Here is a 56340-nt window from a genome sequence, read left to right as displayed (position 1 = left end):
GCTGCTCACGGCTAAGGTGCTGGAGGCCTTCGACCGGGACGCGGTCGCCCTGACGGCGCTCTCGGCCGAGCTGTTCTCCTCCGTACAGGCCCGCGAGGGGATGACGGCCTTCCTCGAACGACGGGATCCCGCATGGGTGGTGTGAACACGGCGGAAGCCTCGGACGACGCGACGGACGCGACGGACCCGGCAGATCCGCAGCCCACGGAACGTACGGGGGACGCGGGGGACGCGCACCGTAGCCATGCCGCGGCTCAGGGCTCGCGCGGCTCCCGCCCTCCGCATGTCCCGAAGCAGGACCGCAGCCGGGCCACCCGGCAACGGCTGCTGGCGGCCGCCGTGGCCTGCCTCGCCGAACACGGCTGGGCGGGCTCCACGGTCGCCGTCGTCGCGGAACGCGCCGGCGTCTCCCGGGGCGCCGCCCAGCACCACTTCCCGACCCGCGAGGACCTGTTCACGGCGGCGGTGGAGTACGTCGCCGAGGAGCGCTCCACGGCCCTGCGCGCCCTCTTCCCGGAGGGTGCCGCCGACCGGCGCGCCGTCGTCACGGCCCTCGTCGACCTCTTCACCGGCCCGCTCTTCCGCGCCGCCCTCCACCTGTGGGTCGCCGCCTCCAACGAGGACCAGCTCCGCCTCAGGGTCACCGAACTGGAGGCCCGCGTCGGCCGCGAGACCCACCGGATCGCCGTGGACCTGCTGGCCGCGGACGAGTCCCGCACGGGCGTACGGGAGACCGTCCAGGGTTTCCTCGACATGTCCCGCGGCCTGGGCCTCGCCAACCTGCTCACGGACGACGCGGCCCGCCGGGAGCGGGTGGTCACCCAGTGGGGCGAGATCCTGAACGGGGTGCTGGACTGAGCCGGGCCGCCGTCACGGGCTGAGCCGCTCCACCTTCCAGCCGCCGTCCGGCTCCGCCGTGTACCGCATCCGGTCGTGGAGGCGGTTCTCGCGGCCCTGCCAGAACTCGACCGTCCGCGGGGCGACGCGGAAGCCGCCCCAGTTCGGAGGGACCGGGACCTGCTCCCCCTCGGGGTAGCGGGCGCTCAGCTCCGCGTAGGCGGAGTCGAGTGGGGTGCGGGAGGGGACGACCGAGGACTGGGCGCTGGCCCAGGCGCCGAGCTGGGAGCCGTGCGGGCGGGTACGGAAGTACGCGGCCGTCTCGTCGCGGCCGGTGCGGCGGGCCGTCCCGGTGACGATGACCTGGCGGGCCATCGGGTGCCAGGGGAAGAGCAGCGACACGTACGGGTTGGCGGCCAGTTCCCGGGCCTTGCGGGACTCGTAGTTGGTGTAGAAGACGAAGCCCTGCTCGTCGTACTGCTTGAGCAGCACCGTGCGGGAACTGGGCCGCCCGTCGGCGTCGGCCGTGCCGACGACCATCGCGTTCGGCTCGTACACGACACCCCGTACGGCGGCCTGCGCGGCCTGTCTGAACCAGCGGGCGAACTGGTCCATGGGACGCGGGGCGAGATCGGACTCCACGAGCCCCTCGGCGCGGTAGTGGGCGCGCATCGCGGCGGGGTCGGTGCCGAGTTCCGCGCCGGCTCCTTCTCCGGCCTGTTCTTCGGCGGCGGCCTCGGCCGCGCGCTGGACGAGGGGCTCGGCGGATTCATCCGGGTAACGGTCGTTCACGCGGTCATCTTGCCGTACTTCGACCCCCACTCGGCGGGAGTGGGGTTCATCACTGCGTGGCACTGAGTGCCGCGTGCTCTCCCCAAAGGTGGCACTCGGGGATATCGTGCTGCTGCCGCTCCGGTGGGGTGACCGCCGGCCGCACGGGGCATCACCGGGATACGTACCGGACCACGAGTCCACGAGCCGACCGTGGAACCGGACGTCGACCACCCGTCACCGGCGCATGGTTTCCCACGGCACGGTCCATCGCAGCACCCGCCCGCAGACCCCCTGTCGCACACATCATGAGGAGCCGCCTGATGTCCGACTTCGTACCCGGACTCGAAGGAGTCGTCGCGTTCGAGACGGAGATCGCCGAACCGGACAAGGAGGGCGGCGCACTCCGGTACCGGGGCGTCGACATCGAGGATCTGGTCGGTCACGTCTCCTTCGGAAACGTCTGGGGACTCCTCGTCGACGGCGCGTTCAACCCCGGCCTGCCGCCCGCCGAGCCGTTCCCGATCCCCGTCCACTCGGGTGACATCCGCGTCGACGTCCAGTCCGCGCTCGCCATGCTCGCGCCCGTCTGGGGCCTCAAGCCCCTCCTCGACATCGACGAGTCGCAGGCCCGCGAGGACCTCGCCCGCGCCGCCGTCATGGCCCTCTCGTACGTCGCCCAGTCCGCCCGCGGGCAGGGCCGCCCCATGGTCCCGCAGAGCGAGATCGACAAGGCGCACTCGATCGCCGAACGCTTCATGATCCGCTGGCGCGGCGAGCCGGACCCCAAGCACGTGGCCGCCGTGGACGCCTACTGGACGTCCGCCGCCGAACACGGCATGAACGCCTCCACCTTCACCGCCCGCGTCATCGCGTCGACCGGCGCGGACGTGGCGGCGGCGCTCTCCGGAGCCGTGGGCGCGATGTCGGGCCCGCTGCACGGCGGTGCCCCCTCCCGCGTCCTCGGCATGATCGAGGAGATCGAGCGCACCGGGGACGCCGAGGCGTACGTCAGGCAGGCGCTGGACCAGGGCGAACGCCTGATGGGCTTCGGACACCGCGTCTACCGTGCCGAGGACCCGCGCGCGCGGGTCCTGCGCCGCACCGCCCGCGACCTGGGCGCCCCCCGTTTCGAGGTGGCCGAGGCGCTGGAGAAGGCCGCCCTGGCGGAGCTGCACGCCCGCCGCCCGGACCGGGTCCTGGCGACGAACGTCGAGTTCTGGGCCGCCATCGTCCTCGACTTCGCCGAGGTCCCGGCGCACATGTTCACCTCGATGTTCACCTGCGCCCGCACGGCCGGCTGGTCGGCGCACATCCTGGAGCAGAAACGCACGGGACGGCTCGTACGGCCGTCCGCGCACTATGTGGGCCCCGGCCCGCGCGGCCCCCAGGAGATCAAGGGCTACGAGCGCATCGCGCACTGAGCCCGCTTCCGGGGCCCGCCTCGGGGCCCGCCGGTCATCACGCGGGCGTGAGCAGGTCCGCGTGATGACGGGCGGCGACCAGCGGATGGGCCCGCAGCTTGCCCTTCAGCTCGTTGAACCCGTACTCGGCGAAGAGCGGGTTCGTCGGGTCGTCGGTGATCCCGGGCGCGGCGGACGCGTGCGGGAAGACCAGCGGCTCGATACGGGCGTCGAGGCGCGGGTTGTAGAAGAAGGGCACGGAGAACCGCTCGGTGGCCCCGGGCGGACTGACGACCCGGTGGTTCGTGGCGACCAGGTAGCCGTTGGTGGCGACCTCCAGCAGTTCGCCCAGGTTGACCACGAACGCTCCCGGCATCGGCGGCACGTCGTGGAAGAGCCCGTCCGCCCGCTGCACCTGGAGCCCGCCCACGGTGTCCTGGAGCAGCAGCGTCAGGAACCCGTAGTCCTTGTGCGCGCCCACGCCCTGACCGGCGCCGTCCCCCGCGCTCCCCGGATACCGGACGAGCTTCAGATGCGGATGGGCCCGCTCCCCGAAGACCGGCTCGTAGAAGTCGGCGGGCGCCCCGATGGCGGTGAGCAGCTCGCGCAGCAGCCGTGCGGCGACCGAGCCGAGGCGGTCGATCCAGGTCAGGGCGGCGGTGCGCAGCTCCGGCAGCGCGGCGGGCCACTGGTTCGGGCCCTGCAGCCACCAGTAGGCGGGCTCACCCGCGCCGGGTGTCCGCGCGGGCCGCTCGGCGCCTATGTCCAGCTGGTCCCGCCAGTCCTGGCTGCCGCCCGTCCGCTCGTCGCCGGTGCGCGTGTACCCGCGGAAGTGCGGCGAGCCGACGTTGTCGAGGGCGAGCCGGTCGGCCTCGGGCAGTGCGAAGAAGCGGTGCATGGCGTCGAGCAGGGCGCCGGTCTCGGCCGCGCTCACCCCGTGTCCGACGAGCTGGAAGAAGCCCACGTCGTGGGCGGCGCTGTGCAGCTGCGCGTGCAGCAGGGCACGGGCCTGCGGGCCGCGGTCGGCCGCCGAGAGGTCGATGATCGGGAGCTGCTGGTACGGCGAGGAGGACGGGTACGTCGTCATGGGGTGCGTCCGCGGGGTGTACGGGGTGCCCGTGAGGGCCGCCGGGGGTGGGGCGGGGGCCACGGGTGCCGGGGGAGAGAAGGTGAGGGCGAGGTCAGGCGCTGGGCCGACAGCCCATGCTCGTGACACGCACGTAGTCCACGTGCCGGCGTCGAACGAGCATCGGAAGCATGGCGTAAGAGTACTGCGGAGCCCCACAAACGTATGTGTCCCACCTCACATGTCCCGCACAACGCAGGCGACCCGCGAGTTCGGGTCCCTCCGCCTCGCGGCGGAGGAGCCGGCCGGACGTACCGGCGAACTCGCGGGTCGGGTGACTGCTGGAGATTGGGCCGGCTGCGCGCTGCTTCACGCGCGGGTCCGGCACCGCACTGAATGGGGTGACGGGCCGCTAGCCCGCAGCCACCTCACGCGTCCGGTTTGCATACATCTGCCGAACCACCTCCTCTCTCGTGTGCACCACACCTTAGGAACGGATCGCGAACCGCTCAACTGTTTTTTCGACCGGCCCGCGGCTCCTGGGACAGGTGGGACGGAATTCCTGGCGCGCAACGTTTTCGTCCAATCTTCGGGGAATCAGGTGTGGGCTGGGTCACGTTCGAGTTGAATGACTGCCAGTGAGTGAACTGTCTCGCCGTACGTGCGGACGCAGCCTGCAGGGGGTCCAGGTGAGTGCTTCCCGGCGTAGTGGGACCACCGATGAGCTGGGGCCGGACGAGCCCGAGCCGGATGGTTCGGATCTGCTTGCCGCGCTGCTGGACGGGATGGACGCGGCCCTGTGCGCGTTCGACGCCGACGGGGTCGTCACCCATTGGAACCGGGAGGCGGAGCGGATTCTCGGCTGGACCGCGGCCGAGGCCGTGGGGCGGCGCGGATTCGCCGGGTGGGCGGTACGGACCGCGGACGCCGAGTCGGTCGAGGGGCGGCTGCTGTCCGCCATGGAGGCCCCGGGCCGGCAGGTGAACGAGTTCGCGCTGCTGACCAAGGACGGCGGCCGGGTGCTCGTCCGGACCCAGTCCGCCGCCGTGCGCGGGCCCGACGGCAAGCCCGCGGGGGTGTACTGCGCCTTCAGCGAGGTGCACGCGCAGATCGACCTCGAGCGGTCCATCGCCCTGAGCGAGGCGCTGTTCGAGGACGCCAGCTGGGGCGTGGTGCTGGTCGACGCGGACCTGCGGCCCGCCGTGGTCAACGCCCACGCGGCCCGAGCCCTCGGGACGGGTCGCACGGCGGTGCTCGGGCGGCCCCTGGGAGAGCTGCTGTCGCAGGGTGTCGAGGAGCTGGAGAGCGCGCTCACCCATGTGCTCGCCGAGGGCGCGCCGCCCGCGCCCGCCGAGATGTGGGTGAGCGTGCGCTCGACGGACGGCGAGAAGAGGCGCTGCTGGCGCAGCGGCTTCGTGCGGCTCGCCTCGCCACTCACGGAGGAACCGGTCCCGCTCGGTGTCGGATGGCTCTTCCAGGACGTGACGGAGGCCAGGCAGACCGAGCAGGAGGCGGCGCTGCTGCGGTTCCGGGCCAATCAGCTGCACCGGGCGGCGCGAGCCGCGGCCGAGTGCGAGGACCCGGGCGAGGCGGCCACCGTCCACCTGGACTTCTCGCTCGCCGGATTCGCCGACCACGCGCTGATCGACCGTGTGGCGGGCGGCCCGGTGGCCGACGGCGAAGGGCCCGTGCGGCTCGTACGGGTCACCGCCACGCCGGCCGGGGCGCCGGGTCCGAGTCTGCTCACCGGACAGGCCGGGCTGCCCGTGCGCTACGCCGAGGGGCACCCCGCGCTGCAGTGCGTGGAGCGGGCCGGCTCGGTGCGGGCCGGCTCCGGCGAGAGCACGCCCGAACGGACGCGGGAGTGGGCCGCGGCCCGCCATTGGCCGGCGGACTCGGTGCACGCCCTGTGCGCGGTGCTGCGCAGCCGGGGGCGGACGCTGGGCGTCGTGACGTTTCTGCGCGGGGCGGGGCGCAGCCAGTTCGAGCGCACGGACGCCACGTACGCGGAGGACGTGGCGGTGCGGATCGCCATGGCGCTGGATCTGCAGGCTCTGGTGGAGCGGCCGTAGGCGCGGCGCGACGGCCTCAGGGGTGTGTTCCCGGACCTCCGGGGACCGCTGGGACCTCCGGGACCGCTGGGGCGTGACGGTCACGGCGGTGAGTCCCGGGCCGGTGCGCCGGCCCGGCGCCGGTGTCCGGGCCGGACGGCTCAGCGCCGGTAGAAGATCCGGTCCCCGTACTCCGTCATCACACGGCGGTTCCACTCGTGGCCGCCGTCCACGTTGCCCGAGCGCAGCAGCGGCGGCTCGACGCCGCGGCCGGCCAGCGCGCCCGCGGCCGTGGCCATGACGGCCTGGAGCAGGGCCGACGTGACGACCGTGGAGGCGGGGGCGAAGGGCGCCTCGATGGCGTCCAGGGTCAGTTCCGCGTCCCCGACCGCGATCTTCGAGTCGAGGACGACGTCGCAGTGGTCCTTCAGATACGTCCCCGAGACGTGCCGGGACGTCGTCTCCGAGGCGTAGGCGACCGAGGTGACCCCGATGACCTTCACGCCCAGCGCGCGGGCGTTCATGGCCATCTCGACGGGGAGCGCGTTGCGGCCCGACAGGGAGATGATCACGAGCAGGTCGCCGGCGCGGAGCGGGCTGCAGTCGAGGACCGCGCTCGCGAGGCCGTCGACCCGTTCCAGGGCGGAGCCCAGCGTCGCCGGCATGACGTCGACGCCGACCACGCCCGGCACCGTGAGCAGGTTCATCAGGGCGAGACCGCCCGCGCGGTAGACGACGTCCTGCGCGGCGAGCGAGGAGTGCCCGGCGCCGAAGGCGAACAGCCGGCCGCCTTCCGTGACGGTGTCGGCGATGAGGGCGCCGGCCGCCTCGACGTCCTCGGCGCACTCGTCCCGCACCCGCTGCAGCAGGCCGATCGCGGCGTCGAAGAACTGCCCGGCCAGCTTGCTGTCGCTCATCGGCGAAGCCCCTTAGAAGTCGCGTCGGCACAAGGCCGGCGAGCGGTTGAACCGGCGGCCCGGTACAGCCTTGCTCCCGTCGTGTCGCGGATCACGTTGCGGTCTGGACCACTGCCGTGTCAATACGGCCCGCGGGGGCGACACTGGGCACGGGGCCGCCGACGCGCGGCCCGACGGCCAAGCCGCCCGGCCGCGGGCACCAGGCGCCCGCGCCGCACACCCGGGGACGGCGCCGGGCCCCGGACGCCCGCCCGGACGCCGGTCGTGTCCGATCCGGCCGGGCCGCCGCCCGCATCGCCGCGGAGGAAGCGGAGGCAGTCGTCATTGTGCGGTTTCCCCGGCGAGGCACGGTTGTCAGTGGTATGCGTCAGAATTGAGTTCAGGGCCAGCGCACAAGCCGGTGAGCCACCGAGCCTCCGGCAGAGCTAATCGAGGGGCACGTATGTCCGGACTGATCGACACCACGGAGATGTATCTCCGCACCATCCTCGAGCTGGAGGAGGAAGGCGTGGTCCCCATGCGCGCCCGGATCGCCGAGCGGCTCGACCAGAGCGGCCCGACGGTCAGCCAGACGGTGGCGCGCATGGAGCGCGACGGTCTGGTGGCGGTCGCCAGCGACCGGCACCTGGAGCTCACCGACGAGGGCCGCCGCCTGGCCACCCGGGTGATGCGCAAGCACCGTCTGGCCGAGTGCCTGCTCGTCGACGTGATCGGCCTGGAGTGGGAGCAGGTGCACGCCGAGGCCTGCCGCTGGGAGCACGTGATGAGCGAGGCCGTCGAGCGGCGCGTCCTCGAACTGCTGCGCCACCCGACCGAGTCTCCGTACGGGAACCCGATCCCCGGTCTTGAGGAGCTCGGCGAGAAGGACGGCGCCGACCCGTTCCTGGACGAGGGCATGGTGTCGCTGGCCGAGCTCGACCCGGGCCTGGACGGCAAGACCGTCGTCGTACGCCGGATCGGCGAGCCCATCCAGACGGACGCGCAGCTGATGTACACCCTGCGCCGGGCCGGTGTGCAGCCCGGCTCCGTGGTGAGCGTGACGGAGTCGGCGGGCGGCGTGCTCGTCGGCAGCGGTGGTGAGGCGGCGGAGCTGGAGTCGGACGTCGCGTCCCACGTGTTCGTCGCGAAGCGCTGACGCGCCACGGGCGGCGGTGGGCGTCGGGCGGCCCGCCGGTGGCCGTGGGCGGCGTGCGCGCCGCGGACGGCGGGAGTTCCGTACGGAGCGCCGGCGTCCGGTGTTCGTGGGCGGGCGTCGACACCTCGGTGCGCGTCCCCCGGCCCTGAGCCCGCGAGGGGCAGCCCCCGGGCGCGGGCCGCGGGGCCCGGCTTCGGCCGGACCCCGGGGTCCGCTCCCGGGAGCCCGCCGGACAGGGCCGAAACCCGAGGCCCGCACCACCGCCGGGCGCCGTGAAGGCCGTGCGGCGGGCCCCGGCCCGGTCGGCGTGGTCGTGTCAACTCCCGGGGCGGCAGAGGTAGTTGTGACGCCTGCACTGTGTCGTCGAAACCAAGATTCAGTGTGCCGAATCGCAGCGGCGAGACCATTTGCGTGCGAGGCTGTCGCGTGAGGCATATGACCTGAGGGCTCTTGACCGTGTCCGAGAGGGATGTCGCACGGTCGGGGAGGGGGCGGGGAGGATGTGCCGCAGACAGGGAGAGGGCCCCGGCACCAGATGGCGCCGGGGCCTGTCCTCCCCTGTGCTGACCCGGAGCCCCGAGCTCCCAGGGTCATCCCCTTCGGACCGTTGTCCCCGAGCGGTCCGCCTCCCGCTGAAGATCTCCCCTCGGCAGCGGCGGTCAATCCCCGCTCGTGGTCACTCGAACGAGGGGTGTTGTCGCCGAGCGGGCTATTTTCGAATGTCTATTCGATAATGTGGCGGCGTACGACGGGCGTACCGGGTACCCGTGGAGCGGCACAGGAAGCGGCACGGGCGGCACGCCGGCGATCTGGGCACATCAGCGGTGACAGCGGCACGACAGCGGCAGGAAGCGGCACGGAGCGGTACGAGGGACCGGCGGGCTCGAGTGGGAGCGGGCGGTCCGAGCGAGCTAGGGGGGTGCCAGACCTATGGTGCGGCGCATCGACGTGACAGGCGCGGGCGGTCTACGCCTGGCTGCGTGGGAGTTCGCCGATTCTCCCGAGAACGCTCCCCCGACGGGCCCGCCGGGCCCGTCGGCCCCTGGAGTGCTGTTGCTGCACGGCCTCATGGGCCGCGCCTCGCACTGGGCCCCCACCGCCCGCTGGCTCTCCGGGCGGCACCGTGCCGTCGCGCTCGACCAGCGCGGCCACGGCCGGAGCGACAAGGCGCCGCAGGAGGAGTACACCCGCGAGGCGTACGTCGAGGACGCCGAGGCCGCCCTCGAGCAGCTGGGTCTCGCCCCGGCCGTCCTCGTCGGTCACGCCATGGGCGCGCTCACCGCCTGGCAGCTCGCCGCCAAGCGCCCCGACCTCGTCCGCGGGCTGGTCATCTGCGACATGCGGGCCTCGGCGTTAGGCGCCGCGTCGCAGCGGGAGTGGGAGCACTGGTTCAAGGCCTGGCCGATGCCGTTCGCCACGCTCGCCGACGTACGGAAGTGGTTCGGCGAGGACGACCCCTGGGTGGAGCGCCCCAGCCCCTCCCGCGGCGAGTTCTACGCCGAGGTGATGCACGAGACGGCCGACGGCTGGCGGCCCGTCTTCGAACCCGAGCAGATGCTGAAGTCCCGCGAGACCTGGGTGTACGACGCCCACTGGGAGGAGCTCGCCCAGGTCCGGTGCCCCGCCCTGGTCGTCAGGGGCCTGGACGGCGAGCTGGGCCGGGCGGAGTCCCAGGAGATGGTCCGTGTCCTGCCGCACGGCCGGTACGCGGAGGTGGCCGACGCCGGCCACCTCGTGCACTACGACCGGCCGCAGGCCTGGCGGACCGCGATCGAGCCGTTCCTCGACGGCGTCCTCACCGGCTGACCGGGAACCCGGGAACCCGGCCCGCGCGCGCCCCTGGGGCGTGTCCGCGAGGGCGCGCGTGCCTCGCGACGCCCGGCACGCTCCCCCACTGCCTCAAGGGCGTGGGAGGTCCCCCCACTCGCCGCACCGGGCACGGCCCTGAGTGCCCTGAGTACGTCCGGTACGAGGGCCTGCGCCCGGCGCACCGAGAGCACGCACCGGGCGCCGTGGGGCCTGCCCTCCGGGCGGACGACGGGACCTCACGGACGCGCCCCGGCTCACCCCTTGCTCACCGCCGCCAGGATCTCCGGCAGCCGCCGGGCCGTCCGTGGCGCGGCCATCCGCAGCCCCAGCAGCGCGATCAGCGCCCCGTACCCGGCCCCCAGCGGCAGCAGCAGCCAGCTCCACCGGTCTCCGTCCGCCGTCACGTTCACCCAGATCGTGAGGGCGATGACGGGAGCGCTGAGCAGCGCCGCCGAGACCATCCCGCCGAAGATGGAGATCCAGGCGAGCCCCGCCTGCCCGGGGGCCACGTTCTTGTAGCCCTCCTGCGGGATCGAGTACGGGAAGCGGGCCGACGACCAGGCGCCGGTGGCCAGCATCGCGCCGAGCAGCGCGAAGGACAGTCCCAGCACCTCGGGCAGCCGGGTCCAGTCGCCGAGCAGCGCGGTCGTCAGGACGCTCACGAGCGTCGCGTACGGCAGGGTGATCACCAGCAGCGCCAGTGCCCGCCCGCGCAGTTCGACATACGCGTCGCGCGGGGACGAGATCGTCATCGCGACCATCCAGAACGCGGACGTGTCCTGCCCGAACTGGTTGTACATCTGGATCCCGAGCATCCCGGCCGCGAAGCACGCGAAGTAGACCGAGCCGGTGCCCTGCAGCGCGTTGAACACGGGCACGATCAGCCCGATGGCCAGCGAGGTCACCCACGCGGCCTTCGTCTTCGGGTCCCGCCACACGTACCGCAGGCTGCGCTCCATGACCGTCCCGGTGCGTCCCGACGGCAGCAGCCGGCCGAGCCCCGAAGGGCCCCTCTCCCGGGCCGGCTCCGCGGTCCGCAGCGTCGAGCCGTCCGGTGAGGTCATCAGGCGGGTCAGATGCCGCGACCACAGCGCCAGCAGCCCCGCCAGCGCGGCCACGCAAAGCGCCAGTTGAACGGCCCCGGCCCCGTACGAACCCTCGCTCACCGCGTCCACGGCGCCGATCGCCGACGCCGGCGGCACCCAGCGCAGCACCTCCGCCACCGGGTCGAGTTCCGCGAGGCCGCCCGCCGAACCGAGCCGCTGCGCACCGAAGTTGACCAGTTGCGCGCCGACCGCGATCACCAGTCCGCTGAGCACCGCGAGATCGCGGCCCTTACGGCTGGACAGCAGCCGGATGTTGGCGGCGGCCACGGCGCGCGCGAGGGCCACGCAGACGAGCAGGGCCACGGCCACGGCGACGACGGCGGTGACGTACGCCGCCGTGCCGTGCGCCACCGAGACGACGGACCCGACGAGCAGACAGAGCGTGAACAGCGGTCCGATGCCGACCAGCGAGGCCGCGAGCAGCGCCTTGACGAGCGGGCGCGGCCGCAGCGGCAGCATGACCAGCCGGGTCGGGTCGAGCGTCTCGTCGCCGCTCGGGAAGAACAGCGGCATCACCGCCCAGCCGAGCGCCAGGACCACCACGAGCGGCACGGTGACGGAGACGGCGTGCGGGTTGCCGCGCAGGGCGATCAGGCCCAGCAGCTGGAGGGCGGCGAAGAGGAGGACGAGGGCGACCGAGGTGACGTACGCGGCCCGCCGCCCGCCCGACTGCCGCAGCCCGTTGCGCAGGAGCGACAGCTTCAGCCGTACGACGACGGGGGTGATCGACACGGCGGAGGCGGGCGCGGAGGAGCTCGCCGGGGTGCCCGACGCGGTGCTCGCGGGGATGCTCGCCGGGGTGCTCATCGTGCGCCGCCGCCCAGCCAGTCCAGATCGGCCCCGGGCGTGCGGCCGTGCGCGCCGACGAGTTCGAGGAACGCCTGCTGGAGGGAGGGCGCGTCGCCGCGGACCTCCGCGAGCGGGCCGTGGGCGCGGATGCGCCCCGCGACCATGACGGCGACCCAGTCGCACAGCGACTCGACGAGTTCCATCACGTGGGAGGAGAAGACGACCGTGGCGCCCGATCCCGTGTACCGCTCCAGGACGCCACGGATGGTCTGCGCGGAGACGGGGTCGACGCCCTCGAACGGCTCGTCGAGGAAGAGGATTTCGGGGTTGTGGAGGAGAGCGGCGGCGAGGCCGATCTTCTTGCGCATACCCGTCGAGTAGTCGACGACGAGCTTGTGCTGGGCGCCCGCGAGGTCGAGGACGTCGAGGAGCTGAGTGGCGCGTTTGTCCACCTCCGGGCCGGGCAGGCCGCGCAACCGGCCGGTGTAGGCGAGGAGTTCGCGCCCGGAGAGCCGTTCGAACAGGCGCAGGCCCTCGGGCAGGACGCCGATCCGGGCCTTCACCGCCGCCGGGTCGCGCCACACGTCACGGCCCACGACCTCGACGGTGCCCTGGTCCGGCCTGAGCAGTCCGGTCACCATCGAGAGGGTGGTGGTCTTCCCGGCCCCGTTCGGGCCGACGAGCCCGATGAACCGGCCCGCGGGCAGTTCCAGGTCGATCCCGCCGACGGCGACCTGCTCCCCGAACCGCTTCCAGAGCCCTTGTACGTGTACGGCTGCTCCTTGGGTCATGGAGGCACCCTACGGGGGAGCGCCCTCGTTCCAAGGGGGAGGGAACCGCGCGACCGGCCACGACGGAGAGCCGGGCCGGATCAGGGCCACGGTCCTTCCGCGTCACAGCCCTACCGTCCTACAGCCCTACCGTCCTACAGCCCTACCGGTCCCGTCCGCACGCGTAGGCGAGCGGTGAGATCAGCTCCTCCACGTCCGGCAGCCATCGGTTGGCGGGCGTGGGACGGCAGGCCCACTGCACGGCCCCCCGGGACCCGAACCGGGTCGGCGGGGCGGCGACGTACGAGCCCTCGCCGAGCGCGACGAGGTCGAGCGAGGCCGACGGCCAGCCGAGCGCGCGTACGAGGTCGGGGACCTTCGCGGCGGCACCGGGGAGTACGAAGAAGTGCATGCGCCGGTCCGGGGTGCAGGTGACCGGACCGAGCGTCAGCTCCATCCGCTCCATGCGGGCGAGCGCGAGGAAGCCGGCCGACTCGGGCACGTCGATCGCGTCGAACGTACGCCCGGTGGGCAGCAGGATCGACGCCGTGGGCTGCTTCGACCACATGCGGCGGGCGACGGTCGCGCTGCCGGTCGCCTGCGTGGCCCAGTCGTCGCGCGCCGGATGCGCGCCGGGGGCGGAGCACCCGCCGTCGCCGCAGGAGCAGCGCTGGGTCCTGTCGACGACTTCCAGCCAGGCTCCCGGGAACACGTCCCAGTGGCGTTCCTCGGCATATCGCACGGCGGTGTCCAGCAGCGGTTCGCCGCGCTGCTTCGGGATCTGGGCGGCCTCGGGCCCCGCGATGGTCTCTTCCACGATGAACACAACTCTGGTGGCCACGGGGGGTTACGGGCGTCCTGTGCGCGGGGGAGGGGCATCGTTCCCGCATGTGGGGCGCATGGATGCACGGGTGGGGGCGCGCGTGGGGAACGGCAGCGGGGGGTGGGTAACCAGGGGAGGGGTCGGGCAACCGCCCTTACCCCGGCAATCCTCACATGTCCCGCATCTTCGGTATGTCTGCGGGGCATTGATCTTCATGGCCGGCCTCGTTCCATGACGCCGGCCGGTGAGGACACGTCACATCGGTGCGTGGGCAAGCACCGCAGCCACAGGGGGTACGCCATGGCCGCAAGGCCGCTCGTCGCGCGGCAGCCGAACGAACGACTGCAGGCGCTCATCCAAGAAGCGGGCTGTTCCAACGCCGGCCTGGCCCGCCGGGTCAACATGTGCGGCGCGGAGCACGGTCTCGATCTGCGCTACGACAAGACGTCCGTGGCGCGCTGGTTGCGAGGCCAGCAGCCGCGGGGACGGGCGCCCGCGATCATCGCGGAGGCGCTGGGCCGCAAGCTCGGCCGTACGGTCACGATCGACGAGATCGGCATGGCGAACGGCAAGAACCTCGCGTCGGGCGTCGGCCTGCAGTTCTCGCCGACCGTCCTCGGCGCCATCGAGCAGGTGTGTGAGCTGTGGCGGAGCGACGTCGGGCGCAGGGACTTCCTGTCCGGCTCGTCCGTCGCCGCCTCCGCGCTCGTCGAGCCCAGCCGCGACTGGCTGATCTCCGCGCCGGACTCCCAGGTGGCGCGCGCGGCGGGCCCGCGGGTCGGGCTCTCGGACGTGGCGGCGGTCCGCGCGATGACCCAGGCCCTGGTGGACCTCGACCACCAGTACGGCAGCGGCCATGTGCGCCCGGTCGTCGTGCACTACCTCAACAGCGTGGTCTCCGGCCTGCTCGCGGGCTCCTACCGGGAGGCGGTCGGGCGCGAACTCTTCGCAGCCGTGTCCCGGTTGACGGAGCTCGCGGGCTACATGGCCATCGACACCGGTCAGCCGGGACTCGCCCAGCGCTACTACATCCAGGCGCTGAGACTCGCCCAGGCGGCCGGGGACCGGGGCTACGGCGGCTACGTACTCGCGGCGTCCATGAGCCACTTGGCGGCGCAGCTCGGCAACCCGCGCGAGATCGCGCAGTTGGCGCGCGCCGCCCAGGAGGGCGCGCGGGGGCGGGTGACACCGCGCGCGGAGTCGATGTTCCACGCCGCCGAGGCGCGCGGGCACGCCCTGCTGGGCGACGCGCGCGCCGCGCAGGTGGCGTCGGGGCGCGCGGTCACCGCCCTGGAGTCCGCCGACGCGGCCTCGGGCGACGACCCGGCGTGGATCGCGCACTTCGACGAGGCTTATCTCGCCGACGAGTTGGCGCACTGCCACCGTGACCTGGGGCAGTCGGAGGCGGCCGCGCGGTGCGCGGAGGAGTCGCTGGCCGGGCATCCGGAGTCGCGGGCCCGCCGCCGCGCCATCGGCTATGTGCTGCTCGCCACCGCGCAGGTCCAGCAGCGCGAGGTGGAGCAGGCGTGTCATACGGGGCTGCGGGCGGTCGAGTTGCTGGGCACCCTGCGTTCCAACCGCGGCGCCGAGTACGTGGAGGACCTGCAGCAACGCCTCGATCCGTACCGGGACGAGCCGGTGGTGAGGGAGTTCGGGGCAAGGCTGGAGCTGCAGGCCGCGGCGTGAACGTTTTGTGAGCGCGGGCGTGAACGGCGGGAAAACGACGGTGTCCCGTGGGAGAGGAGGAGAATACAGCGCACGGCGGGACGTATTCGTTACCCCGGTCACCGGGGGCGGGGTGATGACCTGTGCTGCGTGGCACGGGCTCGTGGGGACCCGGTAGCGTGAGCCGACGATTCCGAAAGGTCCCCCATCAGTAGGAGTCCCGGTGACGCAGAGTGGACAGGGCGAGCAGCCCTCGGCGCGCCCCGCGCGTGAAGGCATCGTGCTGCCCTCCGACGGTGGCGAGCCGTTGCTGCCGGGCATGACGGGCGACCAGGCCGTTCCGGCGGGAGGCCGGTCCTGGGACCGGCCGTGGGGTCCCGACCCCGCGGCCGCCCCGGCCCCACAGCCCGGTGAGGGCTGGGGGCCGCCGGCGGACGGCACCCAGGCCTGGGGCGAGCCCGGTGCGCACCGGGCCGCCGAGCCGGGTCCGGACTGGGGCGCCCACGAGGTGTCGTCCCAGGGTTCCGTGGGTTCCGCCGGCTGGCCGGCGGGGTCGGACCAGACCCCGGACGCGCGCTGGGGCACGTCGGCCCAGCAGGGCGCACAGGCGTCGGGCGCCGGGCCGCTCCCGGCCGAGGGCGCGCAGCCCCAGCCCTACGGCGGGCAGCAGTCGCCGTCGTACGGCGGCCACGGGCCGTCCGCGTACGGCAACGGCTCGTACGGCAACGGCTCGTACGACAACGGACAGGCCCAGGCGTACGGCGCTCAGGGCGGCCAGGCCCACGACGGGTACGCGGGAGCCGGACCCGTGGGCTCGCAGCAGCCCGCGGGCGGCCGGTCGCTTCCGCACGCCGTCGCCCCCGGTGCCCTGCCGCCCGTCGCCGACGAGGGTGCCACGCAGTACATCCCGCCCGTCCCGGCCGCCGACGAGGGCGCGACCCAGTTCCTCCCGCCGATCGGCCCCGGCGCCCTGCCGCCCGAGGTGAGCGGGGGCGGGACGCAGTTCCCGGGGCACGCGCCCCAGGGGATGCCCGGCGCGGGATCGCCGTCCCCGGCCGCGAACCCGGACGCCGAGGCCACCCAGTTCATGGCTCCGGTGCCCGCCGATCAGCCCGGCGCGTCGTACGGGATACGCCCGGGCGGCCCGGAGGACCGGCAACCGCCCGCGGAGTTCGACAATCTCTTCCGCGCCGAGTCGAGCGCACCGGAAGCGCCCGCGTCCACGCAGCAGCTTCCGCGCTTCGAAGCGCAGGCCCCACACACCCCACAGGCCCCACACACCCCACAGGCTCCGTACGGCGCGCAGGCCCCGTACGGCGCGCAGGCCCCGTACGGCGCGCAGGCCCCGGGGGCGCCCGGCGGACCGGGCGGACGGGCCGCCACCCGGCGTGGCGCGCCCGCCGAGGGCGGTGGCGGGCGCGGCGGCTCACGCGTCCCGCTGATCGCTGCCGTCGGCATCGGCATCGTCGTGCTCGGTGTCGGCGCCGGTGCCCTGCTCAGCGGCGGTGGGAGCGGCGACAGCGCGGGCGGCGGCAGCAAGAACGTGTCGGCGACGGCCGCCGCCACCGACGGTTCGGCGTCCGCGGGTGCCGACCCGGCCAAGGCACAGGCCGTCGCGCTGGACAAGCTCCTCGCGGACAGCAACAACAGCCGTGACTCGGTCGTCAAGGCCGTCGAGAACGTGAAGGCGTGCAACAACCTGGGCCAGGCGGCCGGCGATCTGCGGGGCGCGGCCAAGCAGCGCGCCGGGCTCGTCACCCGGCTCTCCGCCCTCTCCGTCGACAAGCTCCCGAACCACGCCGAGCTGACCACCGCGCTGAACAACGCGTGGAAGGCCTCCGCGGCGGCCGACAACCACTACGCGACCTGGGCCGACCAGGTCGGCGGCAAGAAGGGCTGCAAGGGCGGTCACGCCCGCACCACCGGCCAGACCCAGGCGGCCAACGCGGCCAGCGGCACCGCGAGTGCGCAGAAGTCGAAGGCCGCCGGGCTGTGGAACTCCATCGCGTCGAAGTACGGACTGACGCGGCGCACACCGATCCAGCTGTGAAAACCCCTGGGGCCCGCCCCGCCGGATCATCCGGCGGGGCGGGCCCCAGGCGTTTCAGTGCTGGTCCGCGTTCTCCAGTGTCTTCGCCTCGTTGACGAATCCGCCTTGCGCGGAGACCAGTTGACCGCCCCGCACCACCTGGAACGTGACATGGGCGTTGACCAGGCGCGGGAAGTCGACGGCCGCGATCAGGTCCTCGAAGCGCCAGCTGAGTGTCGGGGTGAGCCGGTCCGTGGTCACCTTGAGGCCGTTGTCGAGGGTCTGCCGGATCGCGTTCGAGGTCACGTCGCCGCCGAGCGACTCGACGATCTTCTTGAACACGTTGTACGCGATCCAGGTGGTCTGCACCCCGGCGTCCGCGGGGTCGATCCGGTTGTCGCCGAACGCCTGCTCCTTGATGACCTTGCGCATCGGGTCCCAGCGCGGGTCGCTGGCCACCGGGTACCAGCCGGTGACGTACGCGCCCTCGTAGGGGCCCGACTTCCCGCCGCTGGCGTCGATCCGCGACTGGTCGACGCTGCCGAGCACCGTGCCCGTCCCCACCTTCCGGTAGTCCGCGCGGCCGCGCCGGAAGGAGTCCATGAAGGTGTCCGTGCGGTCCCCGAGCGCCGTCACCACGCACCCCGTGGTCTGCGGGTTCACGGTGGCGCGCTCGAGAGCACGCTTGGCCTGCCGGGAGTACTCGGTCGCGTCCTCGGCGGCGCGCTGGTCCTCGGCGGGCGCGTGCTGCTGTGACTTGAGGCCCGCGTCGAGCAGCACCGGGAGCTGGTCGCCCGCGACGGTGTCGGGGCGGATCAGCGACACCGGGCCGCACTTCTTGCCGAGCTGCTGCCCGAGACCGGCGAGCAGCGCGGGCGCGCCCCCGTTGATCGGGTAGGAATCCGGGCTCGTGAACTCGTCGTCGGTGACGCCGTAGCCGCCGATGTACGGGATGCCGGCGGCCTCCAGCGGAGCCAGGAACGAGCGGCCGTGCTGGCTGTACGAGCCGACGACGGCGACCACGTTCTCCTTGGCCGCGCGCCGGGCGCACTGCGCGGCTCCCACCGTGTCGTTGTGGTCGTTGCAGGTCAGGACGGTGAGCTTGTGGCCCTTGATGCCACCGTGCGCGTTCACCCAGCGGGCGTAGGCCTCGGCCATGGCGGGCATGCCGGGCTTGTTGGTCGCGGCGGTGTCCTGAGGGGCCCAGGTCATCACCTTGATGGTGTCGTCCCCGGAACCTCCCATGACACCGGGCACGACCCCGCAGCCGACGGCGAGCGACGCGCACGCGACCAGCGCGGCCGCGGACAGCGGTCTGGCCCTGGCGGGTCGGGGGCGGGTGGGTGAGGTGGTGCGGGTACGTCGCCTGCCGGTCATGGACACGCACGATTCCCCCACATCACAAACCCGTGTGTGACCCCCGGTCAACACGAGGTGACATAGGGGTGAATTGGAGGGGCGGATGATCTGCTTTTCATGAAGAACGTACGATCGGTGACCGTGCAAGGTTCGGAGAACTCTTCCCGTCGCGGCCGTCGCTCCCCCACCATGGGCGGCATGCCACTGAACGACATGCCGTGGTGGCGCTGGCGCAGCAATGTGCGCTCCGCGCTGCACATGCTCTCCGACCCCGCCTTCCAGCGTGATGTCTGGCTCGCCGGGGTCGACGGATACGGGGACGTCACCGACGCCGTGTACCGGCTGGTCGAGGACACCTGGCTGGACAACTGGTCCGCCGAGAAGTACGTCGGCACGATCTTCCGGGACTCCCAGGAGGCGGCCCTCGTCGACACCGCGGTGCTCCGCGTCCTGCGGATCGTGCACCAGGTCGGACCCGACGCGCCCGTCTCCGCGTACGTCGACCACGCGGCCTGGCCGGAGGCGGTCCGGGCCGCGCGGGACGCGCATGTGCGACTGGCCGCGAGCGACGGCGAGGACCCCGACGTCCCGCCGCGGACGCTGGAGGTACTGCGGATCATGACGCGCTCGGCGTAGCGCTCCGGCGCGGGCGTCCGCGTGGCGGGACGGTCGTCCGTCGCGGGGGCCCCGTATGGGACCCTGTGCCGCATGAACGAGCAGTCCGTGCGTGCCGTCGAGCCCGCCGCCGAGCCCGCCGAGCAGTACGTCCTGACCCTCTTCTGCCCGGACAAGAAGGGGATCGTGCACGCCGTGTCGAGCTACCTCTTCATGACCGGCTGCAACATCGAGGACAGTCAGCAGTTCGGCGACCACGACACGGGCCTGTTCTTCATGCGCGTCCACTTCTCGGCGGAGTCGCCGGTGACCGTGGACAAACTGCGGGCGACCTTCGCGGCCATCGGTGACTCCTTCCACATGGACTGGCAGATCAACCGGGCCGAGGACAAGATGCGCATCGTCCTCATGGTCAGCAAGTTCGGCCACTGCCTCAACGACCTGCTGTTCCGGGCGCGGACCGGGGCGTTGCCCGTCGAGATCGCGGCCGTGGTGTCCAACCACACGGATTTCGCCGAGCTTGTGGACTCCTACAACATCCCCTTCCACCACATTCCGGTGACCAGGGACACCAAGGCGCAGGCCGAGGCGGAGCTGTTGGAGCTGGTCAGGGCCGAGGGCGTCGAACTGGTCGTCCTGGCCCGCTACATGCAGGTGCTCTCCGACGACCTGTGCAAGCAGCTCAGCGGCCGGATCATCAACATCCACCACTCCTTCCTGCCGAGCTTCAAGGGCGCCAAGCCGTATCACCAGGCGCACGCCCGGGGCGTCAAGCTCATCGGCGCCACCGCGCACTACGTCACCGCGGACCTCGACGAGGGGCCGATCATCGAGCAGGAGGTCGAGCGGGTCGCCCACCACGTGACACCCGACCAGCTCGTCGCGCTCGGCCGGGACGTGGAGTGCCGGGCGCTGGCGCGCGCGGTGAAGTGGCACGCGGAACGCCGAATCCTCCTGAACGGCCGCCGCACGGTCATCTTCGCCTAGGCCGGCTGCCCCTGCCTGGGGGCCGCATCGGCCTTGAGGGCCTTGCCCTCAATCGCCGGACGGGCTGGGTACCTCAGCCCGTCCGGCGTTTGAGGACGAGCCCTTCGGGCGATGCGGGGGTCCAGGGGGCGCAGCCCCTTGGCGGGGGTCTGGAGGCGGAGCCCCCAGGGACGGAACGCCGGGGGCGAGGAAACGCCCCCGGCGCCTACATCCGGCTCAACGCCGCCGCGGCGAACAGCACATCCCTGATCGCCTCCCGGTCACCGACCTGCCCCGCCGCCGCTTCCTCCGGCGACACGTGCCCGGCCGCCAGCCGGCAGAACTCCACCCCGTCCAGAGCGACATGAGCGACCTCGTGCTCGGCGGACGCCACAGCGGCTTACGAGTCGAGCGGGATCAGCCACTCCCCACCCCCCGCCCCCTCGATCTCCAGCCGGAGACTGCGCCCGGGCGCCCCCGCCGCGACCAGATGACGCGAGGCCGGAGCCGCCCGCCCCGCCCGCCGCCGCTCGGCCAGCGACATGGGCAGCATCCGCGCCGCGAGATCGATCATCCGGTGCAGATGCCGCGGCGGCCGGCGGCTCGTACGGATAGTCCACCGCGTCCGCGATGTCCCCGGCGTGCACCCAGCACTCGAAGGCCCGGTCCAGCATCGAGTCACGGAGCGGCAGCGCGAAGCCGCCGTAGGACACGGCGAGCCGTCCGGAACCCCCGCCGGCGAACGCCACCGTACGGACGAGATGGTGGCTCTGCTCCCGCCAGGGCCCGCGCACGGCCCGGGTGGGCGGGAAGTGCGAGGCACGCCAGTAGGCCTCGGTGCGCCCGGTGGGCGTCGCGGCCTCCGGCACGGCAGGGTCCGGCCCCTCCGCGGCGGCCGCCGCCTCGGCCCCCGCCCGTACGCGCGCGGCGGCCCCGCCGAGCGGATCGTCCAGGCCCAGCGCGACCCCGACCAGCCCGTCCACGCTGAGCAGATGCGCGATCACCCCGGCGACCGTCGTCCGACGGCTCACCGGCCCGTCGTCCTCGAACCAGCGCAGCCGAACCGGGGCGTGCCACTCCGCGTCCGCTATGTCCTGCAGCAGCGCGTCGAGCCGCGCGGTCTCCGCGTCGTAGGGTGCCGCCCACTCGGGCACCGGGATGCGCGGCGGACGCCGGTCGAGGCAGCTCTCCAGGACCCGGGTGCGCAGCGCGGGGTCGAGGTCGAGGCTCTCCGGCGGATGCAGCAGCCCGACCGCCCCGCGCAGCCGCAGCGCCTCGTCGGCGCACGCACCGCACTCCCCGAGATGCTCCTCGACCGCGGCGGTCTCCTCGCCCGAACACGCGGCCAGCGCCCACGCGCCGAGAAGCGACTTCAGCACCCGGTGCTCCAGGACGAGCGGCGCGGGCGCCGGCAGCGGCAGCCCGGTGTCCTCGACGGACGAACGCGGCGTCGGTATGCGCGACGGCTGCCCGACACCGGCGGAACCGCCCGAACCGCCGCCGCCCCCGGCGCCGAAGCCGCCGTCACCGGAGCCGCGGGCGTCGCCGACATCGCTGTCACCGCCTTCGGACCCAGCGGGACCACGGTCCTTCCCCTCGTACGACGTCTCGTGTTCCTTCCCCGGGCGCTCCTTCTCCTCGCGCTCCCAGTGCTCCTCGCGCTCCATGCGTTCCCGGGGCCCCTTGCCGGCCTCGTGCTCGTCGAAGCCGTCGGACCGGCCCGCTCCTTCCGTCACCGCGCACCCCCGAACCCGGGCGGCCCGCCGGGGGACCCGGCGTCGTGGGCGGTGGACAGCAGTTGCAGGCCGAGGCGGAGCCGGCGCCGGGCCTCGTCCTCGGTGACGCCGAGATCGGCGGCGGCCTGGCGGTAGTCGCGGCGCTGGAAGTACGCCAGCTCCAGCGCGGCCCGCAGCGGGGTGGGCATGGACGTGACGATGTAGTCCGCGCGGGCGGCGACGGACGCACTGCGCACCTTGCGCTCCAGCTCCTCGGTGGTGCCCCCGCCCTCCAGGGCGAGCGCGGCGGTCTCGGTCGCGCGCAGCCGCTGAACGGCGAGCCGATGGGTCAGCGTGGCGACCCAGGACCGCAGCGGGCCCTGTTTCGGGTCGTACGACTCGGGGTTCTCCCAGACGTGGACGAACACCTCGCGGGTGATCCCGTCGGCGGCCCGCTCGTCGCCGAGCACGCGGTGCGCGAGGCCGTGCACCAGGGAGGCGAACCGGTCGTAGAGCTCACCGAGCGCCGCCGCCTCCCCGCGTGCGAGCCGCTGCTGCATCTTGCGGTCCCAGCGGGGCGGTGCGTCCTTCGCCGCCATACGGCCCCCTCGCGCCTGCTCGTGCCCGGTGTGTCTGTGCGTGTCCAGCCTGTGCGCATCGCTGTCTCGAATGTAGTCGGCACGTAGGACAGCGCACGCCCCTTTACGCCAACGTGCGCCCCTGGGCGGGCCGGGAATGGTAAAAGCCCCTCACTTACCCCGCACATCCGATCGAATAAGACCGTACGTGACCAACATGCGACCGAAACAGTTCGCTCGTTCAGCATTTTCGACCGTAGACCGACGTTTCATCGATCGCGGTCCGGTGTTTCATGGAACGACGGTTGGGCAGCCGCGCTGAAAGGAAGCGTAGGAACTGCTTCCGTTTCCTGGTGGGCGAGGCGAGCGAGAGGCGACGCGGTGACGCTCAAGGTGACCGACGGCGAACTGGGCGGATGGGCCGTGCTCCGGGTGTCGGGCGAGATGGATCTCGCGACGTCACCGGTGCTGCGCCAGCGGGTGCACGACGCGGTGGCGGAAGGCCGCCGCAGTCTGGTCCTCGACCTCTCCGAGGTCCTCTTCTGCGACTCCAGCGGTGTCGGCGTCCTGATCGCCACCCGCCGGCTGGTCCGCTCCTGTCAGGGCCGGCTGCGCCTGATCCTGCCGGCCCAGGGAGCCGCCGACGGTTCGCACGTCAACCGTGTCCTCGCGGCCCTCGGCGTCCGCCGTCTCTTCGACGTCTATCCGGACGCCCTCACGGCCGTCGACGAGGAGTCGAGCCCGCTCTCGGCGTGAGATCCCACGGGTCACGCCCCACGTCCGACCGGCGCCGCGGTGCGCCGCGGAGTTGTCCAAGAATTCCTGCGGTCTTGGTACAAGCGTCGTTTTCCGGCTCCCTTCGCGGCCGGGCCGTCGTACGCTCCCTGCCAGATGAACCCGCAGTCCGGCACAGAGTCCGGCCGAGTCGTAAGGCGGTCCGAGAAGGCCATGGTCAGTACCGAGTACGAACGCAGGATTGCCGCCCGTTTCGCGGGCTTCGACCAGGACGGCAACGGCTACATCGACCGGGAGGACTTCAACGCGGCGGCGAAGTCCGTCCTCGCCGAGTTCGGTACGGCGGCCCGGTCCGACAAGGGCCAGGCCCTCTACGTGGGCGCGGAGGCGTTCTGGCAGGGCATGGCGGGGATAGCGGACCGTGACGGAGACCAGCGCATCAACCGGGAGGAGTTCGTCAACGGCGCCGTGAAGCGGCTGCGGGACAACCCCGACCGCTTCGGGGAGATCGCCCGCCCCTTCCTGCACGCGGCCCTCGCCGTCGCGGACACCGACGGGGACGGAGCGGCCACGGTCGAGGACGCCGAGCGCGTGCTCAGGGCCCTGGGCGTGAGCGACGAGATCGCCGCACTGGCGGCCGGTGCCCTCGACACGGACGCCGACGGCCGGATCGGCGAGTCGGAGGTCGTGACCGCGTTCGCCCGCTACTTCACGGTGCCGGAGTAGCCCCCGCCGACCCGGCCGGCCCCGAGAACCGCTCCCGGAGCCGGTACTTCAGCACCTTCCGCAGCGTCTCGTTGCGCGGAAGGGCCTCCATCACCTCCAGCTGCTCCGGCAGCTTGTGCACCGAGAGCCCTTCCGCGCGCAGGTACGAGACCGCGGCCGCGAGCGTCAGCGGCGCCGCCCCGGGCGGCTGTTCGACCACCGCGCAGACCCGTTCCCCGCGTTCGGCGTCCGGCAGCCCGATCACCGCGACGTCACCGACGGCCGGGTGCCGGTGCAGCAGGTCCTCGATCTCCTTCGCGGAAATGTTCTCGCCCTTGCGGATGATGACGTCCTTCAGGCGCCCGGTCAGGACGAGGTGCCCGCTCTCCGTCAGATGGCCCACGTCACCCGTGATCAGGAACCCGTCCGGGTCGAAGGCCTCGGCGGTCTGCGCCGGATCCAGGTACCCCTGACAGACGGCCTCGCCGCGCAGCCGTACCTCCCCGTCCACGATCCGTATCTCCATGCCCTGCGGAGGCCTGCCCTCCGTGGTCGCCAGGTTCTCGGCGGTGTCGTCCGGCGCCCCCATGGTGATCATCGGGACCTCGGTCATCCCGTACCCGTGGGTGAGCTGCACGCCCATCTCCCGCACGACACGGTGGTAGACCTCGGGCGGCTTGGGCGCGCCGCCGCCCGCCAGCAGCCGCAGCGTGGGGATCACCGGCCGGCCGGGCGCCTTGCGCTGCTCGGCCAGGAACATCGAGTAGAAGGCCGTCGAACCGCCCGCCACCGTCACCCCGTGCGCGCGGTAGTCCCCGAGCGCGGCGGGCAGCGCGAAGTGCTCGAACATCACCGCGGGGAATCCGTACAGCAGCAGCATCACGGTGTAGTCGGGCCCGGCGATGTGCGCGTATGGGAAGGCCATCGAGCCCACGTCCTCGGCCGACAGCCGCAGCGCGTGCGCCAGGCAGGAGCCGCCCGCGATCAGCGAACGGTCCGTGTGCAGGACGCCCTTGGGGTCGGAGGTGGTGCCCGAGGTCCAGTAGATCCAGCGCACGGAGGTGCCGTCGGCCGGCGGTGGCGGGAGGACGCCGGGATCACCGTCCGGCAGCACGTCGTACGCCTCGAAGACGCCCTTCGCGCCGAGCCGCCGAGCCATCGCCGTGTGGTCGAAGCCCCGCCACTCGCCCGGTACGGCGAAGTACTCGGCCCTGGACTCCCGCAGCGCGAAGCCGACCTCGCGGTCCCGGTAGAAGGGGATCACGGGGGACTGGACGGCGCCCAGACGCGCCAGCGCGAAGGACAGCACGGCCGTCTCGATGCGGGTGGGCAGCTGCCAGGCGACCACCGTGCCGGGGCGCACGCCCCTGTCGTACAGGCCCGCCGCCACCCGCTCGGCCCGCTCCCGCAGGGCGCCGAAGCTCAGGGAGCGGTCGCCCTGGAGGAGGACGGGCCGGTCGGGGGTGAGGCCGGCGCGGCGCTCGACCAGTTCCCAGAGGGTGCGCGAGGCGCCCAGAGCGTGTGCGGTGTCGTTCACGACGGCCCCCTGTAGCTGACGGGTTGTCAGATCCAATCGGGAGCGTAGGCCGCACCGCCTTGTCGGTCCATAGGCGCGGAGCTAGCCTGCTATCTGACGGGTCATCAGATACGTATGCCAGGCGGAGGCCACTCATGACGGAACTGCCGCGGATCGTCAGCGTCGACGACCACGTGATCGAGCCCGCGCACCTCTTCGAGACCTGGCTGCCCGCGAAGTACCGCGACCGCGGGCCGAAGCCCCTCACGGCCGGCATCGGTGAGCTCGCCTACGTCGGCGGCAAGTACCGGATCACCATGGACCCGGACGGGCCGCCCACCGACTGGTGGATCTACGAGGACCTCAAGTTCCCGTACAAGCGCAACATCGCCGCCGTCGGCTTCGACCGCGACGAGATGACCCTGGAGGGCATCACCCGCGCGGAGATGCGGCGCGGCTGCTGGGACCCCGCCGAGCGCCTCAAGGACATGGACCTCAACCACGTGGAGGCCAGCCTCTGCTTCCCGACCTTCCCGCGCTTCTGCGGCCAGACCTTCGCCGAGGCGCACGACAAGGAGGTGGCCCTGGCCTGCGTGCGCGCCTACAACGACTGGATGGTCGAGGAGTGGTGCGGTGACAGCGGCGGCCGCCTGATCCCGCTCTGCCTCATCCCGCTGTGGGACATCGGCCTGGCCGTCGCGGAGATCCGGCGCAACGCGGAGCGCGGCGTGCGCGCGGTGACCTTCTCCGAGATCCCCACCCACCTGGGCCTGCCCTCCATCCACTCCGGCCACTGGGACCCGTTCTTCGCGGTCTGCCAGGAGACCGGCACGGTCGTGAACATGCACATCGGCAGCAGCAGCCAGATGCCCGCCGCCTCGCCGGACGCGCCGCCCGCCGTCCAGGCGTCGCTGTCCTTCAACAACGCGATGGCCTCGATGATGGACTTCCTCTTCAGCGGAGTCCTGGTGAAGTTCCCCCGCCTCAAACTCGCCTACTCCGAAGGCCAGATGGGCTGGATCCCGTACGCCCTGGAGCGCGCCGACGACGTCTGGGAGGAGCACCGCGCCTGGGGCGGCGTCAAGGACCTCGTCCCGGAGCCCCCGTCGACGTACTACTACCGCCAGATCTTCTGCTGCTTCTTCCGCGACAAGCACGGCGTCGCGTCCCTGGACGTCGTCGGCCGCGACAACGCCACCTTCGAGACCGACTACCCGCACGTCGACTCGACCTTCCCGCACACCAAGGAGGTCGCCCTCGACCATGTGAAGGGCCTCGACGACGAGACGGTCCACAAGCTGATGCGCGGCAACGCGATCCGCATGCTGGACCTGGACCTGGACAGGTAGCCGGCCCGTGGACCTCACGTACACCCCCGAGGAGGAGGAGTTCCGGGCCCGGCTGCGCGAGTGGCTCGCCGAGGCGATCCCGGCGCTGCCCCCGAAACCCTCCCCGGACGACTGGCCCGGCCGGCGCGCGTACGACCTCGGATGGCAGCGGACGCTGTACGACGCCGGGTACGCCGGACTGCACTGGCCCCTCGACGCCGGGGGCCGGGGGGCCACGCCGGTCCAGCACCTGATCTACCTGGAGGAGTCGGAGAAGGCGGGAGCCCCCTACGTAGGGGCCAACTTCGTCGGGCTGCTGCACGCCGGGCCGACCATCGCCGCCGAGGGGACCGCCAGCCAGCGGGCCCGCTGGCTGCCGCCCGTGCTGCGGGGTGAGGAGGTCTGGTGCCAGGGGTTCAGCGAGCCGGACGCGGGCTCGGACCTCGCGGCGCTGCGCACGCGCGCGTGGCGCGACGGCGACGACTACGTGGTGAGCGGGTCCAAGATCTGGACGTCCCACGCGGAGGTCGCCGACTGGTGCGAGCTGCTGGTGCGCACCGACCCGTCCGCACCGAGGCACCGGGGCATCTCCTGGCTCGCGATGCCCATGGACGCCCCGGGGATCACCGTCCGCCCGCTGCGCACGCTCGCGGGGTCGGCCGAGTTCGCGGAGGTCTTCCTCGACGAGGTGCGGATACCGGTCGCCCACCGGGTCGGCGCCGAGAACGACGGCTGGCGCGTGACGATGGTGACGCTGTCGTACGAACGCGGTACCGCCTTCGTCGGCGAGGTCGTGGCGTGCCGGCGGGTCCTGGGTGAACTCGCCCACGCGGCGCGCGGCAACGGCCGCTGGGACGATCCGGTGCTGCGGCGGTGGCTGGGCAGGCTCAACGCCGAGTTCCGCGCGCTGTGGCGGCTCACCCAGTGGAACGTGAGCGAGGCGGAGCGGACGGGGGGAGTGCCGGGCGTCGGCGGCTCGGTCTTCAAGCTGCGGTACTCGCACGCGCGCCAGGAGCTGTACGACGCCGCCGCCGAGGTCCTCGGCCCGGAGGCACTGGACCTGGACCGCGAGTGGACCCGCGACCGCCTCACGTCCCTGTCCTACACCATCGCGGCCGGCACCTCGCAGATCCAGCGCAACATCGTGGCCGAACGCATCCTGGGTCTGCCGAAAGGGCGGTGAGCTCACTCCGTGGACTTCCAACTCACCGAGGACCAGCGCGCCTTGCGGGACGGCGTACGGGCGCTGCTGGCGGGCCGCTTCGGGCCGGAGGCGCTGCGGGCGGCGGTGGCCCGCGGCGGCCGGGGTCTCGACCGGACACTGTGGCGCGAGCTGGGCGAGGCGGGCTTCTTCTCACTGCGGCTGCCGGAGGCGGACGGCGGTGTCGGACTCGGGCTGCCCGAGGCGGTACTGGCGTTCGAGGAGGCGGGCCGGGTGCTGCTCCCGGGCCCGCTGGTCGCGACGCATCTCGCGGCCGGCGAGGTGGCCGGGGCGGCGACCGGCGAGACCGTGGTCACCGCCGTGTACGGCGGCCTCGTGGAATGGCTGGACGAGTCCGACGCGGTACGGGACGCCGCCGGGAGCACGGCCGGGGACGGTGCCGCCGGTGCCGTGCCGCTCACCTCGGTGGACCCGCTGACACCGCTGCACCGGGTACCCGGGGGTCTCCCCGTCGATCCCCCCGGCGATGCCAGTCCCACCAGCCCCGCAGGCCCCACCGGTCCTTCGGATCCCCTCGCCACGCTCCTCACCTCCGCCGAGCAGCTCGGCAACGCCGCCCGGACCTGTGAGGCGGCGGTGCAACACGCCCGGACCCGCGAGCAGTTCGGGCAGCCGATCGGGGCCTTCCAGGCGGTCAAGCACCTGTGCGCGCAGATGCTGGTGCGGGTGGAGCTGGCCCGGGCCGCGGTCTACGCGGCCGCCGTGACCGCCGACCCCATGGACATCGCGGCGGCCCGGCTGCTCGCGGACGACGCCGCCGTGCGCGGTGCCCGTGACTGCCTCCAGGTGCACGGCGGTATGGGCTTCACCTGGGAGTCCGACGTCCATCTGTATCTCAAGAGGGCATGGGTGCGGACCCGGCGGGGTGGTCCGGCTACGGAGAGTGAGGAGTTGCTGGCGGACGATCTGGTGGCCGGAGCGGGTCGATGAGGCTCTGTTCAGGCATGCTCCGGGGCGGGTCGCGTCGAATGTCACGGATCGTGGCATATCGGCATCACAGAGCGTTGATATCGGGTTGTGTCCTACGCGTGACTTGTCACGGCCTGGAGTCGGCGCCGTGCTCCGGTACCTTGTGTGGGATGCGAGCGGTTCCGAGACTGAGCCATCCCGGTGTTGCCCCTGAGGCCGCGCCGGATCCGGCGATGCTCGCCGTTCGCGAGGCGGTCCGGGACCCCGTGACCGCCTGTTCGACTCCCCGTGGCGAGCGTCGCACAGTATCCCGCACGCGTACTCCTTCGCGCTGGAATATGCCCGAAGCGCTTGTTGGGGTGACTGTACGTCAACCATGCTGTCTCTCAAGGGAATCACGTTCCGTGATCCTGGTTCTGGTCATGCAGGTCATGGCCACGATCGTGGCCCTCGTGAGGCGCGAGGCGATGTGTCCGCCGGTTCGGATGGTGTGAACGGTGCAGGTGCTTCAAGTGCAGCTGGAGATCCGGCCCGACCCCGCAGAGGTGGGGCGAGCCCGGAGATGGGCCCGGTCGAGGCTCGCCGGATCAGGCATAGAGGCCGATGAGCCGCTCGCCGAGACGCTGATCCTGCTCGTCTCCGAACTCGTCACCAACGCCGTGGTGCACACCGGGTGTCCGGCCGTACTGCGTCTCTCCCTGCCGGGCGTCCCCGGTGAGTCGCTGGGCACGGTCCGCCTGGAGGTGGCCGACTCCAGCGACTGCCCCCCGCGGCCCCGGCACGCCGAGGGCGACGAGACCAACGGCCGCGGCCTGGAACTGGTCGACGGGCTCGCGGACCGCTGGGGCTGGAACCCCGAGGGCGTCGGCAAGAGCATCTGGTGCGAGGTGGACCGCTGCACGCCGGTCGCGAAGGCCTCGGCCTCCTATGTGACCTACCAGGGCTTCGCCTACGAGGCGTACGAGGCCGTCTGACGCGTGCACGGTTCGTGCATGTATGCAGGAATCCCGGTTCTCCGGCAGTGGGCCGAGCCGAATGCGCCGGGTCGTGCTTCTCTGCGCGCCGACACAAAGGGCGCATAAGTGATAATCCCCCGAACGGGTGTTGACGTGACGTGTCCGTTTGATCACGCTTATGGACAGCGATGCGCCGCGAGGGGACGGCGAGGGTTCCGGTGACGGGAGCCCTTGGCGAGTGCGGATCGTGATTCGGCGTCGGCTCCTTCGGGGTCCTGAGGGGCAGGGTGGGTGCGCCGGAGCCGGATGGCGGCGCGCGTTGCCGTGCTCGGGGCGAGCAGTGACGCGCCGCCAGTCGACTCTTTCCGTTGCCTTTTGTCGTTTCTTTCCGGTCCCTTTTGTGCGGGTATGTGCCATCTACAGCAGAGCGACGGGGGCGACCGGGGTGCCCGTGCCACCCACGAAGGGTTCGGGCATCGCCGACAGCAGGAACGAGTAGCGGCCTTCTTCTCCACAGGCTGTGGACAACTCTTCGAGATTCCAGTTCTGGCCTTGCGGCATCCCCATCTCGACCAGGTCGAGGGCGTGCACGGGCAGCCAGAGGTCCTCGATCTCGGGAGGGAAGATCTCGAACGTGAGGGTGTCGTTCGCGACCGCCGCGACCTCGCGCGCGTGGAACCACTCCGGCGTGCGGACGGACAGCCCCGGCGACGGATACCCGTACCCGTGCTTGTCGCCCGCCAGGCAGACCTGGATCTGACCGGTCCGTACGAGCACGATGTCGCCCGACCGCACCCGGGTGCCGGCCAGTTCCTCGGCGGCGTCCAGATCCTCGGGGGTCACGGCGTGCCCGCCGTCCAGGCGGTCGACGCCCCGGGCGCGGGCGACGTCCAGCAGCACGCCCCGCGAGACGATGTGCCGGGGCTTGTCGATGCCGCCGAACGCGGCGCCGCCGTGCGGGGTGATCGTGCCGGCCGGACGGCCGTTGTAGAGCTTTCCCGAGTGCGAGACGTGGGCCAGCGCGTCCCAGTGGGTCGCCGCCTGTAGGCCCAGGGTCGCGGCGTCGTCGCTGCACGCGACGGTGCCGGGGCCGAAGACCTCCTGGTTGATCTGCACCATGACGTGCAGCGGATTGACCCGCCCGGGGATCATCCCGGTCTGCACCCCGTCCTGCTGGAGGGGGAGCGCGAGGGGGACGCGGCGGCCCGAGCGGACCCCCGCCGCGGCCCGGCGCACCACCTCGTCGGTGATGAGGTTCAGGGTCCCGATCTCGTCATCGGCACCCCAGCGCCCCCAGTTGTTCACGCGCTTCGCGATCTCGTGGAAGGCCGGGTGGAGCGTCGGCAGTGACATGAGTCCTCCCCGAGGGCTTGTCTCCGGGTAACTGACGGGTCGTAGAATCCGAGTTGAATCTAACGGACCGTCAGAAACTGCGGGAAGGGGCCGGACGTGGGGAACTTCTTGGCAGGCCAGGTCGTCGCCGTGACGGGAGCGGGGCGCGGCATAGGCCGCGCCGTCGCGCTCGCGGCAGCCGGTGAGGGGGCGCGCGTCGTCGTCAACGACTACGGGGTCTCCGTCGAGGGCGCCGAGCCGACGAGTTCGGTCGCCGACGCCGTGGTCAAGGAGATCGAGGCGGCGGGCGGGGAAGCCGTCGCGGTGGCCGACGACATCTCCACGATGGCGGGCGGGCAGCACGTCGTCGACGCCGCGCTCACGGCGTACGGGCGGATCGACGGCGTCGTGTGCGTGGCCGGCATCCTGCGCGAGCGGATGCTGTTCAACATGTCCGAACAGGAGTGGGACCCGGTCGTGGCCACCCATCTCAAGGGCACGTTCACGGTCTTCCGGGCGGCCTCGGCCGTCATGCGCGCGCAGGGCTCGGGAACGCTGATCGGCTTCACCAGCGGCAACCACCAGGGTTCCGTGGCGCAGGCCAACTACAGCGCGGCCAAGGGCGGGATCATCTCGCTGGTCCGCAGCGCCGCACTCGGCCTGCACAAGTACGGGGTGACGGCGAACGCGGTCGCACCCGTGGCCCGCACCCGCATGTCGGCCAACGTCCCCATGGAACTGACGGAGATCGGCGAACCGGAGGACGTCGCCGCGCTGGTGGTCTACCTGCTGTCGGACCGCGCCCGGCAGGAACGGATCACCGGACAGGTGTACACGATCGCCGGACCGAAGATCGCGGTGTGGGCGCAGCCGCGGGAACTGCGGGCCGGGTACGCGGAGGGCGCCTGGACCCCGGAACGGATCGCGGACTTCCTGCCGGGCACGGTGGGGGTGGATCCGATGCCGCTGCTGGAGCGGGTGGAGGCGATGGCGCGGGCGGCGGCACAGAAGTCGCGGCCGAACGCGTGAGGGTGGCGTGGTGCCGGCCGACTGGGAGGACGACGCGTGGAGTTCGGATTCGATGCCGGGGACGAGGTCTTCCGGCGTACGGCGCGGGACTGGCTGGCGGCGCACCATGTGGGTGATCCGGGCCGCCGGGACTGGGAACGGGAGCTCGGACGGGACGGCTGGATCGGCCTCGGATGGCCCGAGGACGGATACGGGAACCGGCGCGCGAGCCTGACCCAGCAGGTCGTCTGGGCCGAGGAGTACGCCCGTTCGAAGGCTCCCGCCCGCTCGGGTCACATCGGCGAGAAACTCCTCGCCCCCACCCTCATCGGCCATGGGACGGCGGACCAGAAGGCCCGCTTCCTGCCCCCGATCGCCCGCGGGGAGGAACTCTGGTGCCAGGGCTACAGCGAGCCCGGCGCGGGTTCCGACCTCGCGGGCATCAGAACGACGGCCGTACGGGAAGAGGGCTCCGCGCCCGCACGGACGTACCGCGTCAGCGGCCAGAAGATCTGGACCTCGCTCGCCCACGAGGCGGACTGGTGCTTCGTCCTGGCCCGCACCCGGCCGGACGCCCCGCGGCACCACGGCCTGTCCCTGCTCCTCGTCCCGATGGACCAGCCGGGCCGCGTCGAGGTCCGCCCGATCCGCCAGCTCACCGGCACCAGCGAGTTCAACGAGGTGTTCTTCGACGGCGCGCGGGCGCGGGCCGAGCACGTCGTCGGCGGCGAGGGCAACGGCTGGCGGGTGGCGATGAGCCTGCTCGGACACGAGCGCGGCGTCTCGACACTCGCTCAGCAGGTCGGCTTCGCGGCGGAGCTGCGACGCGTGATCGAGACGGCCGTCGCGACGGGCGCGGCCGGTGATCCGGTCGTCCGCGACCGGCTGGTGCGCCTGTGGGCGGAGCTGCGCACGATGCGCTGGAACGCCCTGCGGACGCTGGGCGGTTCGGGCGACGTGGGCGCGCCGAGCGTCGCCAAGCTGCTGTGGGGCGGCTGGCATCAGCGGCTCGGTGAACTCGCGGTGCAGGTGCGGGGAGCGGAGGCGGCGACCGGCCCGGTGGACTGGTCGGCCGCGGCACCGTACGAACTCGACGCGTTCCAGCACCTGTTCCTGTTCAGCCGGGCCGACACCATCTACGGCGGCTCGGACGAGATCCAGCGCACGATCATCGCCGAGCGCGTGCTCGGTCTGCCGAAGGAACCCAGGGGATAGCCCCCGGGGACGAGAGGGGAGCCGGTGCGATGCGAGGCGTGATCTTCGACGGCAAGCAGACCCAGGTCGTGGACGACCTGGAGGTACGGGATCCGGGACCCGGCGAGGTGCGGGTCGCCGTCTCCGCGGCCGGACTCTGCCACAGCGACCTCTCCGTGGTGGACGGGACCATACCTTTCCCCGTTCCCGTGGTGCTGGGCCACGAGGGCGCCGGGGTGGTCGAGTCGGTGGGCGCGGGCGTCACCCACGTCCGGCCCGGAGACCATGTCGCACTGTCCACACTCGCGAACTGCGGCGCGTGCGCGGAGTGCGACCGGGGACGGCCGACGATGTGCCGCAAGGCGATCGGCATGCCGCGGCAGCCGTTCACGCGGGGCGGGCGGCCGCTGTACCAGTTCGCCTCCAACTCGGCCTTCGCGGAACGGACGGTGGTGAAGGCCGTCCAGGCCGTCCGGATACCGGAGGACATCCCGCTGCCGTCCGCCGCGCTGATCGGCTGCGGGGTGGTGACGGGCGTGGGCGCCGTCCTGAACCGCGCGCGGGTGGACCACGGGGAGAGCGTCCTCGTGATCGGCACGGGCGGCATCGGGCTCAACGTGATCCAGGGGGCCCGGATCGCGGGCGCCCTGAAGATCGTCGCGGTCGACTCCAACCCGGCCAAGGAGACGGTGGCCCGCCGGTTCGGCGCGACCCATTTCCTCACCTCCACCGAGGCCGTCCGCGAGATCCTCCCCACGGGCGCGGACCACGCCTTCGAATGCGTCGGCCGCGTCGAACTCGTCCGCCGGGCGATCGACCTGCTGGACCGTCACGGCCAGGCGGTGCTCCTCGGCGTACCGCCCGCCACCGCCGAGGCGTCCTTCCTCGTCTCCGCGATGTACCTGGACAAGTCGATCCTCGGCTGCCGCTACGGTTCGTCCCGCCCCCAGCGCGACATCGCCCTCTACGCGGACCTCTACCGCGAGGGCCGTCTGCTGCTCGACGAACTGGTCACCCGGACGTATCCGGTCGAGGACTTCGACAAGGCGGCCCAGGACGCGCACGAGGGGAGGGTGGCACGCGCGGTACTGACGTTCTAGGCAGCGCGGAGGCGGTTGTGTCCACGGGCCGGGGAGATCCACCGGGGCCGGTCAGCCGACGGCGGCCACCCGCGCGGTACCGAGTCGCGTGCCACCGCTGCGGTCACCCCCGGCCGGCCCGCCTCCGGCCTCCCGGCCCGAGGAGCGGAAGGTACGGCGGTACGCGGTGGGGGTGACCCCGAGCACCGCCTGCAGGTGCTGCCGCATCGACTGGGCCGTGCCGAAGCCGGCGTCCCGCGCCACCTGGTCGACCGACAGATCGCTGGACTCCAGCAGTTGCCGGGCCCGCTCGACGCGTTGCAGGGTGAGCCATTGCCCGGGGCTGACGCCGACCTCCTCGCGGAAGCGGCGTGTGAAGGTGCGTACGGACATGGACTCCTGCCCGGCCATGTCGCGCAGCTGGATCGGCTCGCCGAGGCGGCCGAGTGCCCAGGCGCGGGCCGCGGTCGTGGTGGCCGCCTGCGGCTCGGGGACGGGCCGCTGGACGTACTGCGCCTGGCCGCCGTCGCGGTGCGGCGGCACGACGGTCCGGCGGGCCACGTCGTTGGCGACGGCCGTCCCGTGGTCACGGCGGACGATATGGAGGCACAGGTCGATTCCGGCCGCGACGCCCGCGGAGGTGAGGACGTTCCCGTCGTCGACGAAGAGCACGTCGGCGTCGACCTTGATCCGCGGGAAGAGCCGCTGGAAGTGCTCGGCGTGCGACCAGTGGGTGGTGGCGGGGCGGCCGTCGAGGTATCCGGCGGCGGCGAGGACGTATCCGCCGGTGCAGATGGAGACGAGCCGGGTGCCGGGGCGGATGTGGGCGAGGGCGGCGGCCAGTTCGGGGGTCAGGACGCCCTGCTCGTGGACCGGGCCCAGTTCGTAGGAGGCGGGGACGACGACGGTGTCGGCGGTGGCGAGCGCCTCCGGCCCGTTCGCGACGAGGACGGCGAAGTCGGCGTCGGTGGCGACCGGACCCGGCGGCCGGACCGAGCAGGTGACGACCTCGTACAGGGATCGTTCCTCGGCGTCCCGTGACTTGCCGAAGATGCGCTGCGGGATGCCGAGTTCGAAGGGCAGCAGCCCGTCGAGGGCGAGCACGACGACGCGGTGGCGGCGGAACGTACCTCGAGGGTCCATGGCCCGATCCTAGCGAATACTGACCTTCCGGCCACTCGTTCGGGAAAGCCGCGGGAGCGAAGCTCTATGGCGTGACCCAGACAACCGACGCCGTGGACGCCGCTGAGATGCCCTCCGTCCCCGGGCGAACCCGGATCCACCGTGCCTGGTTCGTCGCCGCCGTCACCTTTGTGACGATCATCGGAGCCGCGGCCTTCCGTTCACTGCCGGGTCTGCTGATCGACCCGCTGCACCAGGAGTTCCACTGGTCGCGCGGCACGATCGGCGCGGCGGTGTCGATCAACCTCGCGCTGTACGGACTGACGGCGCCCTTCGCGGCCGCGCTGATGGACCGCTTCGGCATCCGGCGCGTGGTCGCGGTCGCCCTGATGGTGATCGCGCTCGGCTCCGGGCTGACCGTGTGGATGACGGCGGCCTGGCAGCTGCTGCTCTGCTGGGGCCTGCTGGTCGGACTGGGCTCCGGCTCGATGGCCCTGGCCTTCGCGGCGACGGTCACCAACCGCTGGTTCACGGCGCGCAAGGGCCTGGTGACCGGCATCCTGACGGCGGCCTCGGCCTCCGGCCAGCTGATCTTCCTGCCGGTGCTCTCCTGGATCGTCACCGAGCACGACTGGCGCCCGGCCGCGGTGACGGTCGCCCTCGCGGCGCTCGCGGTCGTCCCCTTCGTCTGGCTGCTGCTGCGCGACCACCCGGCGGACGTCGGTCTGAAGCCCTACGGGGCGGCCGAGTTCGTGCCGAAGCCCGCGCCCGTGCAGGGCGCGGCCCGGCGTGCCGTGACCGTCCTCCTCTCCGCCGTCCGCACCGGCCCCTTCTGGCTGCTGGCCGGCACCTTCGCGATCTGCGGCGCCTCGACGAACGGCCTCATCCAGACGCACTTCGTGCCCGCGGCCCACGACCACGGGATGCCGATCACGGCGGCGGCCTCCCTGCTCGCGGTCATCGGGGTCTTCGACGTGGCCGGCACGATCGCCTCCGGCTGGTTCACCGACCGTTTCGAACCGCGCCGGCTGCTCGCGGTCTACTACGCGCTGCGCGGGGTCTCGCTCCTCTTCCTCCCCATGCTCATGTCCTCGACCGTGCACCCCCCGATGATCTTCTTCATCGTCTTCTACGGCCTCGACTGGGTCGCCACGGTCCCGCCGACCCTGGCCCTGTGCCGTGAGCAGTACGGCGAGGACAGCGCCATCGTCTTCGGCTGGGTGCTCGCCTCCCACCAGATCGGCGCGGCCCTCGTCGCCTTCCTCGGCGGTGTCGCGCGGGACGCGTTCGGCTCGTACGACATGGTCTGGATCGCCTCGGGCGCGCTGTGCGCGGTGGCGGCGATGATGGCGCTGGTCATCCGGCGGCGGCCGGTCGCCCCCGTGCTGTCCGTACGGACGGCCGTCTGAGGTCAGAGCGCCGGAAGCCGGTCGTACGTCTTGAAGGTGTACCGCGCGGACAGGGTGATCGCGTTCCCGGCCCCTCTCGGCAGGCCGAGCCGGTCGTCGACGAGCCGGCCCAGCGGGCCGCAGCCGACGGCGGCCGGGGCGGTGAAGGTGTCGTCGTACGCGTCGAACCTGATGACCGGCGGGTCCTGGGAGACCCACTCGGAGTCGCCCGCGCGCCGCAGACGGAGTTCGACGGGGGCGTCACCGCCTATGACGCAGCCGCGCGGCAGCACAGGACTCAGGACCCGGAAGCGCAGGGTGAACAGGCCCAGGCTGTTTCCGGTGGAGTGGAAGTCGGACCTGCCGCCGTACTCAGGACGCAGGGCCAGGGGCGACAAGGGGCCGTGACCTGTCGTGCCGGTGCCGAGGAGGCCGCCGGGGACGGCGGTCGAGGTGGAGCGCAGCGCGCCCCAGACCTGCCCGTCCGTGCCGTCCGGCAGCGGGCCCTCGGCGTGGGTGACGGTCATCGGCGCCAGCTCGGGAACCGTCCTGCTGCCGAGGGTCAACGAACCGGTGGCGGTGAGGACTTCGCACTTCCAGCGGGCCGCGTCGACGCCGGCCGGGATGTCGGGGCAGTCACCGAAGTCGTACGGGACGACGGGGTGCGCGCCGGTGGCGATGTCCGCGGTGGTGGCGACGCTTAAGCAACGGTGGCGGCGGGGGTGGCGTCCGCGGCGATGGTCACGGTGGTGGTGGGGGTGGCGGCGTCGGCGGGGGGAGCTTACCGTGGCGGTGATCGTGGTGGCGAGGGCGGCGGCGAGGGCGAGCCCGGCGGCCCCGCGACGGACGGCCGAGGGGTGTTTCTCAGCGGTGATCTCCATGCCCTTCAGCGTGCCGTCGGGCACCTCGGGCCGGCCACCGGGAAGCCCCTCGGTCTACCCTGATCCGCCCCTGACACCAAGTCAGGGCGTGCCCCTGACAGCCATGAACGGCGCGGTGCGACGGGCCTTGCCGACGCGGCTCAGACGAAGCGTCCTCGGTGGAACAACAGCGGCGAGACGCCCGCGCCGTCGCCCGCGTCACCGTCCGCGCCTCCGTCACCCGCGCCGAGCGCGTCCACCCGTCCCACCACGATGAGATGGTCCCCGCCCGTGTGCACCGCGTGGATCGTGCAGTCGATCCAGGCCGCGGTCCCCGCGAGGCGGGGCGCCCCGGAGACGGGTGCCGCGTCGTACCGGACGCCCGCGAACTTGTCGGCCCCGCTCACCGCGAACCCACGGCACAGGTCGCCCTGGTGCGCGCCCAGTACGTTCACGCAGAAGACGCCGGCGCGGGCGATGCGCGGCCAGGTCGTCGACGTACGGCCGACCATGAAGCAGATCAGTGGCGGGTCGAGGGAGAGGGAGGAGAAGGACTGGCAGGCGAAACCGGCCGGTCCCGCCGCCTCCCCGGGCGCCTGCGGTGCGGTGATGACGGTCACGCCCGTCGCGAAGTTCCCCAGCACCCGCCGGAACTCGCCGTGATCGACCGGCGCCCGCTCGTCCTCACCGACGGCGCGCAACTCCGGCCGCGGCAGCGTCTCGACCGGGCCCGCGACGGCGGGAGCCCCGGCCGACCGGAGATAGCGCACGGCCGCTGCCGCCATTCCTGCGTGTCCCATCACACCGCTCATTGAACCTGACGATGCATCAGATAGGAAGGGGTGGCCGACCGCCGAGGGCTCTCACCGCCCCCGGTACTCCGCCGCCCGCCGCTCCACGAAGCTCGCCACGCCTTCCTTCGCGTCCGCCGTCGTCATGTTGATCTCCTGGGCGGCCGCCTCCGCGGCGAAGGCGGCGGTGCGGTCGTTGTCGAGGGAGGCGTTGACCAGTTGCTTGGTGAGGGCCAGGGCGCGGGTCGGCCCGGCGGCCAGGCGTCCGGCCCACTCGCGTGCGGTCTTCTCCAGGTCCTCGGGCGGGACGACGCGGTTGACGAGGCCGAGCCGTTCGGCGTCCCTGGCGGTGAGCGCGTCGCCGAAGAACATCAGCTCCTTCGCGCGCTGCGGCCCGATGAGACGCGGCAGGAGATACGCCCCGCCGCCGTCGGGAACCAGCCCGCGGCGCACGAACACCTCGATGAACCGGGCCGGTTCGGCGGCGAGTACGAGGTCGCAGGCGAGGGCGAGATGGACGCCGAGGCCGGCCGCGGTGCCGTTGACCGCCGCGATCACCGGCTTCTCGCAGTCGAGGACGGCCGCGACGAGCCGCTGGGCGCCGAGACGGAGGGTGCGGGCGACGTCGCCGGGGATCCGCTCGCCGGCCGCGGGCGCCCCTCTCAGGTCCGCGCCCGCGCAGAAGCCGCGTCCCGTCGCGGTGATCACCACGGCCCGCACGTCCGGATCCGCGGACGCCGACGCGAGCAGCGCGATCACGCGTTCGCGCTGGTCCCAGGTGAGGGCGTTCATGGTCTCGGGTCGGTCGAGGGTGATCCACGAGACGGCGTTGTCAGTGGCGTGGCGTATCAATGAGTCGAGGGACTTTTGAGGGGATCGAACGGAATCGGACGGTTCGCGAGAGGAGTCGGGCATGGGGGTGCTCCGGTTCGTACGAGGCGTGGTCGGCGGTGGGTGGCGCGGTGGGTGGCGCGGCGGTTCAGCGGCACACCACCAGGGCGTCCAGCGCCACCGCCCCCTGCCCTCTGGGCAGCACCATCAGTGGATTGACGTCGAGCTCGGCGATGTCGTCACCGAGCTCCAGCGCCATCCGCTGGACGCGCAGGACGACCTCGACGAGCGCGTCCACATCCACCGGCGGCGCCCCGCGCACGCCGTCCAGGAGCGCCCGGCCGCGCAGCTCGCGGAGCATCCCCCGGGCCTGGTCCTCACCGAAGGGCGGCACACGGACGGCCGTGTCCCGCAGCACCTCGACGAGGACGCCGCCGAGCCCCACGGTCACGGTCGGCCCGAACAGCCGGTCGTGCGTGACCCCCACGACCATCTCGACGCCCCGCTCGACCATCTGGCACACCAGCACCCCGTCCAGCGAGATCCCCTCGTAGCGCGCGATGTCGGTCAGCTCGCGGTAGGCGTCCCTGACCTGGCTGGCGGAGGTCAGCCCGATCTTCACCAGGCCGAGTTCGGTCTTGTGGGCGATCTGCGCGCCGGAGGCCTTCATGACGACCGGGTAGCCCACCAGGCCGGCCGCGCGCACGGCCGCCGCCGCGCTGGTCACCAACTGCTCGCGCGGCACCCGGATCCCGTACGCGCGCAGCAGCTGTTTCGCCGCGTGCTCGCTCAGCTGCTGACCCGGCCGCATCAGCGCCTGAGCCTTGCGGAAGGAGGGCGAGGGGGTGCGGGGCGCCTCGTCGAAGGGCGAGCGGTACGCGGCGACGAACCGGTGGTGCTCCAGATAGGCGCGCACGGCGGTGATGCAGTTGGCGAACGTACGGAAGGTGGCGACCCGCGCCGACCCGAGCAGCGTCTCGCGGTAGGCGGCCTCGGTGCCGACCGGCGACCCCCACACCACGCACACCAGCTTGTCCGTCCGCTCCGCCGCGTCCACCAGGTCCTGCGCGAGCTTGTCGCTCATCGGCGGGAAGGGGCCGGTGATCGGGCAGATCAGCACCCCGACCGCGGGATCGGCGAGGATCGCGTCGATGATCTTCGGGCCGCGCCAGTCGCCGACCGGGTGCCCGCCGTTGTCGACGGGGTTGGCCACGCTCAGGTACTCGGGTATCCACTGGTGCAGCTCGGCCTGCTTGGCCGCCGAGAGGTCCGGCAGGCGCAGCCCCGCCGCCGTCGCCAGGTCCGAGAAGTGCGCCCCCGTGCCGCCGGAGATCGAATAGACGGCGACCCCGTCGGCCAGCGGAGCGCGGGCGCGGGCCAGCAGGGCGGCCGTGTCCTGGAGTTCGTCCAGCCCGTCGACGCGGATCACGCCGTACTGCCGCATCGCCGCGTCCACCACCGTGTCGGCGCCGGTCAGCTTGCCGGTGTGGGAGGCGGCGGTGCGGGCGCCGGCCTCGGTGCGGCCGACCTTGACGGCGACGACGGGCACCCCGCGCCGGGCGGCGCGGTCGGCGGCGAGCAGGAAGGAGCGGCCGTCCTTGAGCCCCTCGACGTAGCAGGCGATGGCGCCGATCTCGGGCCGCTCGGAGAAGTAGGAGATGAAGTCGGCGGTCTCCAGGTCGGCCTCGTTGCCGGTGGGCGCCCAGTGGGAGAGCCGTACGCCCAGTTCCTGCATCGCGAAGACCGGGCGCCCCTGGTGGCCGGACTGGGTGATGAGGGCGACCGCGGGCCCTTCGAGGTCGTCGCGGAACCGCTCGAAGGCGTTGAGATTGGTGTTGGGGCCCAGCAGCCGCAGGCCGGAGCGGCGCACGGCGGCGGCGAGCCGGTCCTGCGCGGCCGCGCCCTCGGCGCCGGTCTCGGCGAACCCGGAGGCGAAGGCGACGGCGAACTTCACCTTGGCCTCGCTCAGTTCACCGATCACGGCGAGCGGGTCACCGACCAGGAGCACGGCCAGGTCGACCTGTTCGGGCAGCTCCGCGACGGAAGGGAAACAGGGCAGGCCGAAGACGGACCGACGGGTGGGGTGCACCGGGTGCAGCCGGGCCCCGACCCGCTCGGCCCAGGCCATCAGCTGCCGGGTGATGCCGGTGTTCGGCCGTCCCTCGGTGTCCGAGGCGCCGACGACGGCCACCGACCCGGGGCGGAAGAAGCGGTCCAGATCCGGTACGCCGGCGTACAGCGGGCGTCCGCTGACGTCGAGGTCGTCGACGTCGGCCGGCCGGCCGTGCACGACGGGTGAGGGCTGCTCGCCGCAGGCGATGACCCGGGCCCGGCGGGAGTCGGTGGTGAGGGTGCCGTGGGTTGATCCAAGCATCGGTCCGCCCGCTCCTGTGTGACAGCCAATTAACTGACGCTGTGTCAGATTACTTAACTGACGGCCTGTCAGGAACAGTCGTGCAAGCAAAGCCGCCCGCGTGCGGTGTGGGTCGTGCGCCCGTGGGTGTGCGGGCGAGTGCCCGGACGACCGCTCGGGGAGGTGTGTGGCGGGTGCGCGGCAGGCGGACGGGGGTGCGTGGACGGGTGCGACGTGCACCTGGTTCGTACCCGCGGTAAGGGGACCGGAACCCGCCTCATCGGTCCCCGGCGTCACCACCCGCCCACCCGCGCGAACACGGCCGGGCTCGGGTCCGGTCCCGCTCGTGACCGGTGCTGTTCGCGTGCGGCCCGGCTCGCGTGCGGCCCGGCTCGTGCGCGGTGGACCTCGCTCAGTCCGCGGTGCGGGTCCGTCCCGCGGCGCGTGCCACGGCCTTCGCGATCTTCCGGGCGTCCAGGGCGAGTTCGCGGAACATGCCGCTGATGGGGTTGGTGAAACCGGTGAAGTACAGGCCGGGCGCGTCCTTCGGGGTGCGGCCGCCGTGCACGACCGGGCGGCCGCGCTCGTCCAGCACGCCGAGGTGACCGACCATGCCCTCCAGCGCGCGCTCGTACCCCGTCGCGGCGATCACCGCGTCGGGGCCGATCCGCGTTCCGTCGGCGAGCACGACCTTGCCCTCCTCGAAGCCCTCCACCGCCGTCACGATCTCGACCCGCCCCTTGCGCACGGCGTCGACGAGGCCGACGTCCTGGACGGGGATCGAGCCTTCCTTGACGCGTGAGTAGAGGCCGGTGCCGGGGCGCGGCAGCCCCTGCGCCGACAGGTCCGGGACGCTCACCTTGGCCATCGGCCCGGCGAGGGTGTCGACGAGGCGCACCGGCAGCCGCCGTACGAGGATGCCGGTGAACTGGGCGGCCCAGCCGGCCGTGGAACGCCGCACGATGTGCGGGGCGGTGCGCACCGCGAGCCGCACCCGCCCGGCGCCGCCCTCGACCAGGTCCACGGCGATCTCGGCGCCCGTGTTGCCGACGCCGACGACCAGGACGTCCCGTCCGGCGTAGGGGGCCGGGTCGCGGTAGTCGCCGGCGTGCAGGAGTTCGCCGCTGTACGCGTCGCGGCCGGGCCAGTCCGGTATGCGGGGCGTGTGGTTGTGGCCGGTGGCGACGACGACCGCGCTGCCGGTCAGTTCGCGGCCGCCGGTGGCGTGCAGCAGCCAGGAGTCACCGGCGCGTTCGACGCGGGAGACCTCGACGCCCGTGACGATCTCCAACTGGTGGTGCTCGGCGTACTTCTCCAGGTAGCGCACCACGTTGTCGCGCGAGACCCACCGCCCGAACGCGCGGGGCATCGCGAGTCCTGGGAGGGCGGACAGCCGGCGCGTCGTGTGCAGGTGCAGCCGGTCGTAGTGGCGCCGCCAGGAGGCCCCGACCCGGTCGGACTTCTCCAGCACGACGGCCCGTACGCCCTGGGCGCGCAACGCGTACGCCGCCGCGAGGCCACCGGGACCGCCGCCGATCACGTACACGGGGCGGTCCTCGTGGGACGGTACCGGGCGGAGTGTGGAGGAAGCAGTCGAGTCGGCCATGAGCGCGAGCGTAATCACGTCATCAATTGATAGGTCTCGGTCAAGACCGGAATCGGTTGCGAACTGATCACGGCTGTGGAGGGGTGGGTGCGGTTGGTGGCGTAGGTCACCTGGTTGTGTTCCGGACGTGGAGGCAGGGTCGGTGTACGCCTCTTGCGCGGACATCCCGCGTACGCTGAACTGACGTACCGTCAGATACGGGTGACGGCAGGGGAGGTTCGGCCATGGACACGATCTGGCTCGACGGGGCGCAATGGCTGGCCGTGCTGCGGATCGGGCTCGGACTGTGGTGGCTGGAGAGCTGGCGGCACAAGGACAGGACGGCCTGGTTCGAGCGGGGGACCGGGATCGCGTGGGCGGCGGACGTGGCGGCCAAACACCGGTGGAGCGCGGTGCGTTCCGGCTTCGACACGGTCGTGGCGCCACGCCCGAAGGCGATGGCCCACGTCGTCGTGTACGCCGAACTCGCCCTCGGACTAGGCCTGGTGGCCGGCCTGCTGACCCCGGTCGCCCTGGCCGGGGGGCTGCTGCTCAACGTCCTGTACTTCACGCTCATGATCCACGACTGGGCCGAGCAGGGGCAGAACGCGATGATGGCACTGATCTCGGCGGTCGCCCTGTTCGGGATGTCCTGGCAGACGTGGTCGCTGGACGACGCGATCGGGCTGTTCCGGTGAGCCCACGGTTCGACGTGCCCGAGGCCGACGCCTTCACCCGGCCGTACTGGGAGGCGGCCGCGACGGGCCGGCTGCTGCTGCGCCACTGCGACGCCTGCGGGCGGGCGCATCACTACCCCCGCGAGTTCTGTCCGCACTGCTGGAGCGAGGACGGGCGGTGGCGGCCCGCGAGCGGCCGCGCCACGCTCTACACGTGGTCCGTCGTGCACCGCAACGACCTCCCGCCGTTCGGCGACCGTGTGCCGTACGTCGCCGCCGTCGTCGACCTCGCGGAGGGCCCGCGGATGATGACCGAGGTGGTGGAGTGCGCCCCGGACGCGCTGCGGATCGGCATGCGGCTCGAGGTGGCCTTCCGGGACGGGACGCCGGTCTTCCGTCCCCGTCCCGCCGCGGTTCCGCCCGCGCACCCCCACGGGCCCCGGGCGCCCCGGGTGTGAGCTCGGGCCGCCGACGCGTTTCAATGAACGGGTGTCCGGTTTCCACGTGAGGTCCCCCGCCGAGCCCTTCCCCGAGCTCCACGGCCTCGGTCTGTTGCTGCGGCCCTGGGACGCGGATTCCGACGTCGATGTCGCGGCCTGGCTGCGCGGTGTGTCCGACCCGGAGTTCCAGCGCTGGAACACCCCGCTCCGGCCCGTCCGGGACATCGACAGCGCCCGCGAGTCGCTCCGCTCGCGCACCGAGAGCGCCGCCGACGGCACGGGTGTCTCCTTCTGCGTCATGGACGAGGCGGGCGGTACGGCACTGGGGCACATCGGCATCAACGAGATCGACCACGTCATGCGCGTCGCCCGGATCGGCTACTGGGTCCTGCCGGAGGCCCGAGGCCATCGGGTCGCCACCCGCGCCCTCGCCCTGGCCTCCCGCTTCGCCTTCGGCGCGATCCGTCTGCACCGCCTGGAACTGGGTCACGCCCTGGGCCACGAGGCCTCCTGCCGGGTCGCCGAGCGGTGCGGGTTCCGCTACGAGGGGACGCTCAGGGGCGCGATGTTCGAAGCCGGGCGGCACGACGCGTTCCGGGACGTCCATCTGCACGCGCGGGTCGCGACCGACCCGTGCCGGCCCTGACGGACCCGGACACGCAGGCGGTCCGGCCGTAGCGCGCTGTGAGACCCCGCTCCCGGGCCTGTCCCGCTTCCCGGCCGGTCGCCGTACCGGAAAAACCGGAGGCGGCGGGTGGGCGGCGGGCGGAATCATGACGGCATGCCTCGTGAGCCTCACACCTGGGCGGTCACCCACGACGTGGACGCCTTCCTCGCGCGCGCGGGGGACTTCCTCCGTTCGCGGCCCGCTCTGCACACCGTGCCGCTGACGGTGACCCACGCGCTGCGCACCCGGGGTCCGAGCACGTTCGGGGCGCGGCCGCCGGTGCTCGGCCTGCTGGAGCGGGGCGGGGAGGTACGCGCGGCCTTCTTCCGCACACCACCCCACCGGCTGAACGTCACGCCCCTGTCCGCGGAGGACGCCGACTCCCTCGCCGCGCGTCTGGCGGAGCTGGGACACGACCTGCCGGGCGTCACCGCCGACCGGGCCACCGCGGCCGCCTTCGCCGAGGCCTGGCAGCGGCGCCGCCCGGGGGTGAGCGCCCCGCTGCACCGCCACGACCGGCTGTACCGGCTGGACACACCGACCGTGCCCGGGCCCGTCCCGCCCGGCCGGCCACGGGTCGCCGAGGACGGTGACCGGGGGCTGCTCGCCCGCTGGTACGGCGAGTTCGCCGAAGCGGTCGGTGAGCGGACCGCGCGGGTCGCCGACGACTGGGCCGCGGCCCGGATCGCCCACGGCGGCATCACCCTGTGGGAGGCGCCGGACGGCACCCCGGTCGCGATGGCCGGCGCGACCCCCCGGGTCGCCCGCCAGGTGCGCGTCGGCCCCGTCTACACCCCGGCCCCGTTCCGCGGCCGGGGCTACGCGGGGGCCGCCACCGTCGAGGTCGGCCGGGTCGCGCTGGCCTCCGGCGTGGACGACGTCCTGCTCTTCACCGACCTCTCCAACCCCACCAGCAACGGCCTCTACCAGCGGATCGGCTACCGGCCGGTGGCCGACTTCGACGTGTACGACTTCAAGGACGCTTCGCGTCCCGCCGAAATGTCTGCCTGACGGTGACGGGAGTTCTTCGTCCTTCGTCCTTCGTCCTTCGTTCCTCGGGTGTGGGCGGGTGGGAATTGGTCGTGCAGTTCCCCGCGCCCTCAGTCCCTCAGGGCCACAGCAGCTCCGTGTGCCAGTCCGTTCCCGTGCGGCGGTAGACGAGCCGTACGTGCCGGCGTCGCGCGTCTCCCTGGAAGAACTCCACCTCCTCCGGCTGGAGGCGGTAGAGGGTCCAGGTCGGCGCCGTCGCGTCCGGCTCGCGCCCGGCGCGCTCCCAGGCGGCGTCCGAGGCGAGCGCCAACTCCTCGACCGAGCCGAGGACCTCACTCTGCCTGCCGACCAGCGCGGCGGCCAGCGCCCCCGTCGACCGGGCGTGCAGGTCCGCCCGCCCCTCCTCCGGCGGCGCGACCGTCACCGGGCCGCGCAGCCGGATCTGACGGCCCTGGGCGGGCCAGTAGAACTCGAGCGCCGCGTACGGACGGGTCGCGAGCTGCCGTCCCTTGCGGCTGGTGGTGTGGCTCGCGAAGGCCCAGCCGTCCGCGTCCGCGCCGTGCAGCATCACGATCCGCACGTCCGGCAGACCGTCCTCGTCCGCCGTCGCCAGCGACATCGTGTGCGGCTCCGTCTGGCCCGCCGCCACCGCCTGCGCGAACCACTCCGTGAACAGGGGCAGTGGTGCGGGGGGCGCCCCCGCCGGGTCGAAGGAGGGCAGCTCGACGTCCCACACCCGCAGCGACCTCAGCAGCTCGTGAAGATCCGTTCCCATGCCCCCGAGTATCACTCGGGCATCCGGCAGAGCTGCGCCAGCAGCACCCCGTGCAGCAGTTCCGCGTCCACGAACTCCCCGACCTCCGGTGCGCCGGCGCCCCAGCCGAGCGGGTAGGTGTTGCCTTCCGGCGCGGGGACCCCGATGTACTCGTCGTGCCCGGACCGGGCGAAGCGGCGGGCCCCCGGCGGCCAGTCGTGCTCCGCGCTCTCCCCGGGCGCCAGCAGGAAGTACGTCCACCGGCAGCCGCTCATCTCCCGTACGACGGGTCCGGGGCGTCCGTCGGTCAGTCCGGTGAGGTGGTGCAGTACGGCTTCCCCGCGCACGCCGCACACACGGATGGCGTCGAAGTGGACCCCGGCGAGACGTAGTTGAAGACCTGACTTGGGGACCCAATTCGGGGTGAGTTCGTTCGTCATGACTATGAGCGTGACGGCGGTTGCGTAGCGTGACCAGATGAACACGGACCACATTGCCGGTTGTGGGGAGGACGGTGGTTGTCGTGGGGGCGAGTGGTGGGGTGTCCATGGGGCGCAGGTTGGTGGGGGAGTTGCTGCGGATTCATCGGGGGCGGCTGGGGCTGACGCAGAAGGACGCCGCCGACCTGGTGCACGTGTCCGAGTCGTGTTTCGGGGCGTACGAGCGGGCCGAGCGGATTCCGACGATCGATTTCTTGAGAGACGTGGACGCGGCGCTGGACGCAAGGGGCGCACTCATCGCGTGCATCGAGATCATCGAGAAGGAGAAGTACCCGCCCACGTTCCTGAATTGGGTGCGGCTGGAGCGACAGGCGCGGGTGATCAGTGCGTACGAGACGATGCTCATTCCGGGGCTGCTCCAGACCCCGGCGTATGCGCGGGCGCTGTACGAAGCGCGGCGGCCGGCGTACACCGAGGAGGAGATCGAACGGCATGTCACGGCTCGACTCGAACGGCAGTCGGTGCTGAGGCGTAACTCGCCGCCGTACGTGGGCTATGTGATCGAGGAGTCGGTTCTGGAGCGGGATCTCGGCAGCGAGGAGGTGCTGCGGGAACAGTTGCGACACATTCTGGAGTGCGGCCTGAGGATGAAGCACCACCTCACGGTTCAGGTGATGCCGACCAAGCGGTACACGCACGCCGGGCTGATGGGGCCATTGAAGCTGATGAGCACTGAGGAGGGGCGCAATCTGGTGTACGAGGAGGCGCGTGGCGGCGATAGGTTGATCCACAAGCCGGAGCAGGTGACCGATCTGTTCGACCTCTTCGGCATCCTGCGGGCGGAGGCGCTCGACCCCTGGGAGTCCGCGAAGCTCATCAAGGAGAAGGCGGGAGAACTTTGAACACAACCGAACTTGCCTGGTTCAAGTCGAACTACAGCGGCAACGAAGGCGGCGAGTGTCTCGAAATAGCCACCACCCCCACCACCATCCACATCCGCGACTCCAAGAACCCGGCGGACGCGACCCCCACCCTCACCGTCACCCCCACCACCTGGACGGCCTTCCTCCGCACCGTCCGCTGAGGCGGCCGTCGCGGCCCTACCGCCCGAGTACCACCGTCCCGGACGAGCAGAACCAGCCCCCGGTGCCGGACGCCACGGCCAGCCGGGGCGGTTCGCCGTCCGCGAGTCGTACCTGGTGTCCGTCCGCCTCCCCGCGCAGCTGCCGGACCGCCTCGACCAGCAGGAACAGCCCCCGCATCCCGGGATGCTGGGCCGACAGGCCGCCTCCGTCGGTGTTCACCGGCAGCTCCCCGCCCACGAGCAGCCGCCCTTTCCCGGCGTCCACGAACGCCCCTCCCTCGCCCTTCGCGCAGAAGCCCAGGTCCTCCAGCGTCACGAGCGTCATGTAGGTGAAGGCGTCGTAGACCTCGGCCACGTCGATCTCGTCCGGCCGCACCCCCGCCCGCTCGAAGGCGAGACGTCCGCTGACCGCCGCGGGGGACACCGTGAAGTCGGCCCACTCGGACATCGTCGTGTGCGAGACGTGCTCGCCGGTGCCGAGGATCCACACCGGGGCCGTACGGCAGTCCCGTACGTACTCCTCGGCCACCAGCAGCACCGCCGCGCCACCGTCGGAACGCAGGCAGCAGTGCAGCTTGGTGAAGGGGTCGGCGATCATCGGGCCGGACAGGACGTCGTCGACCGTGATCGGGGCGCGGAACATCGCCTCCGGGTTCAGGGCCGCGTTCGCGCGGGCCTGGACGGCGACCGAGGCGAGCTGTTCGAGCGTCGTGCCGTACTGGTGCATGTGGCGGCGCGCGGCCATCGCGTACTTGGCGATGAGCGTGTGGCCGTAGGGGACCTCGAACTGGAGCGGGCCCCGGGCGCCGAAGGAGAGGTCGCCGGTGCGGCGGCCCGCCTTGATGTCCGCGCGAGCCGTCGACCCGTACACGAGGAGGACGGCGCGGGCGTGGCCGGCCGCGATCGCGTCGGCCGCGTGCGCCGCCATGACCTCCCAGGTGGAGCCGCCGACGGCGGTCGAGTCGACCCAGGCGGGTCGCAGCCCGAGGTACTCGGCGACCTCGGCCGGGGGGAGCGTGCCCAGGCCTGCCGAGGCGAAGCCGTCGACCCGCGCCCGGTCCAGGCCCGCGTCCGCGAGCGCCCGGCGGGCGGCCTGCGCGTGCAGGGTGTAGGGGGTCGCGTCGTCCACCCGGCCGCAGTCGGAGAGGGCGACACCGACCACGGCGACCTTGCGCTTCCCCGGAGTCATGAATCTGACGGTACATCAGATAATGGGTACGGGGGAGGCCGTCCCGCCCTGTCCCGGCTCCGTCCCGCCTCCGTCCTGTCTCTGTGCATCTTCCTCCGCGCGACCTAATATGACGGCCCGTCAGATCAGGAGAGGCCTGCCCATGGACGCCCGTTTCACCCCCGAACAGGACGAGATCCGCCGCACCCTCCGGGAACTCCTGCTCAAGCGGTGCGGCCCGGACGAGGTGCGGGCGGCCGTGCGGACCGCCGCCGGATACGACACCGGCCTGTGGGACACGTTCGCCCGGCAGCTCGGTCTGCCGGGGCTCGCCCTTCCCGAGCGGTACGGCGGAGTCGGCTGCTCGGTCACCGAACTCGCCCTCGCCTGTGAGGAGTCGGGACGCACCCTGGCCCCGTCGCCGCTGATCTCCACGGCCGTCCTGGCCGCCCCGCTGATCCTGGCCCTGGGCACCGAGGACCAGCGCGCCGCGCTGCTGCCCCGGATCGCGGGCGGTGACCTGACCGCGGCCCTCGTGGTGCCGGGCGCCGGGCTCGCCACCGCCCTCGGACTGGTCGGCGACCAGCACGGGGACTGGGCGGGCGGCGGACGCGCCGGCGGGGTGCAGGCCCGGCGGGCCGACGGCGGCTGGCGGCTCTACGGGCAGGCGGCCCATGTGCTCGACGGACACAGCGCGCGGCTCCTGGTGGTGGCCGCGCACACCGGAGGCTTCGCCAGGTCGCGGACGTCGCTGTTCCTCGTACGGGAGGACACCGAGGGGCTCGTGCGGGTGCGGCAGACCTCGCTGGACGAGACGAGGGCGCAGGCCCGGGTGGAGCTGAGGGACGTGGCGGCCGAGCCGCTGGGGGAGGACGCCGACGCGCTCGGCGCGCTCGCCGGCCTGGGCCGGAGTGCCGCGGCCGTGCTCGCCGCGGAGGCCGTGGGCGCCGCCGACCGGGCACTGGAGCGGACCGTCGAGTACGTGCGGCAGCGGGAGCAGTTCGGGCGGGCCATCGGGAGCTTCCAGGCGGTCAAGCACCGCCTCGCCGACGTGTACGTGCGGGTGCAGGCGGCACGCTCGGCCGCCTACTACGCGGCCTGGGCGGCCGGTGACGGCGGCGGCCACGAACGGGTCGGGGGGCTCGCGCTCGCCCAGGCCCTGGAGGCGCTGCGCACAGCCGCCGCCGAGGGGATCCAGCTGCACGGGGGCATCGGCTTCACCTGGGAGCACGAGGCCCACCTGTACTTCAAGCGGGCGTCCGGCGACGAACTGCTCTTCGGGCCCGTGCACCGGCTGCGGGCGCACGCGGCCGACGACGCGCGCCTCTTCGAGGGCGGGGAGGTGGTGGTCTGATGGCCCGCGGGGCGCTCCCCGGGGTCCGGCTCGTGCAGAAGGTCTCCTCGACCCGGACCTTCGCCCGCGTCGCGCCGCGTCTCGTCCCCGCCGTGGACCGCGCGGTGCACCGGCTGACCCGCGGCAGGGTGCTGCTCAGCGCGCGGATGCTGCCGGGCGTCGTCCTCACGGCGCGCGGTGCGCGGAGCGGGCTGGCCCGGCGGACACCGCTGGCCTGCATGCCGGAGGGGGCCGACGCGGCGAGCTGGCTGCTGGTCGGCTCCAACTTCGGACGTGCGGACCATCCGGCGTGGACGGCCAATCTGCTCGCCCACCCGGACGCCGAGGTGAGCTGGAAGGGCAGGGACATACCCGTGACGGCCCGGCTGCTGGCGGGGGCGGAGCGGGACGCGGCCTGGCAGGCGGTGCTGGTGTTCTGGCCGCCGTACGCCACGTACCAGGCGCGGATCGAGCGGGAGATCCGGCTGTTCCGGATCACGCGGCGCTGAGGGGCGGGAGCCGGGAGCCGTCCGCCCGCGGCCGCCGGGGAGACGCCGAGGGGCGAGGCGAGGTGCGGGGCGAGGCGTGGGGCGAGGCGTGGGGCGAGGCGTGGGGCGAGGCGTGGGGCCCGCACAGCGCAGCAGGCGGCAGCCCGCCGGAACGGTCCGTCCGGCGTAGGGCTGCCGCCTGCATGACAGGAGGGGGGCAGGGGAAAAACAGAGGGAAAGCGACTCCTATTTGGTCGGCTTCTTCCCGGTCACGCCGAGATGTACCAACAGCGCGAGATTCGGCTTGAGTTCAGCCTGTTTGACACCCCACGTCTGGAATCCCTTCTGGTGCGAGGCCACCGCCGCGAGCATCGCGACGAGGGAGCCGGCCATCGCCGCGGGATTCACGTCCTTGTCGACCCTGCCCTTGGCCTGCAGCTCGGTGACGGTGTCCGTAAGGGAGTTGTTCACCGAATTCAGGATCTTCATGCGGATCTTGTAGAACCGCTTGTCGCCCTCGGCGGCGCCCAGGTCGACCACGCGGAGAATGGCGTCGTTCTTCCGCCAGAACTCCAGGAACCCGTCGACGAGTTCCTGCGCGGTCTGCCAGCCGGCCTTGCCGGCCCAGGAGCGCCCGTCCAGCAGTTCCGTCAACCCGGCTCCCTCCGCGGCCATTTGCTCCGCGATCTCCAGGACGGCGCCTTCGACGTCCGGAAAGTACTGGTAGAAGGTCGCCGGTGAAGTGCCTGCCTTACGGGCGACATCAATGACTTTGACGTCCCGGTAGGGGGAGGAGCTGAGCATTTCACTGAGGCAGTCGAGCAGCTTCTGCCTGGTCGCCTGCCCACGCCGACCGGCCACGCGGCCGTCGACGGTACGCACTTGTCCTGTCATGCCGTCAGCTTACCGAGGGGTGATCGGAGCGCGATTCGGCCGACTGCAAATGGGGTGCGGTGGGGTGTTGTGGGGCGTGGGTGGGGTGTGAGAAGGGCGCCGGGCGGGTCCGTGGGGCCTTTGCGGCCGGTACCGGCCACCGCGCGAGGTGGCGAAAACGCCATTAACTTGGCCGCATGGCCGTATCCCCGGCATCCGGCGCCTCCGACGCGTCCGGTGCCTTCCCCGAAGGCGTCCCCTGCTGGGTGGAAGCGCAGCTTCCCGACGTGGAGGCGGGCCGACGCTTCTACGGTGAGCTGTTCGGCTGGACCTTCGGGGAGGGCTTCGGGCCGCCCGAAGCCGGGGTGTGGGCGCGCCACCACGGCGAGCCCGTCGCCGCCCTGGCGCCCAAGGGGGACGGCCGGATGCCCACCGTCTGGACGGTGTATTTCGCCACCCCGGACGCCGCCGCGCTGGCCGCCCGGATCACCACGGCGGGCGGCCGGCTGATCACCGCGCCCACACCGGTCGGCTCCTTCGGCACGACGGCCCTCGCCACCGACCCCGAGGGCGCCGTGTTCGGCCTCTGGCAGGCCGGAGAGCACTCCGGCTTCGGAAAGCGGCACGCGCCGGGCTCCTTCTGCTGGGCGGAGTTGTACGCACGGGACACCTGGGTCGTCGACGCGTTCTACGGGGCCCTCTTCCACGACGCCCTCTTCGGCGCCGACGCCTCCCCCGACGTCGGCAGGGCCCCCGTCCTCGACGTCTTCCCGGCCGAGATGCCGCCGCACTTCCTGGTCCATTTCGGGGTCGAGAGCGTCGAGGCGGTACTCGGAACGGTGAACCGGCTCGGCGGCCGGGTCCAGGTGCCCGCCTTCGACACCTCGTACGGAAAAGTGGCCGTCGTCACCGACAATCAAGGGGCGTCGTTCGCCGTCATCCAGCGGTGAACGGCCCCGGCCGGTGGCGGTGAAGCTCCGTCCGCCGGTGGGGAGTAGCCGTTATATCCCGAGACACCCCGATCCGCCCCCGGGTTCGCAACCGGTGGCGCGGACAGGAAGAATCGGGGTGCGTGCCGCCAAGGCGGTGCGGTGGTGAGACGCTGCACTGGGCTGCGTTCATACGTGGATGACGTGGCTCGTACGGGGAGGTGGCAGGCAAGTGGTGGATCAGCTGACGCAGCACGATCCGCGTCGGATCGGGCCGTTCGAGGTGCTGGGGCGGCTGGGTGCCGGCGGCATGGGGCTGGTCTATCTCGCGCGCTCGGCCTCCGGCCGTCGCGTGGCGATCAAGACGGTCAGGACGGAGCTCGCCGAGGACCAGCTGTTCCGGGTGCGCTTCACGCGTGAGGTCGAGGCCGCGCGCGCGGTCTCCGGCTTCTACACGGCGGCCGTGGTCGACGCCGACCCGCGCGCTGCGGTGCCGTGGCTGGCCACCGCGTACGTTCCGGCGCCCTCCCTCGAGGAAATAGTGAACGAGTGCGGGCCGATGCCGGCCCAGGCGGTGCGCTGGCTGGCCGCGGGCGTCGCGGAGGCCCTCCAGTCCATCCACGGCGCGGGGCTCGTCCACCGCGACCTGAAACCCTCGAACGTGCTGGTGGTCGAGGACGGGCCGCGGGTCATCGACTTCGGTATCGCGTCCGGTGTATCGAACACCCGTCTGACGATGACGAATGTCGCCGTCGGCACGCCCGCGTACATGTCACCCGAGCAGGCGAAGGACTCGCGCAGCGTGACCGGCGCGAGCGATGTCTTCTCGCTCGGCTCGATGCTCGTCTTCGCCGCCACCGGGCACGCCCCCTTCCACGGCGCGAACCCGGTCGAGACGGTCTTCATGCTGCTCCGGGAGGGCCCCGACCTCGAAGGCCTCCCGGACGAGCTGAGGCCGCTGATCGAGTCCTGCATGCAGATGGAGGCGACCGGCCGTCCCAACCCCGCCGACCTCCAGGCGCAACTGGCTCCCCACCTGTTCGGCTCCGGCTCGGACGACAGCGGTACGGCGTCGGCGTGGCTGCCCGAGCGGGCGGTGGGCCTGATCGAGTCGCGCCGCGGGGGCCGTCCGCCGGTGAAGACCCCGCCGTCCGGGGGCCGCAGCGGTGGCGGACGCCCGGCCGTGCCCCCGCCGCCCTCGCACGCTCCCGCCGTCGTCGGCGCGCCCGACACCGGCCCGGTGCGGCTGGCGGGCGCCAAGGTGCCCATCGGCCCCGGTCCGCGCGTCGCCGACGCCCGTGCCGCCGCCGTGAAGGCCCCTCCTCCGGAGGCCGGCCTCGCCGCCTCCTGGTCCCGGCCGCGCGTCGGCGTCAACGGCGCCGACCCCGTGGCGGCCGTCGCGCCGCCCCCGCCGGACTCCCCGTCCGGCTGGCGGCCCTGGCGCTTCCGTATGTCGAACGATGTCTGGGGCACGCCCACGGTCGCCGGCGACCTCGTCTACGTCACGTCCTTCGAGGTCCACGCGCTGGACGTGGCGACCGGCCGCCGCAGTTTCAAGACGCGGGACGTGGCCTGGTCGATGGCGGTCGCGGACGGCCGTATCCACGCCTCCGACGGCCCGACGCTGTTCGCCCTGGACGCCCGTGAGGGCGCCGATCTGTGGCGGCTGGCGACGGACGCCTGGGTCTACTCCCTCAAGGCCGACCGGGGGACCGTCGTCACCGGGACGCGCGGGGGCGGTGTGCAGGCCTGGGAGGCCTCCAACGGCCAGAAACTCTGGGAGGTCACCGGCGCCCAGAGCGACTTCGAGTCCCCGGAGGCCGGGCCCGCCGTGCACGACGGCACGGTGTTCGTGTGGAAGGACGCGCGGCTGCGCGCGCTGGAGGCCCGTACGGGTGAAGAGCGCTGGTCGTACCCGATCGGCGACGCGGCGTCGTGCGGCGGTGTGCCGGTCCGGCTGACCCGCGCCGACGACGGCTACGTGTACATCTCCGCGGGTACCCGGGTGCTCGCCGTCGACATGGCGAGCGGTCACGTCCGCTGGCACTTCGAGGCACCGGCGGTCTTCCTGTGCCCGCCGACCTTCGTACCGGGGCCCGCGGTCGCGGGGGGCGGGGTGTACCTCGCGGACTACCTCGGCACGGTGTACGCGCTCGACGCCACCGACGGGCGGGACCGCTGGCGCATCGCGACCGAGGCCCGTGCCTCCATCGAGCCGGTGCTCGTCGCCGCGGGGCATGTCCACGTCGGCAGCGGAAAGGGCCTGTACACCCTGGACGCGGTCACGGGTACGCCGAAGTGGCGCTTCCAGGCGGGCGGCGACATCGTGGGCGCGCCCGCCGTGGCCGAGGGCCGTATCCACTTCGGCTCCACGGACCATCTGCTGTACACGCTGAAGGCCGACGACGGGCGGCTGCGCTGGAAACTGGCGACCGGCGGCGAGATCACCGGCGCCCCCGTCGTCAAGGACGGCGTCGTGTACGCCTGCAGCAAGGACCGCTGTGTGTACGCCCTGGACGCGGAGAAGGGGACAGGGACGGCCCGCACGACGTGAGGGCCCCCGCCGGTGGCCCCTCACGGGGGGCAGGTGCGGGGGCCGTGGGTAGGGTGATGGGCATGTACACGCGGGGGCGCAGACTCAGATTCACAGCGGTGTCGGCGATGGTGGTGCTGGCCCTGACCGGCTTCTCGTCGGGCCGTGGCCACGGGAGCCGCGGTCACCACAGCGGTGGCGGGGGCGGATGCAGCAGTTCCCGCCAGGACCACGACAGTTCCTCGTCGACGTCGGGCGGCGGTGGCTCGTACGACAGCTCCTCTTCCGGCAGCTCCTCGTCCGGCGGCGACGCGTACGGCTCCGGTACGAGTAGCGGTCTCAGCGGCGGCGCCACGTACCGTTCGCGGCCCACCCACCGTTCCACCCCCACCGCGTCCTCCACCGGCGGCACGGCCCGGCCCCTGAAGGACGGCACCGCGGTGCTCGTGCACTGCGCGAGCACGGAGGACCCGTACGCGACCGTGGAGGTCAGGAATCCGAACGGGCGCGACAGTGTCCTGACGGTGAAGATCGCCTTCAAGGACGCACGCGGCTTCACCATGATCGACACCTCCGACCAGGTGTCGGTGCCCGCGAAGGACAAGGCGACCGTCCGGGTGCCCGTCGCCAGTGCGGGGCACGTGGA

General features: G+C 72.6%; 51 protein-coding genes and 1 pseudogene (2 of these 52 cut by a window edge). 31 read left to right on the top strand and 21 right to left on the bottom strand.

Annotated elements, in window-relative coordinates:
• Positions 1 to 145: the end of an enoyl-CoA hydratase family protein gene (locus tag HEP85_RS18185; RefSeq protein ID WP_168528680.1), read on the top strand. 590 nt of this gene lie to the left of the window's left edge; the window shows 145 of its 735 coding nt (coding positions 591-735); its start codon lies beyond the left edge, outside the window; the stop codon is at positions 143 to 145.
• Positions 133 to 858, top strand: a complete 726-nt coding sequence (locus tag HEP85_RS18180) for a TetR/AcrR family transcriptional regulator (protein WP_248001979.1) — start codon at positions 133 to 135, stop codon at positions 856 to 858. The genes HEP85_RS18185 and HEP85_RS18180 overlap by 13 nt, the downstream gene beginning before the upstream one ends.
• 12 nt (positions 859 to 870) lie before the next feature.
• On the opposite strand, the gene pdxH is transcribed toward HEP85_RS18180, so the two are convergent.
• A complete protein-coding gene (gene pdxH / locus HEP85_RS18175; RefSeq protein WP_168533756.1) occupies positions 871 to 1509 on the bottom strand; it encodes a pyridoxamine 5'-phosphate oxidase in 639 nt (212 codons plus the stop codon).
• 422 nt (positions 1510 to 1931) lie between these two features.
• Between pdxH and HEP85_RS18170 the strand changes: the two genes are divergently transcribed.
• Positions 1932 to 3032: a citrate synthase 2 gene (locus tag HEP85_RS18170; RefSeq protein WP_168528679.1), complete on the top strand. Its 1101-nt coding sequence runs from the start codon at positions 1932 to 1934 to the stop codon at positions 3030 to 3032.
• Between the two features lie 37 nt (positions 3033 to 3069).
• Here HEP85_RS18170 and HEP85_RS18165 read toward each other — a convergent pair whose 3' ends face one another.
• A complete protein-coding gene (locus tag HEP85_RS18165; protein WP_168528678.1) occupies positions 3070 to 4098 on the bottom strand; it encodes an isopenicillin N synthase family oxygenase in 1029 nt (342 codons plus the stop codon).
• 668 nt (positions 4099 to 4766) lie between these two features.
• Between HEP85_RS18165 and HEP85_RS18160 the strand changes: the two genes are divergently transcribed.
• The gene (locus HEP85_RS18160) at positions 4767 to 6149 is read left to right on the top strand and encodes a PAS domain-containing protein (protein ID WP_369657753.1); all 1383 of its coding nucleotides are present in this window, start codon (positions 4767 to 4769) and stop codon (positions 6147 to 6149) included.
• 140 nt (positions 6150 to 6289) lie between these two features.
• Here HEP85_RS18160 and HEP85_RS18155 read toward each other — a convergent pair whose 3' ends face one another.
• Positions 6290 to 7045: an SIS domain-containing protein gene (locus HEP85_RS18155; protein WP_168528677.1), complete on the bottom strand. Its 756-nt coding sequence runs from the start codon at positions 7043 to 7045 to the stop codon at positions 6290 to 6292.
• A 442-nt stretch (positions 7046 to 7487) separates the two neighbouring features.
• Between HEP85_RS18155 and HEP85_RS18150 the strand changes: the two genes are divergently transcribed.
• Both HEP85_RS18150 and HEP85_RS18145 read left to right on the top strand, forming a co-directional pair.
• A complete protein-coding gene (locus HEP85_RS18150; RefSeq protein WP_148008965.1) occupies positions 7488 to 8180 on the top strand; it encodes a metal-dependent transcriptional regulator in 693 nt (230 codons plus the stop codon).
• A gap of 930 nt (positions 8181 to 9110) precedes the next feature.
• A complete protein-coding gene (locus HEP85_RS18145) occupies positions 9111 to 9986 on the top strand; it encodes an alpha/beta fold hydrolase (protein WP_168528676.1) in 876 nt (291 codons plus the stop codon).
• Positions 9987 to 10243: 257 nt separating this feature from the next.
• Here HEP85_RS18145 and HEP85_RS18140 read toward each other — a convergent pair whose 3' ends face one another.
• From HEP85_RS18140 to HEP85_RS18130, 3 genes are all read right to left on the bottom strand, one after another.
• A complete protein-coding gene (locus HEP85_RS18140; protein ID WP_168528675.1) occupies positions 10244 to 11902 on the bottom strand; it encodes a transporter in 1659 nt (552 codons plus the stop codon).
• On the bottom strand, positions 11899 to 12675 hold the full coding sequence (locus tag HEP85_RS18135) for an ABC transporter ATP-binding protein (protein ID WP_168528674.1): 777 nt from the start codon (positions 12673 to 12675) through the stop codon (positions 11899 to 11901). The genes HEP85_RS18140 and HEP85_RS18135 overlap by 4 nt, the downstream gene beginning before the upstream one ends.
• Positions 12676 to 12817: 142 nt before the next feature.
• Complete coding sequence (locus HEP85_RS18130) at positions 12818 to 13480, bottom strand: bifunctional DNA primase/polymerase (RefSeq protein WP_168533754.1); 663 nt, start codon at positions 13478 to 13480, stop codon at positions 12818 to 12820.
• 297 nt (positions 13481 to 13777) lie between these two features.
• Between HEP85_RS18130 and HEP85_RS18125 the strand changes: the two genes are divergently transcribed.
• Together HEP85_RS18125 and HEP85_RS18120 are read left to right on the top strand one after the other, a co-directional pair.
• Positions 13778 to 15163: a transcriptional regulator gene (locus tag HEP85_RS18125; protein ID WP_168528673.1), complete on the top strand. Its 1386-nt coding sequence runs from the start codon at positions 13778 to 13780 to the stop codon at positions 15161 to 15163.
• Between the two features lie 202 nt (positions 15164 to 15365).
• On the top strand, positions 15366 to 17192 hold the full coding sequence (locus tag HEP85_RS18120; protein WP_369657752.1) for a hypothetical protein: 1827 nt from the start codon (positions 15366 to 15368) through the stop codon (positions 17190 to 17192).
• Between the two features lie 54 nt (positions 17193 to 17246).
• On the opposite strand, the gene HEP85_RS18115 is transcribed toward HEP85_RS18120, so the two are convergent.
• On the bottom strand, positions 17247 to 18548 hold the full coding sequence (locus HEP85_RS18115) for an ABC transporter substrate-binding protein (RefSeq protein WP_168528671.1): 1302 nt from the start codon (positions 18546 to 18548) through the stop codon (positions 17247 to 17249).
• A gap of 117 nt (positions 18549 to 18665) precedes the next feature.
• Here HEP85_RS18115 and HEP85_RS18110 point away from each other — a divergent pair, with 117 nt between their 5' ends.
• Together HEP85_RS18110 and purU are read left to right on the top strand one after the other, a co-directional pair.
• Positions 18666 to 19166 (top strand): hypothetical protein, encoded by a 501-nt coding sequence (locus HEP85_RS18110; RefSeq protein WP_168533752.1) that lies wholly within the window; start codon positions 18666 to 18668, stop codon positions 19164 to 19166.
• Between the two features lie 72 nt (positions 19167 to 19238).
• Positions 19239 to 20132, top strand: coding sequence for a formyltetrahydrofolate deformylase (purU, locus tag HEP85_RS18105; RefSeq protein WP_168528670.1), 894 nt, complete (start codon positions 19239 to 19241; stop codon positions 20130 to 20132).
• A 205-nt stretch (positions 20133 to 20337) separates the two neighbouring features.
• On the opposite strand, the pseudogene HEP85_RS18100 reads toward purU, so the two are convergent.
• Together HEP85_RS18100 and HEP85_RS18095 are read right to left on the bottom strand one after the other, a co-directional pair.
• A pseudogene (locus HEP85_RS18100) lies at positions 20338 to 21568 on the bottom strand (zf-HC2 domain-containing protein).
• 275 nt (positions 21569 to 21843) lie between these two features.
• Complete coding sequence (locus HEP85_RS18095) at positions 21844 to 22425, bottom strand: sigma-70 family RNA polymerase sigma factor (RefSeq protein ID WP_168528669.1); 582 nt, start codon at positions 22423 to 22425, stop codon at positions 21844 to 21846.
• Positions 22426 to 22785: 360 nt separating this feature from the next.
• Here HEP85_RS18095 and HEP85_RS18090 point away from each other — a divergent pair, with 360 nt between their 5' ends.
• Together HEP85_RS18090 and HEP85_RS18085 are read left to right on the top strand one after the other, a co-directional pair.
• The gene (locus tag HEP85_RS18090) at positions 22786 to 23160 is read left to right on the top strand and encodes an STAS domain-containing protein (protein ID WP_148008956.1); all 375 of its coding nucleotides are present in this window, start codon (positions 22786 to 22788) and stop codon (positions 23158 to 23160) included.
• A 192-nt stretch (positions 23161 to 23352) separates the two neighbouring features.
• On the top strand, positions 23353 to 23865 hold the full coding sequence (locus HEP85_RS18085) for an EF-hand domain-containing protein (RefSeq protein ID WP_168528668.1): 513 nt from the start codon (positions 23353 to 23355) through the stop codon (positions 23863 to 23865).
• Here the strand turns inward: HEP85_RS18085 and HEP85_RS18080 are convergent.
• Positions 23849 to 25381, bottom strand: a complete 1533-nt coding sequence (locus HEP85_RS18080; RefSeq protein WP_168528667.1) for a class I adenylate-forming enzyme family protein — start codon at positions 25379 to 25381, stop codon at positions 23849 to 23851. The genes HEP85_RS18085 and HEP85_RS18080 overlap by 17 nt on opposite strands.
• A 134-nt stretch (positions 25382 to 25515) precedes the next feature.
• Here HEP85_RS18080 and HEP85_RS18075 point away from each other — a divergent pair, with 134 nt between their 5' ends.
• The 4 genes from HEP85_RS18075 to HEP85_RS18060 all read left to right on the top strand — a co-directional run bounded on the left by HEP85_RS18075 (position 25516) and on the right by HEP85_RS18060 (position 29793).
• Positions 25516 to 26709, top strand: a complete 1194-nt coding sequence (locus tag HEP85_RS18075) for an amidohydrolase family protein (RefSeq protein WP_168528666.1) — start codon at positions 25516 to 25518, stop codon at positions 26707 to 26709.
• A gap of 7 nt (positions 26710 to 26716) precedes the next feature.
• Entirely contained in the window at positions 26717 to 27871 is a 1155-nt protein-coding gene (locus HEP85_RS18070; RefSeq protein ID WP_168528665.1) for an acyl-CoA dehydrogenase, read from the top strand.
• A 9-nt stretch (positions 27872 to 27880) separates the two neighbouring features.
• Positions 27881 to 28840 carry an acyl-CoA dehydrogenase family protein gene (locus HEP85_RS18065; protein WP_168528664.1) on the top strand — a complete coding sequence of 320 codons (960 nt, stop codon included), beginning with the start codon at positions 27881 to 27883 and terminating at the stop codon, positions 28838 to 28840.
• A gap of 476 nt (positions 28841 to 29316) precedes the next feature.
• Positions 29317 to 29793, top strand: a complete 477-nt coding sequence (locus HEP85_RS18060; RefSeq protein WP_211118015.1) for an ATP-binding protein — start codon at positions 29317 to 29319, stop codon at positions 29791 to 29793.
• 399 nt (positions 29794 to 30192) lie between these two features.
• Here HEP85_RS18060 and HEP85_RS18055 read toward each other — a convergent pair whose 3' ends face one another.
• Positions 30193 to 31128: a cyclase family protein gene (locus HEP85_RS18055; RefSeq protein WP_168528663.1), complete on the bottom strand. Its 936-nt coding sequence runs from the start codon at positions 31126 to 31128 to the stop codon at positions 30193 to 30195.
• A 96-nt stretch (positions 31129 to 31224) separates the two neighbouring features.
• Here HEP85_RS18055 and HEP85_RS18050 point away from each other — a divergent pair, with 96 nt between their 5' ends.
• From HEP85_RS18050 to HEP85_RS18040, 3 genes are read left to right on the top strand one after another with little or no spacing between them, the layout of a single operon-like run.
• Entirely contained in the window at positions 31225 to 32136 is a 912-nt protein-coding gene (locus HEP85_RS18050; protein ID WP_168528662.1) for an SDR family oxidoreductase, read from the top strand.
• A gap of 36 nt (positions 32137 to 32172) precedes the next feature.
• Complete coding sequence (locus HEP85_RS18045; protein WP_168528661.1) at positions 32173 to 33330, top strand: acyl-CoA dehydrogenase family protein; 1158 nt, start codon at positions 32173 to 32175, stop codon at positions 33328 to 33330.
• A gap of 29 nt (positions 33331 to 33359) precedes the next feature.
• Positions 33360 to 34409, top strand: a complete 1050-nt coding sequence (locus HEP85_RS18040) for a Zn-dependent alcohol dehydrogenase (RefSeq protein ID WP_168528660.1) — start codon at positions 33360 to 33362, stop codon at positions 34407 to 34409.
• Between the two features lie 51 nt (positions 34410 to 34460).
• On the opposite strand, the gene HEP85_RS18035 is transcribed toward HEP85_RS18040, so the two are convergent.
• Positions 34461 to 35531: a GlxA family transcriptional regulator gene (locus HEP85_RS18035; RefSeq protein ID WP_248001977.1), complete on the bottom strand. Its 1071-nt coding sequence runs from the start codon at positions 35529 to 35531 to the stop codon at positions 34461 to 34463.
• A 107-nt stretch (positions 35532 to 35638) separates the two neighbouring features.
• Between HEP85_RS18035 and HEP85_RS18030 the strand changes: the two genes are divergently transcribed.
• Positions 35639 to 36919 carry an MFS transporter gene (locus HEP85_RS18030; protein ID WP_168533746.1) on the top strand — a complete coding sequence of 427 codons (1281 nt, stop codon included), beginning with the start codon at positions 35639 to 35641 and terminating at the stop codon, positions 36917 to 36919.
• A 2-nt stretch (positions 36920 to 36921) separates the two neighbouring features.
• On the opposite strand, the gene HEP85_RS18025 is transcribed toward HEP85_RS18030, so the two are convergent.
• From HEP85_RS18025 to HEP85_RS18005, 5 genes are all read right to left on the bottom strand, one after another.
• Positions 36922 to 37779 (bottom strand): hypothetical protein, encoded by an 858-nt coding sequence (locus tag HEP85_RS18025; protein ID WP_369657751.1) that lies wholly within the window; start codon positions 37777 to 37779, stop codon positions 36922 to 36924.
• Between the two features lie 140 nt (positions 37780 to 37919).
• Entirely contained in the window at positions 37920 to 38558 is a 639-nt protein-coding gene (locus HEP85_RS18020) for a flavin reductase family protein (RefSeq protein WP_168528659.1), read from the bottom strand.
• Between the two features lie 63 nt (positions 38559 to 38621).
• Entirely contained in the window at positions 38622 to 39464 is an 843-nt protein-coding gene (locus HEP85_RS18015) for an enoyl-CoA hydratase/isomerase family protein (RefSeq protein ID WP_168528658.1), read from the bottom strand.
• Between the two features lie 64 nt (positions 39465 to 39528).
• A complete protein-coding gene (locus tag HEP85_RS18010) occupies positions 39529 to 41754 on the bottom strand; it encodes an acetate--CoA ligase family protein (protein ID WP_329288487.1) in 2226 nt (741 codons plus the stop codon).
• A 391-nt stretch (positions 41755 to 42145) separates the two neighbouring features.
• Positions 42146 to 43339: an NAD(P)/FAD-dependent oxidoreductase gene (locus HEP85_RS18005; RefSeq protein WP_168528657.1), complete on the bottom strand. Its 1194-nt coding sequence runs from the start codon at positions 43337 to 43339 to the stop codon at positions 42146 to 42148.
• A 224-nt stretch (positions 43340 to 43563) separates the two neighbouring features.
• Between HEP85_RS18005 and HEP85_RS18000 the strand changes: the two genes are divergently transcribed.
• The 4 genes from HEP85_RS18000 (at position 43564) to HEP85_RS17985 (ending at position 46113) form a co-directional block, all read left to right on the top strand.
• Positions 43564 to 44016, top strand: a complete 453-nt coding sequence (locus HEP85_RS18000; RefSeq protein WP_168528656.1) for a DoxX family protein — start codon at positions 43564 to 43566, stop codon at positions 44014 to 44016.
• Positions 44013 to 44453, top strand: a complete 441-nt coding sequence (locus HEP85_RS17995) for a Zn-ribbon domain-containing OB-fold protein (RefSeq protein ID WP_248001975.1) — start codon at positions 44013 to 44015, stop codon at positions 44451 to 44453. Before HEP85_RS18000 ends, HEP85_RS17995 begins: the two co-directional genes overlap by 4 nt.
• 46 nt (positions 44454 to 44499) lie before the next feature.
• Positions 44500 to 45081, top strand: coding sequence for a GNAT family N-acetyltransferase (locus HEP85_RS17990; protein WP_248001974.1), 582 nt, complete (start codon positions 44500 to 44502; stop codon positions 45079 to 45081).
• A 135-nt stretch (positions 45082 to 45216) separates the two neighbouring features.
• On the top strand, positions 45217 to 46113 hold the full coding sequence (locus HEP85_RS17985) for a GNAT family N-acetyltransferase (RefSeq protein ID WP_369657750.1): 897 nt from the start codon (positions 45217 to 45219) through the stop codon (positions 46111 to 46113).
• Between the two features lie 97 nt (positions 46114 to 46210).
• Here the strand turns inward: HEP85_RS17985 and HEP85_RS17980 are convergent, their stop codons facing one another.
• Together HEP85_RS17980 and HEP85_RS17975 are read right to left on the bottom strand one after the other, a co-directional pair.
• On the bottom strand, positions 46211 to 46867 hold the full coding sequence (locus tag HEP85_RS17980; RefSeq protein WP_168528654.1) for a pyridoxal 5'-phosphate synthase: 657 nt from the start codon (positions 46865 to 46867) through the stop codon (positions 46211 to 46213).
• An 11-nt stretch (positions 46868 to 46878) separates the two neighbouring features.
• Entirely contained in the window at positions 46879 to 47286 is a 408-nt protein-coding gene (locus tag HEP85_RS17975; RefSeq protein ID WP_211118011.1) for a hypothetical protein, read from the bottom strand.
• Positions 47287 to 47393: 107 nt separating this feature from the next.
• Here HEP85_RS17975 and HEP85_RS17970 point away from each other — a divergent pair, with 107 nt between their 5' ends.
• Both HEP85_RS17970 and HEP85_RS17965 read left to right on the top strand, forming a co-directional pair.
• Positions 47394 to 48188 carry a helix-turn-helix transcriptional regulator gene (locus HEP85_RS17970; protein WP_248001973.1) on the top strand — a complete coding sequence of 265 codons (795 nt, stop codon included), beginning with the start codon at positions 47394 to 47396 and terminating at the stop codon, positions 48186 to 48188.
• The gene (locus HEP85_RS17965; RefSeq protein WP_168528653.1) at positions 48185 to 48370 is read left to right on the top strand and encodes a DUF397 domain-containing protein; all 186 of its coding nucleotides are present in this window, start codon (positions 48185 to 48187) and stop codon (positions 48368 to 48370) included. The genes HEP85_RS17970 and HEP85_RS17965 overlap by 4 nt, the downstream gene beginning before the upstream one ends.
• A 16-nt stretch (positions 48371 to 48386) precedes the next feature.
• Here HEP85_RS17965 and HEP85_RS17960 read toward each other — a convergent pair whose 3' ends face one another.
• The gene (locus tag HEP85_RS17960; protein WP_168528652.1) at positions 48387 to 49559 is read right to left on the bottom strand and encodes an acetyl-CoA acetyltransferase; all 1173 of its coding nucleotides are present in this window, start codon (positions 49557 to 49559) and stop codon (positions 48387 to 48389) included.
• A gap of 142 nt (positions 49560 to 49701) precedes the next feature.
• On the opposite strand from HEP85_RS17960, the gene HEP85_RS17955 reads away from it, so the two are divergent.
• Together HEP85_RS17955 and HEP85_RS17950 are read left to right on the top strand one after the other, a co-directional pair.
• Positions 49702 to 50892, top strand: coding sequence for an acyl-CoA dehydrogenase family protein (locus HEP85_RS17955; RefSeq protein ID WP_356011803.1), 1191 nt, complete (start codon positions 49702 to 49704; stop codon positions 50890 to 50892).
• Entirely contained in the window at positions 50892 to 51380 is a 489-nt protein-coding gene (locus HEP85_RS17950; RefSeq protein WP_168528651.1) for a nitroreductase family deazaflavin-dependent oxidoreductase, read from the top strand. Before HEP85_RS17955 ends, HEP85_RS17950 begins: the two co-directional genes overlap by 1 nt.
• Before the next feature lie 225 nt (positions 51381 to 51605).
• On the opposite strand, the gene HEP85_RS17945 is transcribed toward HEP85_RS17950, so the two are convergent.
• The gene (locus tag HEP85_RS17945) at positions 51606 to 52253 is read right to left on the bottom strand and encodes a TetR family transcriptional regulator (RefSeq protein ID WP_153290019.1); all 648 of its coding nucleotides are present in this window, start codon (positions 52251 to 52253) and stop codon (positions 51606 to 51608) included.
• A 176-nt stretch (positions 52254 to 52429) separates the two neighbouring features.
• On the opposite strand from HEP85_RS17945, the gene HEP85_RS17940 reads away from it, so the two are divergent.
• The 3 genes from HEP85_RS17940 to HEP85_RS17930 form a co-directional block, all read left to right on the top strand.
• A complete protein-coding gene (locus tag HEP85_RS17940; RefSeq protein ID WP_168528649.1) occupies positions 52430 to 53182 on the top strand; it encodes a VOC family protein in 753 nt (250 codons plus the stop codon).
• 211 nt (positions 53183 to 53393) lie between these two features.
• On the top strand, positions 53394 to 55715 hold the full coding sequence (locus tag HEP85_RS17935) for a serine/threonine-protein kinase (protein WP_329288466.1): 2322 nt from the start codon (positions 53394 to 53396) through the stop codon (positions 55713 to 55715).
• 62 nt (positions 55716 to 55777) lie between these two features.
• Positions 55778 to 56340, top strand: partial view of a hypothetical protein gene (locus HEP85_RS17930; protein ID WP_168528648.1) — the 5' portion only. It continues 49 nt past the right edge of the window; 563 of the gene's 612 nt are visible here — the first part of the coding sequence; it begins with the start codon at positions 55778 to 55780; the stop codon falls past the right edge of the window.

Source organism: Streptomyces sp. RPA4-2, from assembly GCF_012273515.2.
GTDB classification, from domain to species: Bacteria; Actinomycetota; Actinomycetes; order Streptomycetales; family Streptomycetaceae; genus Streptomyces; species Streptomyces kaempferi.
Note: the sequence above shows the minus strand (reverse complement) of the source record. Positions and strands in the feature narration are given on the sequence as shown.

Bases quoted from the DNA above. Each gene is read 5' to 3' on its own strand.
- HEP85_RS18180 (WP_248001979.1), top strand. From the start codon at position 133: ATGGGTGGTGTGAACACGGCGGAAGCCTCGGACGACGCGACGGACGCG.
- pdxH (WP_168533756.1), bottom strand. From the start codon at position 1,509: ATGCGCGCCCACTACCGCGCCGAGGGGCTCGTGGAGTCCGATCTCGCC.
- HEP85_RS18170 (WP_168528679.1), top strand. From the start codon at position 1,932: ATGTCCGACTTCGTACCCGGACTCGAAGGAGTCGTCGCGTTCGAGACG.
- HEP85_RS18165 (WP_168528678.1), bottom strand. From the start codon at position 4,098: ATGACGACGTACCCGTCCTCCTCGCCGTACCAGCAGCTCCCGATCATC.
- HEP85_RS18155 (WP_168528677.1), bottom strand. From the start codon at position 7,045: ATGAGCGACAGCAAGCTGGCCGGGCAGTTCTTCGACGCCGCGATCGGC.
- HEP85_RS18150 (WP_148008965.1), top strand. From the start codon at position 7,488: ATGTCCGGACTGATCGACACCACGGAGATGTATCTCCGCACCATCCTC.
- HEP85_RS18145 (WP_168528676.1), top strand. From the start codon at position 9,111: ATGGTGCGGCGCATCGACGTGACAGGCGCGGGCGGTCTACGCCTGGCT.
- HEP85_RS18140 (WP_168528675.1), bottom strand. From the start codon at position 11,902: ATGAGCACCCCGGCGAGCATCCCCGCGAGCACCGCGTCGGGCACCCCG.
- HEP85_RS18135 (WP_168528674.1), bottom strand. From the start codon at position 12,675: ATGACCCAAGGAGCAGCCGTACACGTACAAGGGCTCTGGAAGCGGTTC.
- HEP85_RS18125 (WP_168528673.1), top strand. From the start codon at position 13,778: ATGGCCGCAAGGCCGCTCGTCGCGCGGCAGCCGAACGAACGACTGCAG.
- HEP85_RS18115 (WP_168528671.1), bottom strand. From the start codon at position 18,548: ATGACCGGCAGGCGACGTACCCGCACCACCTCACCCACCCGCCCCCGA.
- purU (WP_168528670.1), top strand. From the start codon at position 19,239: ATGAACGAGCAGTCCGTGCGTGCCGTCGAGCCCGCCGCCGAGCCCGCC.
- HEP85_RS18095 (WP_168528669.1), bottom strand. From the start codon at position 22,425: ATGGCGGCGAAGGACGCACCGCCCCGCTGGGACCGCAAGATGCAGCAG.
- HEP85_RS18085 (WP_168528668.1), top strand. From the start codon at position 23,353: ATGGTCAGTACCGAGTACGAACGCAGGATTGCCGCCCGTTTCGCGGGC.
- HEP85_RS18075 (WP_168528666.1), top strand. From the start codon at position 25,516: ATGACGGAACTGCCGCGGATCGTCAGCGTCGACGACCACGTGATCGAG.
- HEP85_RS18055 (WP_168528663.1), bottom strand. From the start codon at position 31,128: ATGTCACTGCCGACGCTCCACCCGGCCTTCCACGAGATCGCGAAGCGC.
- HEP85_RS18040 (WP_168528660.1), top strand. From the start codon at position 33,360: ATGCGAGGCGTGATCTTCGACGGCAAGCAGACCCAGGTCGTGGACGAC.
- HEP85_RS18035 (WP_248001977.1), bottom strand. From the start codon at position 35,531: ATGGACCCTCGAGGTACGTTCCGCCGCCACCGCGTCGTCGTGCTCGCC.
- HEP85_RS18030 (WP_168533746.1), top strand. From the start codon at position 35,639: ATGCCCTCCGTCCCCGGGCGAACCCGGATCCACCGTGCCTGGTTCGTC.
- HEP85_RS18025 (WP_369657751.1), bottom strand. From the start codon at position 37,779: ATGGAGATCACCGCTGAGAAACACCCCTCGGCCGTCCGTCGCGGGGCC.
- HEP85_RS18020 (WP_168528659.1), bottom strand. From the start codon at position 38,558: ATGGGACACGCAGGAATGGCGGCAGCGGCCGTGCGCTATCTCCGGTCG.
- HEP85_RS18015 (WP_168528658.1), bottom strand. From the start codon at position 39,464: ATGCCCGACTCCTCTCGCGAACCGTCCGATTCCGTTCGATCCCCTCAA.
- HEP85_RS18010 (WP_329288487.1), bottom strand. From the start codon at position 41,754: ATGCTTGGATCAACCCACGGCACCCTCACCACCGACTCCCGCCGGGCC.
- HEP85_RS18005 (WP_168528657.1), bottom strand. From the start codon at position 43,339: ATGGCCGACTCGACTGCTTCCTCCACACTCCGCCCGGTACCGTCCCAC.
- HEP85_RS18000 (WP_168528656.1), top strand. From the start codon at position 43,564: ATGGACACGATCTGGCTCGACGGGGCGCAATGGCTGGCCGTGCTGCGG.
- HEP85_RS17985 (WP_369657750.1), top strand. From the start codon at position 45,217: ATGCCTCGTGAGCCTCACACCTGGGCGGTCACCCACGACGTGGACGCC.
- HEP85_RS17980 (WP_168528654.1), bottom strand. From the start codon at position 46,867: ATGGGAACGGATCTTCACGAGCTGCTGAGGTCGCTGCGGGTGTGGGAC.
- HEP85_RS17975 (WP_211118011.1), bottom strand. From the start codon at position 47,286: ATGACGAACGAACTCACCCCGAATTGGGTCCCCAAGTCAGGTCTTCAA.
- HEP85_RS17970 (WP_248001973.1), top strand. From the start codon at position 47,394: ATGGGGCGCAGGTTGGTGGGGGAGTTGCTGCGGATTCATCGGGGGCGG.
- HEP85_RS17960 (WP_168528652.1), bottom strand. From the start codon at position 49,559: ATGACTCCGGGGAAGCGCAAGGTCGCCGTGGTCGGTGTCGCCCTCTCC.
- HEP85_RS17955 (WP_356011803.1), top strand. From the start codon at position 49,702: ATGGACGCCCGTTTCACCCCCGAACAGGACGAGATCCGCCGCACCCTC.
- HEP85_RS17950 (WP_168528651.1), top strand. From the start codon at position 50,892: ATGGCCCGCGGGGCGCTCCCCGGGGTCCGGCTCGTGCAGAAGGTCTCC.
- HEP85_RS17945 (WP_153290019.1), bottom strand. From the start codon at position 52,253: ATGACAGGACAAGTGCGTACCGTCGACGGCCGCGTGGCCGGTCGGCGT.
- HEP85_RS17940 (WP_168528649.1), top strand. From the start codon at position 52,430: ATGGCCGTATCCCCGGCATCCGGCGCCTCCGACGCGTCCGGTGCCTTC.